Annotated in this window: 54 protein-coding genes and 1 pseudogene (2 of these 55 running past the window's edge); 33 read left to right on the top strand and 22 right to left on the bottom strand. The window is 65.1% G+C overall.

Translation table 11 applies throughout. The features are described from left to right. Positions 1-349 carry the 3' portion of a ribonuclease E/G gene (locus A3M7_RS0103000; RefSeq protein WP_305728052.1) on the top strand. Its footprint begins 1,925 nt before the window's first position, so only the last 349 of its 2,274 coding nucleotides appear in the window; its start codon lies off the left edge, out of view; its stop codon occupies positions 347-349. 67 nt (positions 350-416) lie between these two features. Here the strand turns inward: A3M7_RS0103000 and A3M7_RS0102995 are convergent, their stop codons facing one another. Further along, positions 417-1,097: a helix-turn-helix domain-containing protein gene (locus A3M7_RS0102995; protein ID WP_027542590.1), complete on the bottom strand. Its 681-nt coding sequence runs from the start codon at positions 1,095-1,097 to the stop codon at positions 417-419. A 208-nt stretch (positions 1,098-1,305) separates the two neighbouring features. Between A3M7_RS0102995 and A3M7_RS0102990 the strand changes: the two genes are divergently transcribed. Genes A3M7_RS0102990 through A3M7_RS0102980 form a run of 3 tightly spaced genes read left to right on the top strand, consistent with a single transcriptional unit; the run spans position 1,306 to position 5,320 of the window. Continuing rightward, positions 1,306-2,802 (top strand): amidase, encoded by a 1,497-nt coding sequence (locus A3M7_RS0102990; protein ID WP_027542589.1) that lies wholly within the window; start codon positions 1,306-1,308, stop codon positions 2,800-2,802. A 45-nt stretch (positions 2,803-2,847) separates the two neighbouring features. Next, the gene (locus A3M7_RS0102985; protein WP_027542588.1) at positions 2,848-4,071 is read left to right on the top strand and encodes an MFS transporter; all 1,224 of its coding nucleotides are present in this window, start codon (positions 2,848-2,850) and stop codon (positions 4,069-4,071) included. 16 nt (positions 4,072-4,087) lie between these two features. After that, positions 4,088-5,320: an FAD-binding oxidoreductase gene (locus A3M7_RS0102980; protein ID WP_027542587.1), complete on the top strand. Its 1,233-nt coding sequence runs from the start codon at positions 4,088-4,090 to the stop codon at positions 5,318-5,320. 117 nt (positions 5,321-5,437) lie between these two features. Here the strand turns inward: A3M7_RS0102980 and A3M7_RS0102975 are convergent, their stop codons facing one another. The 3 genes from A3M7_RS0102975 to A3M7_RS0102965 all read right to left on the bottom strand — a co-directional run bounded on the left by A3M7_RS0102975 (position 5,438) and on the right by A3M7_RS0102965 (position 8,693). Further along, positions 5,438-6,772 (bottom strand): dicarboxylate/amino acid:cation symporter, encoded by a 1,335-nt coding sequence (locus A3M7_RS0102975; protein WP_027542586.1) that lies wholly within the window; start codon positions 6,770-6,772, stop codon positions 5,438-5,440. Between the two features lie 85 nt (positions 6,773-6,857). Then, a complete protein-coding gene (locus tag A3M7_RS0102970; protein WP_027542585.1) occupies positions 6,858-7,415 on the bottom strand; it encodes a biotin transporter BioY in 558 nt (185 codons plus the stop codon). Positions 7,416-7,505: 90 nt separating this feature from the next. After that, complete coding sequence (locus tag A3M7_RS0102965) at positions 7,506-8,693, bottom strand: pyridoxal phosphate-dependent aminotransferase (RefSeq protein ID WP_027542584.1); 1,188 nt, start codon at positions 8,691-8,693, stop codon at positions 7,506-7,508. 217 nt (positions 8,694-8,910) lie between these two features. Between A3M7_RS0102965 and A3M7_RS0102960 the strand changes: the two genes are divergently transcribed. The 10 genes from A3M7_RS0102960 to aat all read left to right on the top strand — a co-directional run bounded on the left by A3M7_RS0102960 (position 8,911) and on the right by aat (position 18,787). After that, positions 8,911-10,311: a M48 family metalloprotease gene (locus A3M7_RS0102960; protein ID WP_027542583.1), complete on the top strand. Its 1,401-nt coding sequence runs from the start codon at positions 8,911-8,913 to the stop codon at positions 10,309-10,311. Between the two features lie 94 nt (positions 10,312-10,405). Further along, positions 10,406-11,173 carry a DsbA family protein gene (locus A3M7_RS0102955; protein WP_027542582.1) on the top strand — a complete coding sequence of 256 codons (768 nt, stop codon included), beginning with the start codon at positions 10,406-10,408 and terminating at the stop codon, positions 11,171-11,173. Positions 11,174-11,381: 208 nt separating this feature from the next. Next, positions 11,382-12,230 carry a DUF1236 domain-containing protein gene (locus tag A3M7_RS0102950; RefSeq protein WP_027542581.1) on the top strand — a complete coding sequence of 283 codons (849 nt, stop codon included), beginning with the start codon at positions 11,382-11,384 and terminating at the stop codon, positions 12,228-12,230. Between the two features lie 228 nt (positions 12,231-12,458). Then, positions 12,459-12,926 carry a type II 3-dehydroquinate dehydratase gene (gene aroQ, locus A3M7_RS0102945; protein ID WP_027542580.1) on the top strand — a complete coding sequence of 156 codons (468 nt, stop codon included), beginning with the start codon at positions 12,459-12,461 and terminating at the stop codon, positions 12,924-12,926. A 37-nt stretch (positions 12,927-12,963) separates the two neighbouring features. Beyond that, positions 12,964-13,452 (top strand): acetyl-CoA carboxylase biotin carboxyl carrier protein, encoded by a 489-nt coding sequence (gene accB / locus A3M7_RS0102940; RefSeq protein WP_027542579.1) that lies wholly within the window; start codon positions 12,964-12,966, stop codon positions 13,450-13,452. A 59-nt stretch (positions 13,453-13,511) separates the two neighbouring features. Continuing rightward, positions 13,512-14,870 (top strand): acetyl-CoA carboxylase biotin carboxylase subunit, encoded by a 1,359-nt coding sequence (accC, locus tag A3M7_RS0102935; protein WP_027542578.1) that lies wholly within the window; start codon positions 13,512-13,514, stop codon positions 14,868-14,870. 103 nt (positions 14,871-14,973) lie between these two features. Beyond that, positions 14,974-16,500, top strand: coding sequence for a CHASE3 domain-containing protein (locus A3M7_RS0102930; protein ID WP_027542577.1), 1,527 nt, complete (start codon positions 14,974-14,976; stop codon positions 16,498-16,500). Continuing rightward, positions 16,497-16,937, top strand: coding sequence for a response regulator (locus A3M7_RS0102925; RefSeq protein WP_027542576.1), 441 nt, complete (start codon positions 16,497-16,499; stop codon positions 16,935-16,937). Before A3M7_RS0102930 ends, A3M7_RS0102925 begins: the two co-directional genes overlap by 4 nt. Beyond that, positions 16,934-18,061, top strand: coding sequence for a sensor histidine kinase (locus A3M7_RS0102920; protein ID WP_027542575.1), 1,128 nt, complete (start codon positions 16,934-16,936; stop codon positions 18,059-18,061). Before A3M7_RS0102925 ends, A3M7_RS0102920 begins: the two co-directional genes overlap by 4 nt. Positions 18,062-18,106: 45 nt before the next feature. Beyond that, the gene (aat, locus tag A3M7_RS0102915) at positions 18,107-18,787 is read left to right on the top strand and encodes a leucyl/phenylalanyl-tRNA--protein transferase (protein WP_027542574.1); all 681 of its coding nucleotides are present in this window, start codon (positions 18,107-18,109) and stop codon (positions 18,785-18,787) included. Positions 18,788-18,809: 22 nt separating this feature from the next. On the opposite strand, the gene A3M7_RS0102910 is transcribed toward aat, so the two are convergent. Continuing rightward, entirely contained in the window at positions 18,810-19,847 is a 1,038-nt protein-coding gene (locus A3M7_RS0102910) for a DUF2155 domain-containing protein (protein ID WP_027542573.1), read from the bottom strand. A gap of 207 nt (positions 19,848-20,054) precedes the next feature. Here A3M7_RS0102910 and A3M7_RS0102905 point away from each other — a divergent pair, with 207 nt between their 5' ends. From A3M7_RS0102905 to A3M7_RS43670, 3 genes are all read left to right on the top strand, one after another. Beyond that, positions 20,055-21,002 carry an alpha/beta hydrolase gene (locus A3M7_RS0102905; protein ID WP_027542572.1) on the top strand — a complete coding sequence of 316 codons (948 nt, stop codon included), beginning with the start codon at positions 20,055-20,057 and terminating at the stop codon, positions 21,000-21,002. Positions 21,003-21,099: 97 nt separating this feature from the next. After that, complete coding sequence (locus A3M7_RS0102900) at positions 21,100-22,107, top strand: Na+-dependent transporter (RefSeq protein WP_027542571.1); 1,008 nt, start codon at positions 21,100-21,102, stop codon at positions 22,105-22,107. Positions 22,108-22,472: 365 nt separating this feature from the next. Further along, positions 22,473-25,607 carry an acetoacetate--CoA ligase gene (locus tag A3M7_RS43670; protein ID WP_198033687.1) on the top strand — a complete coding sequence of 1,045 codons (3,135 nt, stop codon included), beginning with the start codon at positions 22,473-22,475 and terminating at the stop codon, positions 25,605-25,607. Between the two features lie 97 nt (positions 25,608-25,704). On the opposite strand, the gene A3M7_RS0102890 is transcribed toward A3M7_RS43670, so the two are convergent. Then, complete coding sequence (locus A3M7_RS0102890) at positions 25,705-26,643, bottom strand: GlxA family transcriptional regulator (RefSeq protein ID WP_027542570.1); 939 nt, start codon at positions 26,641-26,643, stop codon at positions 25,705-25,707. 94 nt (positions 26,644-26,737) lie between these two features. Here A3M7_RS0102890 and A3M7_RS0102885 point away from each other — a divergent pair, with 94 nt between their 5' ends. Next, positions 26,738-27,424 (top strand): DJ-1/PfpI family protein, encoded by a 687-nt coding sequence (locus A3M7_RS0102885; RefSeq protein WP_027542569.1) that lies wholly within the window; start codon positions 26,738-26,740, stop codon positions 27,422-27,424. A gap of 613 nt (positions 27,425-28,037) precedes the next feature. On the opposite strand, the gene A3M7_RS0102880 is transcribed toward A3M7_RS0102885, so the two are convergent. After that, positions 28,038-28,445 carry an NADH:ubiquinone oxidoreductase subunit NDUFA12 gene (locus A3M7_RS0102880; protein ID WP_027542568.1) on the bottom strand — a complete coding sequence of 136 codons (408 nt, stop codon included), beginning with the start codon at positions 28,443-28,445 and terminating at the stop codon, positions 28,038-28,040. 230 nt (positions 28,446-28,675) lie between these two features. On the opposite strand from A3M7_RS0102880, the gene A3M7_RS0102875 reads away from it, so the two are divergent. The 5 genes from A3M7_RS0102875 to A3M7_RS0102855 all read left to right on the top strand — a co-directional run bounded on the left by A3M7_RS0102875 (position 28,676) and on the right by A3M7_RS0102855 (position 35,391). Continuing rightward, complete coding sequence (locus A3M7_RS0102875) at positions 28,676-29,320, top strand: BA14K family protein (RefSeq protein WP_027542567.1); 645 nt, start codon at positions 28,676-28,678, stop codon at positions 29,318-29,320. A 242-nt stretch (positions 29,321-29,562) separates the two neighbouring features. Next, a complete protein-coding gene (locus A3M7_RS0102870) occupies positions 29,563-29,979 on the top strand; it encodes a response regulator (protein ID WP_025575669.1) in 417 nt (138 codons plus the stop codon). After that, positions 29,976-32,234: a CHASE3 domain-containing protein gene (locus A3M7_RS0102865; RefSeq protein WP_027542566.1), complete on the top strand. Its 2,259-nt coding sequence runs from the start codon at positions 29,976-29,978 to the stop codon at positions 32,232-32,234. The genes A3M7_RS0102870 and A3M7_RS0102865 overlap by 4 nt, the downstream gene beginning before the upstream one ends. A gap of 377 nt (positions 32,235-32,611) precedes the next feature. After that, positions 32,612-33,583: an ABC transporter substrate-binding protein gene (locus tag A3M7_RS0102860; RefSeq protein ID WP_027542565.1), complete on the top strand. Its 972-nt coding sequence runs from the start codon at positions 32,612-32,614 to the stop codon at positions 33,581-33,583. Between the two features lie 8 nt (positions 33,584-33,591). After that, the gene (locus tag A3M7_RS0102855) at positions 33,592-35,391 is read left to right on the top strand and encodes a cache domain-containing protein (protein ID WP_027542564.1); all 1,800 of its coding nucleotides are present in this window, start codon (positions 33,592-33,594) and stop codon (positions 35,389-35,391) included. Between the two features lie 19 nt (positions 35,392-35,410). On the opposite strand, the gene A3M7_RS0102850 is transcribed toward A3M7_RS0102855, so the two are convergent. Continuing rightward, positions 35,411-36,307, bottom strand: a complete 897-nt coding sequence (locus A3M7_RS0102850; RefSeq protein WP_027542563.1) for a DMT family transporter — start codon at positions 36,305-36,307, stop codon at positions 35,411-35,413. A 762-nt stretch (positions 36,308-37,069) separates the two neighbouring features. On the opposite strand from A3M7_RS0102850, the gene A3M7_RS0102845 reads away from it, so the two are divergent. Then, positions 37,070-40,840 carry a vitamin B12-dependent ribonucleotide reductase gene (locus A3M7_RS0102845; protein ID WP_027542562.1) on the top strand — a complete coding sequence of 1,257 codons (3,771 nt, stop codon included), beginning with the start codon at positions 37,070-37,072 and terminating at the stop codon, positions 40,838-40,840. Positions 40,841-40,845: 5 nt separating this feature from the next. Beyond that, positions 40,846-41,586 (top strand): hypothetical protein, encoded by a 741-nt coding sequence (locus tag A3M7_RS0102840; protein ID WP_027542561.1) that lies wholly within the window; start codon positions 40,846-40,848, stop codon positions 41,584-41,586. 107 nt (positions 41,587-41,693) lie between these two features. Here the strand turns inward: A3M7_RS0102840 and A3M7_RS0102835 are convergent, their stop codons facing one another. Further along, complete coding sequence (locus tag A3M7_RS0102835; RefSeq protein ID WP_027542560.1) at positions 41,694-41,966, bottom strand: hypothetical protein; 273 nt, start codon at positions 41,964-41,966, stop codon at positions 41,694-41,696. Between the two features lie 285 nt (positions 41,967-42,251). Here A3M7_RS0102835 and A3M7_RS0102830 point away from each other — a divergent pair, with 285 nt between their 5' ends. The 3 genes from A3M7_RS0102830 to A3M7_RS0102815 all read left to right on the top strand — a co-directional run bounded on the left by A3M7_RS0102830 (position 42,252) and on the right by A3M7_RS0102815 (position 45,182). Beyond that, complete coding sequence (locus A3M7_RS0102830; RefSeq protein ID WP_027542559.1) at positions 42,252-42,932, top strand: phasin family protein; 681 nt, start codon at positions 42,252-42,254, stop codon at positions 42,930-42,932. A 257-nt stretch (positions 42,933-43,189) separates the two neighbouring features. Beyond that, positions 43,190-43,705: a ParB N-terminal domain-containing protein gene (locus A3M7_RS0102825; RefSeq protein ID WP_027542558.1), complete on the top strand. Its 516-nt coding sequence runs from the start codon at positions 43,190-43,192 to the stop codon at positions 43,703-43,705. A 679-nt stretch (positions 43,706-44,384) separates the two neighbouring features. Next, positions 44,385-45,182, top strand: coding sequence for a transglycosylase SLT domain-containing protein (locus A3M7_RS0102815; RefSeq protein WP_027542556.1), 798 nt, complete (start codon positions 44,385-44,387; stop codon positions 45,180-45,182). A gap of 123 nt (positions 45,183-45,305) precedes the next feature. On the opposite strand, the gene A3M7_RS46065 is transcribed toward A3M7_RS0102815, so the two are convergent. The 4 genes from A3M7_RS46065 to A3M7_RS0102800 form a co-directional block, all read right to left on the bottom strand. Continuing rightward, entirely contained in the window at positions 45,306-45,584 is a 279-nt protein-coding gene (locus A3M7_RS46065; RefSeq protein ID WP_025575658.1) for a hypothetical protein, read from the bottom strand. 147 nt (positions 45,585-45,731) lie between these two features. Beyond that, the gene (locus A3M7_RS0102810) at positions 45,732-46,037 is read right to left on the bottom strand and encodes a hypothetical protein (RefSeq protein ID WP_027542555.1); all 306 of its coding nucleotides are present in this window, start codon (positions 46,035-46,037) and stop codon (positions 45,732-45,734) included. A 164-nt stretch (positions 46,038-46,201) separates the two neighbouring features. Beyond that, positions 46,202-46,543, bottom strand: a complete 342-nt coding sequence (locus A3M7_RS0102805) for a cytosolic protein (RefSeq protein WP_245284190.1) — start codon at positions 46,541-46,543, stop codon at positions 46,202-46,204. Continuing rightward, entirely contained in the window at positions 46,522-46,809 is a 288-nt protein-coding gene (locus A3M7_RS0102800) for a hypothetical protein (protein WP_027542553.1), read from the bottom strand. The genes A3M7_RS0102805 and A3M7_RS0102800 overlap by 22 nt, the downstream gene beginning before the upstream one ends. Positions 46,810-46,987: 178 nt before the next feature. Here A3M7_RS0102800 and A3M7_RS0102795 point away from each other — a divergent pair, with 178 nt between their 5' ends. Next, a complete protein-coding gene (locus A3M7_RS0102795; RefSeq protein WP_027542552.1) occupies positions 46,988-48,007 on the top strand; it encodes a hypothetical protein in 1,020 nt (339 codons plus the stop codon). Positions 48,008-48,094: 87 nt separating this feature from the next. On the opposite strand, the gene A3M7_RS0102790 is transcribed toward A3M7_RS0102795, so the two are convergent. Next, positions 48,095-48,754, bottom strand: a complete 660-nt coding sequence (locus tag A3M7_RS0102790; RefSeq protein WP_245284189.1) for a hypothetical protein — start codon at positions 48,752-48,754, stop codon at positions 48,095-48,097. An 87-nt stretch (positions 48,755-48,841) separates the two neighbouring features. Here A3M7_RS0102790 and A3M7_RS0102785 point away from each other — a divergent pair. The 3 genes and pseudogenes from A3M7_RS0102785 (at position 48,842) to A3M7_RS0102775 (ending at position 50,567) form a co-directional block, all read left to right on the top strand. Further along, positions 48,842-49,678 (top strand): annotated as a pseudogene (locus A3M7_RS0102785) (PhzF family phenazine biosynthesis protein). 254 nt (positions 49,679-49,932) lie between these two features. Next, positions 49,933-50,106: a hypothetical protein gene (locus A3M7_RS49450; RefSeq protein ID WP_198033686.1), complete on the top strand. Its 174-nt coding sequence runs from the start codon at positions 49,933-49,935 to the stop codon at positions 50,104-50,106. 110 nt (positions 50,107-50,216) lie between these two features. After that, positions 50,217-50,567, top strand: a complete 351-nt coding sequence (locus A3M7_RS0102775; RefSeq protein WP_027542550.1) for a zinc ribbon domain-containing protein YjdM — start codon at positions 50,217-50,219, stop codon at positions 50,565-50,567. Between the two features lie 2 nt (positions 50,568-50,569). On the opposite strand, the gene A3M7_RS0102770 is transcribed toward A3M7_RS0102775, so the two are convergent. The 6 genes from A3M7_RS0102770 to A3M7_RS0102735 form a co-directional block, all read right to left on the bottom strand. Continuing rightward, positions 50,570-50,971, bottom strand: coding sequence for a VOC family protein (locus A3M7_RS0102770; protein ID WP_027542549.1), 402 nt, complete (start codon positions 50,969-50,971; stop codon positions 50,570-50,572). Between the two features lie 126 nt (positions 50,972-51,097). Further along, the gene (locus tag A3M7_RS0102765; protein ID WP_027542548.1) at positions 51,098-52,018 is read right to left on the bottom strand and encodes a DMT family transporter; all 921 of its coding nucleotides are present in this window, start codon (positions 52,016-52,018) and stop codon (positions 51,098-51,100) included. A gap of 446 nt (positions 52,019-52,464) precedes the next feature. Beyond that, entirely contained in the window at positions 52,465-52,611 is a 147-nt protein-coding gene (locus tag A3M7_RS49445; RefSeq protein WP_198033685.1) for a hypothetical protein, read from the bottom strand. Positions 52,612-52,906: 295 nt separating this feature from the next. Further along, on the bottom strand, positions 52,907-53,161 hold the full coding sequence (locus A3M7_RS0102745; RefSeq protein WP_027542546.1) for a hypothetical protein: 255 nt from the start codon (positions 53,159-53,161) through the stop codon (positions 52,907-52,909). Between the two features lie 171 nt (positions 53,162-53,332). After that, positions 53,333-53,587, bottom strand: coding sequence for a hypothetical protein (locus A3M7_RS0102740; RefSeq protein WP_245284188.1), 255 nt, complete (start codon positions 53,585-53,587; stop codon positions 53,333-53,335). A 108-nt stretch (positions 53,588-53,695) separates the two neighbouring features. Continuing rightward, positions 53,696-53,860, bottom strand: coding sequence for a Flp family type IVb pilin (locus tag A3M7_RS0102735; protein WP_027542544.1), 165 nt, complete (start codon positions 53,858-53,860; stop codon positions 53,696-53,698). A gap of 318 nt (positions 53,861-54,178) precedes the next feature. Between A3M7_RS0102735 and A3M7_RS0102730 the strand changes: the two genes are divergently transcribed. Beyond that, positions 54,179-55,468 (top strand): hypothetical protein, encoded by a 1,290-nt coding sequence (locus A3M7_RS0102730; protein ID WP_027542543.1) that lies wholly within the window; start codon positions 54,179-54,181, stop codon positions 55,466-55,468. A gap of 4 nt (positions 55,469-55,472) precedes the next feature. On the opposite strand, the gene pdxY is transcribed toward A3M7_RS0102730, so the two are convergent. Next, the gene (gene pdxY, locus A3M7_RS0102725) at positions 55,473-56,285 is read right to left on the bottom strand and encodes a pyridoxal kinase (RefSeq protein ID WP_027542542.1); all 813 of its coding nucleotides are present in this window, start codon (positions 56,283-56,285) and stop codon (positions 55,473-55,475) included. A 126-nt stretch (positions 56,286-56,411) separates the two neighbouring features. Then, positions 56,412-56,457, bottom strand: the 3' end of a protein-coding gene (locus tag A3M7_RS0102720; RefSeq protein ID WP_027542541.1) for an FMN-binding negative transcriptional regulator. The gene runs 596 nt beyond the window's last position; 46 of the gene's 642 nt are visible here — the last part of the coding sequence; its start codon lies beyond the right edge, outside the window; it ends in the stop codon at positions 56,412-56,414.

Below are 56,457 nucleotides of genomic sequence, written 5' to 3'. Positions count from 1 at the left end.
TGCGCCCTCGATCGCGCAGGCCGAGCACACCGCCGAGCCGCAAGCCACCCAGCCTGAGCCGCGTGCCGAGGTGCAGGCAGAGGCGCCGGCCCAGCCGGAGCCAGCTCCTGCTGTCGTAACGGCAGAAGAAGAGCCCGCTGACGACAAGGCCGCCCGGCGTCGCTCCACCGTCCGCGAAAAGGTGAGCTTCCTGTCGAGCAGCCCGAGCGAGCCCGCAGCACCGGTTGCGCAGGTAAGCGAACCGGCCGCTCCGCCGGCACCTGCGCCCGCACCGGAAGCGGCAAGCGAAACACCGGCCGCCCCGCGCCGCGCCGGCTGGTGGTCCCGCCGCTTCGGCGGCGGCGAATAAAGTCGGACACAGAATAGAAAACGCCCGGCCAGGCCGGGCGTTTTTCGTTTCGCCGCTCGCCGAACCACTATGGCGGCAGTTCGTCATCACCGAGCGGCGCCACATCGCGCGAGGCGATCTGGCGCAGTTGGTCGTAGAGATCGGGCGCCTCGCTGGTGCACAGGCAGACGCCTTTTGCGGAAGCTGCCTCGCCGGCGTTGAGGTAGGCGTGGCCCATGGTGCTGTCGAGATAGATGCCGTCGCCCTCACCGAGGATCTCAGGCGCGTAGAACTCGGTGTGGACGGCGACCCGTCCGCTCGTCACCAGGAAATATTCCTCGCCGCCATGGCGCAGCAGCGGGCCGAATTCCTCCAGCGAGCGCGCGCGAACCTCGGCCACGATCGGCACCATGCGTTTGCCGATCAGATCGGTGCATTGATAGGTGTAGGTGTAGAACTTCGTGGTGATCACCTGGCCCTGCCCGGCCCGGCTGATGCTCCGCCGCGCGGTGACCGGCCGGCCCTGCACGGGCGCCGCGACCGCCGGATTGAACAGCTCGGCGATCTCCATCTTCAGGCCCGAGGTGAGCTGGAGCAGCTTGTCGTAGGTCAGTGACATCAGGCCGTTCTCGACCTTCGACAGGGTCGAGAGCGCCATGCCGGTCCGCTCCGCCACCTGCTTGAGCGTCAGGCCGCGGGCCTGGCGGGCCGCCTTGAGGCATTGCCCGAGCTGGGAATTGGCACCTTCGGGCGTCGTTATCTCGCTCATGCAGCAACCCTATCACGGCGATGGAAAAATTGTTGGCCTATCCGTCTAATCTTTTCGGCCAAGACACCCCTTGAGCAGCCCATTTGGCGGCCCGTTGGGCAGCAGCGCCAGCATTTGTGCACGAAACGCCCCGGTTTGACGAATATTGGTGCGCTTCCCTTACTTTCCGATATGCTAAATCGTTTTCATAATCTGAAAGGGACTGGCAGTGTCCGGACTTTGCGATTCCAGCGCCGTTGAGCTGCGCCGCCTGCTGGCCGCGCGGGCGATCTCGCCCGTCGAACTGCTGGACGCCTGCCTGTCGCGCATCGCCACCATCAATCCTGCCGTGAATGCCGTCGTGACATTGGACGAGCCCCGCGCGCGCATGGCGGCAAAGGCAGCCGAAGCCGCCATCCTGCGCGGCGAGGATCGCGGCGCGCTGCACGGCCTTCCGGTCCTGATCAAGGACACCCAGGACACCGCCGGACTGCGCTCCACCTATGGCAGCCCCCTGTTGCGCGACAATGTCCCGGTCGCCGACCAGGGCTCGGTCGCGCGGCTGCGCGCGGCCGGCGCCATCATCTTCGGCAAGACCAACACGCCGGAATGGGCGGCCGGCGGCAACACCCGCAATCCGGTGTTCGGCGCGACCGGCAATCCCTTCGATCCCATGCGCTCGGCGGCCGGCTCCTCCGGCGGTTCGGCGGTGGCGCTCGCCTGCGGCATGGCCCCGCTCGCCTCGGGCTCGGACACCGGCGGCTCCTTGCGCAATCCGGCCGGCTTCTCCGGAATCGTCGGCATGCGTCCTTCCTACGGTCTCGTGGCCAGCGAGAAGCGCGCCTTCGGCTGGTCGAACCTGTCGACCGACGGACCGATGGCACGCAATGTCGCCGACACCGCGCTGATGCTGTCGGTGATGGCGAGCGACGATGTCCGCGATCCCCTGGCCTATACGCTGCCCGGCGAGCCCGTGCGCGGTCGCGCCGAACGCTGGGCCGCACCGCGTCCCGCGGATCTTAGCAAGCTGCGCCTCGCCTTCACGGAGGATTTTGGCTTCGCCCCGACCGAGCAGGCCATCCGCCGCGTGTTCCGCGATCGCGTGAGCAAGCTCGCGCCGCTGTTCGCCGACTGCCGCGAGGCGACGCCGGATTGCTCCGGCGCCGACGACGCGTTCGCGGTCCTGCGCGCCGGCCTGTTCCTGGCGATGCACGGCAAGAATTACAAAGAGCGCCCCGAAATGCTCGGCCCGAATGTCCGCGCCAATGTCGAGGAAGGCCTGAGCTACACGCTCGAGGACCATGGGCGCGCCGCAACGACGCAGACGCGGATCTATCGTGCGTACCAGACCTTCTTTGAGACTTGCGACGTGCTGATCAGCCCGACCATTACGCTGAGCCCGCGCCCCTGGTCGGAACTCTATCCCGCCGAGATCGACGGCGTGCCGACCAAATCCTATTTTCACTGGCTCGCACTCGCCTATGCCGTCACGCTTCCCGGCCACCCCGCGATCAGCATTCCGCTCGGCCTTGATGAAGCGGGCCTGCCGTTCGGCCTTCAGATCGTCGGCCCGCGTGGCGGCGACGCGATCGTGCTCTCGGTCGCCGCAAGCATCGAGGCCGCGTTCGCAAGCGATGCGCAATTGTGCCGGCCGGTCCCCGACCTGGCACGGCTCGCCGCAGCACCGCCACTGTCGGCCGCGCCCGGCTTCCTCACCTGGGAATGAGCCGACACCGGTCCTGGCTGCACCGCCCGCGCAACGGAGATGAGCATGACGGAACTGCCGAGGAAGACCAGCGTCATCGCCTTCGTCCTGCTCTACATCGCCTACTGCATCTCCTACATCGACCGCGCGGCGATCTCGCTGGCGCTGGCGCAAATCGGCAAGGACTTCAATCTCCAGGCCGCCGATCTCGGCATCGTCATCAGCGCGTTCTTCCTCGGCTATGCCGCGATGCAGGTGCCGGGTGGATGGCTCTCCGACCGCTTCGGCTCGAAATATGTCGTGATCGTCACCATCGTGATGTGGTCGCTGTTCACGGCGTTCACGAGCATCGCCTGGTCGCTGACCTCGCTGATCGCGATCCGCTTCATCTTCGGCATCGCCGAGGGCGGCTTTCCGCCGGCGAGCATCCGCGGCATCTCCGAAATGTTCAAGAAGGACAGCCGGCCGAAGATGTCGGCGCTGCTGCTGTCCTCGAACTATGCCGGCAGCATGGTCGCGCCGCTGATCATGGCGCCGCTGATCCTCTGGCTCGGCTGGCGCCATGCCTTCAACGCCATCGGCATCGCGGGCATCGTCTTCGCGGTGGTCTATTTCGTCTTCGTCCCCTCTCTGGGACGCCCGGGCAAGGCCGATGCAGGCGCACCGGCCAAGCCCGAGAACCGCGCGCCGATGCGCGAGCTCATAAAGAATCCGCTGCTGTGGCAGTTGATGGTGGTGTGGTTCGGCCTCAGCTGCGTCAACAAGGGCCTGGATTCCTGGATGCCGCTCTATCTGCTCCAACACCGCGGGCTCGACCTCAAGACCGTCGGCGTGGTGGCGCCGATCCCGTTCGTGATGGCGACGATCGCGACCGCGATCGGCGGCTGGGTGATGACGACGTTCTTCTCCGAGCGCGAAAAATATCTGCTGATCGGCAGCTCCGCATTGACCGGCATCTTCCTCTACGCCATGTACAAGGCGGAGACGATCATGGTGCTGATCGTCTTCCAGTCGCTGGTCTACTTCTTCAAATCCTTCGTGCTGGCCGCGGTGGTCGCGCTTCCGACCAAACTGCTCCGCGACGACCAGATCGGATCCGGCGTCGGCATGGTCAATCTCGGCGGTCAGAGCGCGGGCTTCGTCGCCCCCGTCGCCATCGGCTTCATCGTGACCGGAACCGGATCGTTCGACGCCGCCTTCGGTTTCCTGGTGGCGATGACGGCGTTGTCCGTCGTGGTCGCGACAACCATCAGCACGGCCCAGCCGAGGCTCGCACCACAACCGGCCTGACAGGAGCATTCTGCCAATGCAAAGCGCGATCGTTCTCGGCGGCGGCATGATCGGCGTGAGCGCGGCGCTGCACCTCCAGCAGCGCGGCTGGTCCGTTACGCTCATCGACCGCAGGGAGCCGGGCCGCGAGACCAGCTACGGCAATGCCGGGATGATCCAGGCGGAAGCCGTCCGCCCCTATCCGATGCCGCGCGACCTCGCCTCGCTCCTGAAGATCGCGACCGGGCGCACCAACGACGTGCGCTACAGCCTGTCCTCGCTGCATCTCCATATCGAGCCCCTGCTCCGCTACTGGTGGCATTCGGCGCCGAAGCGCCATCGTGAGGCGATCGACGCCTGGGCCCGGCTGATCGCCTATGCGACGGCAGAGCACGACATCCTCATTCGCGAGGCCCATGCCGACAATCTGATCCGTCGCGCCGGTTACCGGGCGCTGTATCGCGACGCCGCTGCATTGGATCTCTCGATCAAGGCGGCCGAGGAAGACCAGCACGAGTTCGGCGTGAACTTTCGTGTGCTCTCGGGCAGCGAACTCGCCAAGGCCGAGCCGGTCCTGCGCGACGATCTCCCTGGCGCGATCCATTGGCTCGACACCTGGACCGTGTCCGATCCCGGCGCGCTGGTGACAGCCTATGCCGAGCTGTTCGAGCGCCTCGGCGGCAGGATCGTGCTCGGTGATGCGCAGTCGCTGCAGCAGACTGCGGCGGGCTGGTCGGTCGATACCGACCTGGGACGCATCGATGCCGCGACAGCCGTCGTGACACTCGGGCCGTGGTCGCCCGATCTGTTGCACAAATTCGGCTATCGCATCCCGCTGGTGCGCAAGCGCGGCTACCACATGCATTACAGTGGCGGCGCCTCGCTCGATCTGCCGCTCATCGACAAGGGCGGCGGCTATGCCATGGGCCCGATGGCCAAGGGCATCCGCATCACCACCGGCGCCGAGCTGACGGGTCCGGATGCGCTCGCAACACCCGTGCAGCTCGCCAGCGCCGAAGCCTCCGCCCGCGAGCTGATCGATCTCGGCAAGCGCGTCGAGCCCGACCCGTGGTTCGGCACCCGCCCCTGCACGCCCGACATGCTGCCGGTGCTCGGTCCCGCCCCGCATCACCCGGGGCTCTGGATGAATTTCGGCCACGGCCACCAGGGCTTTACGCTGGGCCCCGCGACCGGGCGCCTGCTCGCCGAGATGATGAACGGCGAGACGCCGGTGATCGATCCGACGCCGTACCGGCCGGAGCGGTTCTAGTCTTCACCGCTTGCTCGGCTGGGCGCCGCAAGAAAATGGGCTGATCGAGGATCTCGACCAGCCCTATTACTTCAAGGTCTGACGGCGCGGCCCGCGACGCCACAAGCAGCTTGCAGATCAGTCCGTCGTGATCGCCGTTTCCATGTCGGTCGGATCGATCTGCCGGCTCAGCCCCGCGTTGAGCTTGTCGCGGTCGAGCTCACCCTCCCACCAGGCGACGATCACGCAGGCCACGCCGTTGCCGCACAGATTGGTCAGCGCGCGGCATTCGCTCATGAACTTGTCGATGCCGAGCACGATCGCCATGCCCGGCACGAGGCGCGGATCGACCACGGCCAGCGTCGCCGCCAGCGTGATGAAGCCCGCGCCGGTGATGCCGGAGGCCCCCTTCGACGTCAGCATGGCCACGACCAGGATCGTGAGCTGCTGACCGAAGGAGAGATCGAAGCCAAGTGCCTGCGCGATGAACAGCGTCGCCAGCGTCATGTAGATGTTGGTGCCGTCGAGGTTGAACGAGTACCCCGTGGGCACCACGAGCCCGACCACCGACTTGGAGCAGCCGAGCCGCTCCAGCTTCTCCATCAGGGACGGCAGCGCGCTTTCCGAGGACGACGTGCCGAGCACGATCAAGAGCTCGTCCTTGATGTAGGCCAGGAACTTGAAGATCGAGAACCCGGCGATGCGCGCGATGATGCCGAGCACGACGAACACGAACAGCGCCGCGGTGACGTAGAACGTCGCGATCAGCCCGACCAGATTGAGGATCGCCCCGGTGCCGAACTTGCCGATGGTGTAGGCCATCGCACCGAACGCACCGATCGGCGCCGCGCGCATCACGATGGAGATGACGCCGAACACCGCATGCGCGGCGTCGTCGATGAACGAGCGGATCGTGTGGCCGCGCTCACCGAGGCTCATGATCGCGAAACCGAACAGCACCGAGAACAGCAGCACCTGGAGGATCTCGCCTTGGGCGAAGGCGCCGACCACGGTGTCCGGAATGATGTGCAGCACGAAGTCCACGGACTTCTGACCGGCGGCCTGCTTGGCGTAGGTCGCAACGGCCGCCTCGTTTGCCGCCGCATTGCCGAAGCCTGCGCCCGGCTTGACCAAATTGCCGATGATGAGTCCGATCACCAGGGCGAAGGTCGAGACGACCTCGAAATAGACCAGCGCCTTGACGCCGATGCGCCCGACCTTCTTGGCGTCCTGGATGTGGGCGATGCCCGAGACCACGGTGCAGAAGATGATCGGGGCGATCACCATCTTGATCAGCTTGATGAAGCCGTCGCCGAGCGCCTTGATCCAGTCGTTGGTGGCAACCGTCGGCCAGAGCCAGCCGACGATGGCGCCGAGCACAATGGCTATCAGCACCTGGACGTAGAGAACCTTGTACCACGGCTTGGCTGCGGCCGGCGCGACCGGCGCCCCAGCCATCGTTGTCGTTGTCATTTGTTTCACTCCCCCTCAAAACGCCGGGCCAGCCAAGATCAACTTGGCCGGCCCTGTCAATTGGAACTGCTCGGAATGGCGCGCTTTACCCGCGACGATCGACGATCCGGCGTGCTGCCGGCATCAGCGTCGCGCCCAGCGCGTTCTTGACCAGCGAGGCCGCAATGAACGGCGCAAGGCCGACCTGCCAGGCCTTGCCCGCGCCAAGGCCGAGGCCAAAGGCCAGCCAGCCGAACCCGGCGGCCAGGATGACGACGTGCCCGACGGCCATCGCGGCAAACAGCAGCACCACGCTGCGATCCCAGCCGCGCTCGGCGAGCCAGCCGGTCACGAAGGCCGCAGCGATGAAACCGAACAGATAGCCCGCGGTCGGGCCGACCAGCGGTGCAATTCCACCCACGGGACCTGCGAACACCGGCAGGCCGAGCGCGCCCTCGGCGAGGTAGGCGATCATGGTTGCGCTGCCAAGGCGCCAGCCATACGCGGCGCCGATCATCAGCACCACCAGCGTCTGCAACGTCATGGGCACGTAAGGCAGCGGCAGGTTCACCTTGGCCGACAGCGCCAGCAGCGCTGTGCCGAGCGCGATCAGCACGAAGGCGCGAAAGCCGCCCACGGTTTCACCCGGCCGGGTCGGCCACATCAATGCGGCGAGAGGAGAATGCGGTGCAGCAGCGGACGGGACGGATCGGTCAGACAAGGTGAACTCCGAAGGTGGGGCGAAAACTGGCGGCTATTTAAGCCAGTGAGCTATCCGGTCAACTGCCTCCCGCATCTCCTCCGCCGAACGCGCGTAAGAGAAGCGGATGAACGAGCGGCCATGGATGGGATCGAAATCGAGGCCGGGCGTTGCCGCGACATGGGCCTGTTCCAGCATCTGCTTGGCGAACTCGAAACTGTCGGAGGTGAAGTCCGAGACATCGGCATAGAGATAGAAGGCGCCGTCGGCCGGCAGGAACCTGGTGAGGCCGGCCCTGGGCAATCCCTCGATCAGGATGCGCCGGTTTTCCTGATAGCCGTGCTTGATCTCCTCCATCTCGGCCGCGCCGTCGAAGGCGGCCTCGGCCGCGATCTGCGACAGCGACGGCACCGAGATCGACAGGTTCTGCTGCAGCCGCTCGATCGGCCGCACCAAAATGTCCGGCACGACCATCCAGCCGACGCGCCAGCCCGTCATGCAAAAATACTTCGAGAACGAGTTGATCACGAGGGCGTGGTCCGACAATGCCGCCGCCGTCACCGCCGGAAACGCATAGTCGAGCCCGTGATAAATCTCGTCCGAGATGAAGCGGATTTTGGCATCCTCCGCCGCCGCGATCAGGCCGGAGAGCGCCTCGCGGGACATCATCGTTCCGGTCGGATTGGCGGGGCTGCCGACCAGCACACCCTTCAGCGGCGCCTTGCGATGGGCGGCAAGCAGCGCCTCGCCGGTGAGCGCGTGGCGTGTCTCGTTGGTGGTCTCGATCAGCACCGGCTCGCAACCGAGCGCGGTGAGGATGTGGCGGTACGGCGGATAGCCCGGCACCGTCACGGCGACGCGATCGCCAGGCTCGAACATCGACAGGAAGGCGAGGATGAAGCCACCCGAGGAGCCCGTCGTCACCACGATCCGCTCGGCACTGACGTCACAGCCATAGGCGTCGCGATAGTGCCGCGCGATCCGCTCGCGCAAGGAGGGGATGCCGAGCGCGGAGGTATAGTCGATCCGCCCCGCCTCGAGCGCCGCGTGCGCGGCCGCAATCGCGGTCTTCGGCGCGCCGGCCGCGGGCTGGCCGACCTCCATATGGATGACATGGCCGCCGGCGGCCTCGATTCGGGCCGCCGCGGCCATCACGTCCATGACCATGAACGGGGGAACATCGCTACGGCGGGAGGGCTCGAGCCACTGTCCCAACCGGTTCCTCAATGTCGCATCGTGCATCGATTTCTGCTATTTCGCTGGCGGACCGGTCCGTCCGGTCCGGGGAACGGGGCGCTTGCGCCCCAGACTGGCCGCATTGTACGGCTCATAAGGGTAAGGCTCATAGGCCATATCGCGTATCCGGTCTGCCGCCAATCGCCAAAACCAATCATGAAACTGCTTGCCAAGACGACTTGCCAAGACCGTTTGACCAAGACCGTTTGACCAAGACCGCTTGATGTTGCTCCAGATCGCATTGCGCAAAAAGACCTCCGCCCTCACCGCCCTCGTCACGGCTGCGGCGATCGCCTTGCTGCCGCTCCCGGCGGCACGGGCGCAGCAGAAGGGCCCGCCGGTCTTGCGCGACACCGAGACCGAGCAGCTGCTGCGCGAATATACGCGCCCGATCCTGCGCGTCGCCGGTCTGGAAAAGCAGAACATCCAGATGGTGATCATCAACGACGGCTCGTTCAACGCGTTCGTCGCGGACGGCCGCCGCATCTTCGTCAATTACGGCGCGATCCTCCAATCGGAGACGCCGAACCAGATCATCGGGGTGCTCGCGCACGAGACCGGGCATCTGGCGGGCGGCCATCTGTCCAAGCTGCGCGAGCAGCTCGCCGCCGCCCAGACCCAGATGATCATCGCGATGCTGCTCGGCGCCGGCGCGATCGCCGCCGGCAGCACCCAGCGCAGCAGCACCGGCAACAACGGCCTCGCCAATGCGGGGGCGGCCGCCCTCGCCGGTCCACAGGAGATGATCCGCCGCACGCTGTTGTCTTACCAGCGCCAGCAGGAGGAGAATGCCGACCGTGCCGGCGTGAAATTCCTGACCGCGACGGGGCAGTCGCCGAAGGGCATGTACGAGACCTTCAAGCGCTTCACCAGCGAGAGCCTGTTCGCCGCGCGCGGCGCCGATCCCTATCTGCAGTCGCACCCGATGCCGGCCGAGCGCGTCGCCGCGCTGCAGGAGTTCGCAAGCTCCAGCCCCTATTGGGACAAGAAGGACGATCCCGCGCTCCAGCTCCGCCATGACATGGTGCGCGCCAAGATCTCCGCCTTCATGGAGCGGCCGGAGACGGTGTACCGTCGCTATCCCCAGACCAACGACAGCCTGCCGGCGCGCTATGCCCGCGCCATCAGCACCTATCTGCACGGCGATCTACGCAGCGCGCTCGCCCAGATCGACGCGCTGATCCAGGTCCAGCCGAACAACCCGTACTTCTACGAGGTGCGGGGCCAGGCCTTGCTGGAGAGCGGCAAGCCCGCCGATGCGATCGCTCCCCTGCGCAAGGCTGTCGCGCTCTCGAACAACGCGCCCCTCATCGAGATGTTACTTGGGCAGGCTCTGGTTGGAACCGATAATAAGGCCTACACCGACGACGCCGTTCGGATTCTCCGCGCCGCGGTGGCACGGGAGCCCGAAGCGCCAATCGGCTTTACCCAGCTCGCGATGGCCTATGGCCGGAAGGGAGATTATGCCGAGGCGGATCTCGCGTCGGCGCAGGCCGCCTACTTGCGCGGCGACAACAAGACCGCCCGCGAGCTCGCCACGCGCGCGAAAACCCGTTTCGCCATCGGCACGCCCGGATGGGTCAAGGCCGACGACATCGTGGCGGCCAAGCCGCCGCGCAACTAGCTAGAACGACGCCAGACACCACGACGTCACGACACCGAGCTTTAAGTCCGCCGGGACGTTTTCCGAAACCTGCTTTGGATAAGAGGATTTGCCTATGCCTTCGCTGCGTCTGCTTGCTCCCGCGCTGTTTGCGCTCGCCATGTTCGGCGCAACCGCGCCCGCGTCGGCCGACAGCTTCTCCGATGCCCAGCGCACCGACATCGAGGCGATCATCAAGAACTACCTCGTCACCCATCCCGAGGTGCTCGAGGAGGCGATGACCGAGCTCAGCAAGCGCCAGGCCGCGGCCGAAACGCAGAAGCACGAGGCCAGCATCGCGCAGAACGCGGACGCGATCTTCAACTCGCCGCGCCAGGTCGTGCTCGGCAACAAGGAGGGCGACGTCACCTTCGTCGAGTTCTTCGACTACAATTGCGGCTACTGCAAACGCGCGATGACCGACATGCTCGACCTCATGAAGAGCGATCCGAAGCTGAAGGTCGTGCTGAAGGAGTTTCCGGTGCTGAGCCAGGGCTCCGTCGAGGCCGCCCAGGTCGCCGTCGCCGTGCGCATGCAGGATCCCACCGGCAAGAAATATCTCGACTTCCACCAGAAGCTGCTCGGCGGCCGCGGCGCGGCCGACAAGGCGCGCGCGCTGCAAGCGGCCAAGGAGGCCGGTCTCGACACCGCGAAAATCGAGAAGGATCTCGCCGGCCCCGAGGTGCGCGCCACCATCGAGGAGAACTTCAAGCTCGCCGAGGCGATGGGCATGAACGGCACGCCGAGCTACGTGATCGGCAAGCAGATCGTGATCGGCGCCATCGGCCTCGAAGGCCTCAAGGAGAAGATCGGCGTTGCCCGCTGCGGCAAGGCGACCTGCTGATCACGCGCTTCACAATTCACGCATGCAACGAGGCCGGCTGAAAAGCCGGCCTTTTTGCTGGGTCAAACCGTGGCGCGATCCGGCACAATCATTCATCTGGCGTTCAACAAACAAATGCCGCGGAACCGCCGATGTTCAGGAACAACCGATATCTCCTTTCGTTGTTGGCGCGGGCAATGACGCAAATAGACACGTGAGGAGAAATTCAATGTTGAACCGCTTTATGATCTCGGTTGCCGCGCTCGCACTGGTCGCCGGCACCGGACTGGCGAACGCACAGGGCACCATGAACCGCGACAGCGGCGGCGCCGGTGCGCAGCCCGCGCAGCAAACACAGCCGTCGGGCGGTGCGGCCGAGCGCGGCGCCACGGGCAAGGACTCCATGACGAAGGAAAAGGGCACCGTCGGTCAGGCTGGCGGCGCCAGCACCGCGAAGCCGGGTGCGGCCGCGGAGGAGAAATCGCCGGGTGCGATGAAGGACGAGCGCCCGGGCGGCGCGATGCACAAGAACGCCGCCGAGGACAAGGCCGGCGCGACCAAGGGCCAGCGCACCGACGAACGCGCGCAGGGTCAGATGGACAAGTCGCAGCAGGACAAGTCCAAGAGCATGAGCCAGGATACGACCAAGTCCGGCGCCAAGGATCACAAGGACATGAAGGCCGAGGACAACAAGGCCGGCACGTCCACCAAGAGCAACGCCGAGAACCGTCCGGCCTCGGGCACCTCGACCGACATGAAGGCCGAGGGCAAGAGCTCGACCTCGTCCTCAACGACGACGGTCGGCCAGGCCGGCGCCGCCGCCAAGCTCTCGACCGAGCAGCGGACCCAGATCACGTCGGTGATCCGCGAGGAGCGCGTGGCCCCCGTGACCAACGTGAACTTCGCGATCTCGGTCGGCACCCGCGTGCCGCGCGAGGGCATCGAGCTGCACGCCCTGCCGTCTCGCGTCGTAACGATCTATCCGGAGTGGCGCAGCTACCGCTACGTGCTGGTCCGCGAGCAGATCGTGATCATCGATCCGAACACCTATGAGATCGTCGCGGTCCTCGACGTCTAAGGCCGGATGACGGCAACCTCAGGGGGCGGGCAGCAATGCCCGCCCCTTTGCGTTCCGCCGGCAGCCATGCTTTGGGCTGGTTAACAAGCAATTTCCGTAGCTTCCGCACAGGTTTTTGCACCCCGGATGAGGTGCCTGAAGGCCTCTGGGAGGTCCTTCAAGGCTTCCCCTAGGGCGCTTTGTTACCTATAACCCCCGCCACGCCGAAACACCGATTACGGGATTGGAATGGCCGAACCTGCAACCGACACGATCCTCGTCCTCAACGGGCCGAACCTCAACATGCTGGGGACGCGCGAGCCCGAAAAGTATGGTCACGCGACCCTGGCCGACGTCGAGGCGCTGTGCCGGGAGACGGCGGCGTCATTCGGTCTCAAGGCCGACTGCCGGCAGTCCAACCGCGAGGGCGAGCTGATCGACTTCATTCACGAAGCGCATGCGCGCAAGATGAAGGGCATCATCATCAATGCCGGCGGCTATTCGCACACCTCGATCGCGCTGCACGACGCGCTGCTCGCGGTGCAGATCCCGACGGTCGAAGTGCACGTGACCAATATTCACGCCCGCGAGAGCTTCCGCCACCACTCCTACACCGCGCGCGCAGCCTTCGCCTCGCTCTGCGGTTTCGGCATCGAGGGCTACCGCCTCGCCATCCAGGGCCTTGCCGTCAAGCTCGGCCTCAAGCCCAAAGCCTGACGCTCCCTCATCACACAGAACATTCGGATCAAAGAACATGGCGCGCCAGCCAGACGACAAAGCAGCCGCAAAGTTTTCCAGTGAGGATTCCGCGCTCGTCCGCGAGCTCGCTTTGCTGCTCGATGAGACCAGCCTCACCGAGATCGAGATCGAACGCGCGGGCCTGCGCCTGCGCGTCGCCCGCAACATCAGCGTCGCCGCGACCATGCCGATGCCGGTCGCTGCCGCTCCCGCCGGCCTGACGGTGGCCGCCGCCGCGCCCGCTGCCGCCGCGGCCGATTTGTCGAAGCATCCCGGCGCCGTCACCTCGCCGATGGTCGGCACTGCCTACTGGGCGCCGGAGCCCGGCGCCAAGCCGTTCATCGAGGTCGGTACCAAGGTCTCGGTCGGCCAGACGCTGCTGATCATCGAAGCCATGAAGACCATGAACCAGATCCCCTCGTCGCGCGCCGGCACGGTGACGCAGATCCTGGTCGAGGACGGCCAGCCGGTCGAGTTCGGTGAGCCGCTCGTCATCATTGAGTAACGGCCAGGGCAGCTCAGCTGCCCCCGTCGCATTTCGCGCGCCAGTCCCTTAAGGACACCATGTTCGACAAGATCCTCATAGCCAATCGCGGCGAGATCGCCCTTCGCATCCTCAGGGCCTGCAAGGAGCTCGGGATCGCGACCGTCGCCGTGCACTCCACCGCCGACGCCGACGCCATGCATGTGCGCCTGTCGGATGAGAGCGTGTGCATCGGACCGCCGCCGTCCAAGGACAGCTATCTCAACGTGCCCGCGCTGCTCGCGGCCTGCGAGATCACCGGGGCGGACGCCGTGCATCCCGGCTACGGCTTCCTGTCCGAGAACGCGCGCTTCGCGGAAATCCTCTCCGAGCACAATCTGCATTTCATCGGCCCCAAGGCCGAGCACATCCGCCTGATGGGCGACAAGATCGAGGCCAAGAAGACCGCCAAGAAGCTCGGCATCCCCGTGGTGCCCGGCTCCGACGGCGCGGTCGGTCCTGACGACGATGCGCTGGCGATCGCCAGGAAGATCGGCTTCCCGGTGCTGGTGAAGGCAGCGGCGGGCGGCGGTGGCCGCGGCATGAAGGTCGCGCACAGCGAGGCCGACCTCCTGATGGCGCTGTCGACGGCGGCCAATGAGGCCAAATCCGCCTTTGGCGATGCGTCCGTCTACCTCGAAAAATACCTCCAGAAGCCGCGCCATATCGAGATCCAGATCCTCGGCGACGGCCGCGGCGGCGCGATCCATCTCGGCGAACGCGACTGCTCGCTGCAACGCCGCCACCAGAAGGTCTGGGAGGAAGGCCCCTCGCCCGTCCTCTCCGCCGCCGCGCGGGCCAAGATCGGCGAGACCTGTGCGAAGGCGATGCGCGAGATGAAATATCTCGGCGTCGGCACCATCGAGTTCCTGTTCGAGGACGGCGAGTTCTACTTCATCGAGATGAACACCCGCATCCAGGTCGAGCATCCCGTCACCGAGAGCATCACCGACATCGACCTCGTGCTGGAGCAGATCCGCATCGCCGCCGGCGGCGAGCTGCCGGCGAAGCAGGAGGAAGTCCAGGTCATCGGCCACGCGATCGAATGCCGCATCAACGCCGAAAATCCGGAGACCTTCCGCCCCTCGCCGGGCCGCATCCTGCAATACCATCAGCCCGGGGGCCTCGGCGTCCGGATCGATTCCGCCGTGTATCAGGGCTACACGATCCCGCCCTATTACGACTCCCTCGTCGGCAAGCTGATCGTGCACGGCAAGACGCGCGCCGAATGCCTGATGCGGCTGCGCCGGGCGCTGGACGAGATGGTGGTCGAAGGCATCGAGACCACGCTGCCGCTGTTCCGCGCGCTGGTGCGCGAGGACGACATCATCAACGGCGACTACCACATCCACTGGCTAGAACAGTACCTGGCCGGCAAGGCGGAACCCGCCGCGAAATAGCTCCCCGCCCCGTGGAACCCTTTCGCCCCAATCGCGTTTTGGACGGTTGGGCAGTTCCGAGGGGGCGTTTTGAACTCCACTGGCGCAACAGGGCGAAACCGTCGTGACGGCTGAGGCGCAGCGGCGGCGCGCATTTTGGCAGATCCTGCTGATCGCGGCGGGGCTCCTGGTGCTGACCGTGATCAGCGCCGGCTCGGTCTATCTCGTCAACAAGGCGCGGGAAGACAGCAAGTGGGTCATCCACACCATCGAGGTGGAGAACCAGATCAACGCCCTGCTGCTCGAAGTCCGACGCGCCGAGAGCAGCGCCCGCGGCTTTCTCCTGACGCAGGGCCCGGATTTCCAGTCGGATCACGAGAAGGCCGTCGCGGCGATCATCCCGGCGCTCGGCAAGCTCACGCGCCAGATCGGCGACGATCCGGCGCAACGCGATAGCATCAAGAAGCTGAGCGCGGCGATCGAGACCCGGCTCGACCAGTTCTCGCGCGAGATGGATTTCGTCAAGCAGGGTCAACCCGACAGGGCCACGGCGCTCATCCGCGAGGCCGCCGCCGGCAACACCACAACCACGATCAGCAACCAGGCCAACGCGATGATCCGCGAAGAGGAACGGCTGTTCCGGATCCGCACCGCCAACTCCGACCGGAGCCAGACGCTGGCCGCCTCGATGACCGGCATCGGCTCCGGCCTCGTCGTGCTGCTGGCGCTGATCTCGACCTGGCTGGTGCGGCGCTCGGCCCGCGCCCGTGACGAGGCCGAGGCGCGCCTGCGCGACGCCAACGTCAACCTGGAGACCGTCGTCGACGAGCGCACGGCAGACCTGCGCGAGGCCAACGACGAGATTCAGCGGTTTGCCTATATCGTCAGCCACGATCTGCGCTCCCCGCTCGTCAACATCATGGGCTTCACCAGCGAGCTCGAAGAACTCGGCGACGACATCTTCCGCCGCATCAGCAGCCTCGCCCACGTCCCGGCCGACGGACCACCGCTGGCACCCGGCTCTTCCGGCGAGATCGTGCTCGAAGGCCCCGACAAGCAGCTCTCAACGGACTTTTCCGAGGCGCTCGGCTTCATCAAGTCGTCGATCGCCAAGATGGACCGGCTGATCTCGGCGATCCTCAACCTCACCCGCGAGGGCCGGCGCGAATTCCAGCCGGAGAAGATCGACATCCGCGAATTCGTCGAGGCCATCGTGTCGACACTGGCGCATCAGGCTGTGGAAGCGCAGGCCGAGATCCACGTCGGGTCCCTGCCCAATATCGTCAGCGACCGCCTGGCCCTGGAGCAGATCTTCTCCAATCTGATTGATAACGCGATCAAATATCTCAAGAGCGGGGTGCCCGGAGAGATCAGAATTCGCGGGCGCACCAAGCTCGGCTACGCTATCTTCGAGATCAGCGACAACGGCCGCGGCATCGATCCGAAGGATCATCAGCGGATATTCGACCTGTTCCGGCGCGCGGGAACCCAGGACAAGCCGGGACAGGGTATAGGTCTTGCACATGTGCGTGCACTTGTGCGCCGTCTCGGCGGCACCATGTCGGTATCGTCGGAACTGAACGCGGGCAGCACGTTCACGATCACGCTGCCCGTCGCCTGGAACGCCAGCAACCGGAACGTAGATCGATGACGCAGCCTGTTACCATCATCATGATCGAGGACGACGAGGGGCACGCCCGGCTGATCGAGCGCAACATCCGCCGTTCCGGCGTCAACAACGAGATCATCGCGTTCGGCAACGGCACCGATGCGATGAGACACCTGTTCGGCGCCGACGGCAGCGGGCTTTCCCAGAAGGGAAATGCCCTCCTGATCCTGCTCGACCTCAACCTGCCCGACATGAGCGGGATCGACATCCTGAAGCAGATCAAGGAAAACAGGTATCTCAAGGCATCGCCCGTGGTCGTGCTGACGACCACCGACGACTCCCAGGAGATCAAGCGCTGCTACGAACTCGGCTGCAACGTCTACATCACCAAACCCGTCAACTACGAGAATTTCGCCAACGCCATCCGGCAGCTCGGGCTGTTCTTCTCGGTCATCCAGGTCCCGCCCGCCGCCACATGAACCAGAGAACACCGACACTGCTGTATATCGACGACGACGACGCGCTCGCGCGCCTGGTCGACCGCGGCCTGACGCGGCGCGGCTACAGGGTCGTTCATGCCGCCAGCGGCGAGGAAGGCCTCGCGCACATCCGCCGCGCGGCTGCCCAAGACAGCATTGACGACAGCAACGACGGCGGCATCGACGTCGTTGCGCTCGACCAGTACATGCCGGGTCTCGACGGCCTCGATACGCTCGAGCAGATCATGGCGATCCCGGGCGCCCCGCCCGTGGTGTTCGTCACCGCGTCGCAGGATTCCAGCATCGCGGTCACCGCGCTAAAGGCGGGCGCGGCCGATTATCTCGTCAAGGACGTCAAGGGCGACTTCATCCCCCTGCTTCACGTCGCGGCCGAGGGCGCGCTGCGGCAGGCCGAATTGCAGAAGGCGCGCGAGGAAGCCGAAGCCGAGATCCATGCCTCGCGCGACCGCTATGCCGCGCTCGCCGCCGAGCGCGAGCTGCTGCTGCGCGAGGTCAATCACCGCGTCGGCAATTCGCTCCAGATCATCGCCTCGCTGCTGCATCTTCAGGCGAACTCCGCCGGACAGGAAGAGGTCAAGGCCGCGCTGACCAACGCGATGGGCCGCGTCGCCGCGGTCGCGCAGGTGCACCGCCGCCTCTACACCTCGCAGGACCTCAAGAGCGTCGTCCTGAGCCAGTACCTGGACTCGCTGCTCGAGGACCTGCGCCGCTCGGCCGAAGGTAACCGGATGTCGCGCCTGACGCTGAAGGCCGAGCCGATCGAGATCGATCCGGACCGTGCGGTCGCCGTCGGCATCATCGTCAACGAGCTGGTGATGAACGCGGTGAAATACGCCTATCCCGACGGAGCCGGCCCGATCCATGTCGAGCTGACCCTGCAGGGCGAGAACGTCCTGCTGGCGATCGCCGACGACGGCGTCGGCGACAACGCCAAGGCCGATCCGCGCTCGACTGGCATGGGCCAGCGCATCGTCGCGGCGATGGCCACCAAGCTCGACGCCTCGGTCGAGCGCGACCCCGCCCATTCCGGAACCCGCATCCTACTCAGGTTCCGCCGCGTGCCCGCGCCGCCCGGCAAGACCAGCACCGCCGCCGCGAGCTGACCCGCCCCCATCGCAACCGCATTGCGATCCTGCTATTGTTGCGCCATGACTTCGCGCGACTCCGCTTCGTCTGAAATTACGCCGGCCGTGCTGCTGCGCGCCTATGCCTGCGGCATCTTTCCGATGGCCGAGAGCGCCGACGATCCGACCCTGTTCTGGGTCGAGCCGGAATTGCGCGGCGTCATCCCGCTCGAGGGATTCCGCGTGGCTTCGCGGCTCGCGCGCACCGTGCGCTCGGATGTGTTTCGCGTGACCGTCAACACCGCGTTCAAGGCCACGATCGCCGGCTGCGCCGCGCCGCAGGCCGGGCGCGAGGACACCTGGATCAACAAGCGCATCCGCGACCTCTATGGCGGCCTGTTCGAGCTCGGCCATTGCCACAGCGTCGAGGCCTGGCAGGGCGACGACCTCGTCGGCGGGCTCTACGGCGTGAGCCTGGGGCGCGCCTTCTTCGGCGAAAGCATGTTTCACACCGCGCGCGATGCCTCGAAGGTCGCGCTGGTGCACCTGGTCGCGCGGCTCATCCATGGCGGTTTCGAGCTGCTCGACACGCAATATGTCACCGAGCATCTGAAGAGCTTCGGCGCGGTCGAGATTCCGCGGCGGCGCTACACCGCGCTGCTCGACAGGTCGCTGGCGGGCGAGCCCGGCGATTTCCTCGAGCTCTCGGCCGGCGAGGCGATCTCGGGCGCACGCGCGCTCGAGATCATCGCCGCGCGACAATAATAATATCAATCAAGGGCTGGGCTTAGCGGCCGAAGCCGGGGATCCCGAACAGGCCTGGCCGCTGCTCCGGCGGCGGAGGTGGCGGCGCCGGTTGCGGTTGCTGCGGAGGCGGCAATGGCTGCGGCGGACGCTGCTGCACGGCCTGCTTGGGCGCGGCCTTCTTCTGCGCGGGCGGCGGCGGCGCAGCCGGCTTGGTCGCGGGATCCGGCGCAGCGGTCGCAATGGTCTGCTGCGGCTCTTTGCAGTCGGTCAGCCAGATGTCGTAGATCGGATGCTCGACGCCGTGCAGGCCGGGGCTTGCCGCGTACATCCAGCCCGAGAAGATCCGCTTCACTTCGCCCTGCAAGGTGATCTCGTCGACCTCGACGAAGGCGTCGGTGTTGGCGGCTTCCGTTGCCGGCCGTGTGTAGCAGGCGTCGGTCTTGACGCGCAGCGCGCCGAACTGGACGGTCTCGCCGATTTCCTCGTCGAAATTGATGATACGGCCGGTGATCTTGTCGAGGCCGGAGAAGGTCGCCTTCTTGTTCACGATCTTCTGGGCCGGCGGCTCGGTCACGACCTCGTCGCCCGGCTGGAGGCTCGCCGGCGTCTGCGGCACGGCACCGCCCGGCCCGCCCTTCTGCTGGGGCTGGCGCTGCCCGGGCGCGCCCGGCTGGGGGGCGCCTGGCGGCGCGACCGCCACGGGCGGCGGCTGGTTCGGCGGCGCGGCGCTGGACCCCGGCGGCGGCGCCAGAGGCTGGGTCTCCACCGGTCCGGGCATGACATTGCCCTGACGTCCGGGAGGCGGCGCCATCGGACGCGACGGCAGCACGCGGCCCTGCGGCGGCAGCTCGGGGACTTCCTCGTCGTCGTCAGGCACCTGCGGCTGCGGCTGTCCGCGCGGAATGCTACCGGGCGGCCGCAGCGGCGGCGGATCGGAGAAGATCGTGCCGATCTGCGCCTGCGAGGGCGTCGCAGCCGTGAGCGCAGTGGCGGCCAGAAGCGCCGCAAGACCTGTCAGGGTAAGGGTTCGAACCATCTTCTCGCGCGGCTTCAACAGCGAATCGGGCTTGCTGGTCATTCTACAGGGGATACCGCCGCTCGCAGGCCATCCGGTTAACACGCCGAATACGGCGGGGAAAGGGCGGCATTCCTGCCCAGCCCGGCGCCGGCTGGCCAGACCGCCGGCCGAATGGGATAGTCGGAGGACCCTTCCCTGGGGCCCGAGGCGGGCCCCGCCCCCCGAACGCGCCGTCCGACGATAACTGGAAGCCCCAAGGTCGCCCCCATGCCCGTTGTGCTCGATCCCGATGCCGCCGCCGTCTACAAGGCGTTCCAGGAGTCCGGCCGCCCCGCCTACGAGACGCTGACCGCGCCGGAGGCGCGCGCCTATTACGCGCAGGCGCGCTTTGCCACCAACCCCGAACCGCCGGAACTTGCACGTGTCGCGCCGCTGGCGATCCCGGCGCCGCACGGGGTGATCCCCGCCCGCATCTACGTGCCGAAGGACCCGCGTCGGCAGAACGGCCTGTCGCCGGCGCTGGTGTTCTTCCATGGCGGCGGCTGGGTGATCGGCGATCTCGACTCCCATGACGTCGTCTGCCGCCAGCTCGCGGTCGAAGCCGCGCTGATCGTGATCTCGGTCGACTATCGCCTCGCGCCCGAGCACAAGTTTCCCGCGGCCACCGAGGACGCCATTGCCGCGACCAGATGGGTCGCCGCGAACGCGCGCGAGCTCGGCATCGACGCCGCCCGTCTCTCGATAGGCGGCGACAGCGCCGGCGGCAATCTCACCGCGGTCGTGGCGCTCACCGCGCGCGACGGCAACCATCCCGCGATCGCGGGCCAGGTGTTGATCTATCCGGCGACCGATTTCGCCATGACGCACCGCTCCCACAGCGAACTCGAGACCAGCGTGCTGCTGACGCATTCGGTGATCCGCTGGTTTCGCGATCACTATCTGGGTGCCGCCGCCGACATCCACGACTGGCGCGCCTCGCCGGCGCGCGCGGAAAACCTTGCCGGCCTGCCGCCGGCCTATGTGCTGACCGCCGGCGCCGATCCGCTGCGCGATGAAGGCGACGAATATGCCGCGCGCCTGAAGCAGGCCGGCGTACCCGTCACGTACAAGCACTTTCCCGGTCAGTTCCACGGCTTCTTCACCATGGGCAAGCTGTTGCCACAGGCCAATGTCGCCGTCAGCGAGATCGGCGCGTGGTTGAAGGGATTGGGGTAATCCGTAGCCCGCATGAGCAAAGCGACATGCGGGACCGCTCTCACCTCGCAAGAACATCTGTCCCGGATGTCCGGGCTACGCACCGCCTCAGACCGAGATGCCTTCCATTCGCAAAACGATCTTCGCCATTCCCCTGCGCGGGCTGACATGGCTCGGCGACCAGGGCACGCGCGCCGTTGCGGCGATCGCCTTCATCGCGGTTGCGGTGCCGCCGCTCGGTGCGCTGCTGCGCCCCTACGTCACTGAGGCAATTTTCCTTCTGCTCTGCATCTCCTTCATGCGGGTCGACCTGACGGCGCTCTGCGGACATCTGCGCCGGCCGGCGCTGGTCGCGGCCGCCACCGCCTGGACCACGATCGGCGTGCCGCTGATCGTCGGGCTGACGGCTCATGCAACCGGGCTCAGCGATGGCTCGCCCGGCCTTGCTCTCGCGCTGATGCTCCAGGGCATGGCCTCGCCGATGATGGCCGCGCCGGCGCTCGCCGCGCTGATGGGCCTCGATGCCACGCTGGTGCTGGTCACGCTGGTGACCTCGACCGCGCTCGTCCCCTTCACCGCCTCGTTGTTTGCCAGCCTGTTTCTCGGCGGCATGCTCAGCATCTCGCCGCTCACGCTCGGCCTGAAGCTGCTCGGAATCCTCATGGCATCGCTGCTTGCGGCGACCGTCATCCGTCGCCTGTTCGGCAGCGAGGCGATCCAGCGCCACAAGCGTCCGATCGACGGCATCAACATCGTCATCCTGCTGGTCTTCGCCTCGGCGGTGATGGGCGACGTCGCAACCGACTTCCTCGCCGCCCCCCTGTTCACGATCGGCGTCGCGCTGCTCGCCTTTGCCGTCTATTTCACCCTGCTCGCCGTCACGACGCTGATCTTCCGGCGCGTCGGCCATGAGCGCGCCTTCGCAATCGGCCTGATGGTGTCACAGCGCAATCTCGGGCTGATGCTGGCCGCGACCGCGGGCGCGCTGCCGGCGACGACCTGGCTCTATTTCGCGCTGACGCAGTTTCCAATTCACCTTGCGCCCTACATGCTGATGCCGATCGCGCGGCGATTGACAGCGCGCGCAGGCACCTCCGGCCGGGCCGCTACAAATAGCACGACCTAGGCATGTGCTCATAAATCCGGGGATGTCTGCTTTCGCGGTAGACCGGACAGGCTGGTTCCACTCTCGGAATTTCACACCCTCTGACCCAGAGCGGCCACCAAGGAGACGACCCCAAAGGGGGCTGGAGGTGTTCTCTCTGGGGTCGCCGACTGCAAGACCACAATGGTGCCAAAGAGCGTGGCGGCATCAAATCCTAGGAGTGGCGGCTTACGCTCGCCGGTGCTCAAGCGGGGTACTCCCGCCAACCTGCGCCAATCCGCCACATACCCCCGGAGGATGATTCTCCCCGAGCGATACGAACGCTATCTAACGTTGCTTGCGGCCTGGTCGTCGGGTGCCACCTAGAGGCGGGTTTGGAGGAAGTTGTGTTCCGTCCCGACGCACTTGGCATCGCACATTCTCAGCTCACTGCTTTCGGCCAGTGGTGTGAGGCCCGAACGGGGCAGCAGCTGCGCGATCACGCTGCGATGGACCGCTTCTCGGTGGAGGATTTCCACAGCTTCTGGCGTCTCTTCCTCGAGTGGTCCGACGTGCCGCGGGACGGTGCAGCCGAGCCCGTCTGCGTCGGCGATGCCTGCGAGACCGCGCGCTTCTTCCCGGATCTTCGTCTCAACTACGCCGAGTGCCTCCTCGCCGGCAGTCCCGGCCAGCCGGTCCTGACAGCCTGCCACGCTGACGGCAGCCGCGACCGGTTCACGCGTGGCGCGCTGCGCGGCGCGGTTGATCGATTGGCGAGGTCGTTGCAGCGGCTCGGTGTGCGCCCGGGCGACCACGTCGTGGCAATCGCACGCAACAATGCCGCGGCGGTCATTGCCTGTCTGGCGACCGCCGCCATTGGCGCGACTTTTGCCAGCTGCGCGCCGGACATGGGCGTGCCCGCTATCCTGGCGCGGTTCGCCCCTCTCGAGCCCGTGGTGCTCTTCGGCTGCCTACGAGCGGAGCGATGGGATGCGGGAATCCCCGTCGCCGAGCGCGTCCTCGAAACGGCGGCCGGCCTGCCGAGCCTCGCGGCGATCATTGCGCTGGACGATGGCTCGCTGGACGCCGACGAGAGGACGCCACCTCTGCACAGGCTTGCCGATCTGCTCGGTGATGATGATGGTGGCGAGATTGGGCCAGCCTGGCCCCGTCACCCATTCAACCATCTGCTGTTCACGATGTTCTCTTCGGGCACCACGGGCCCGCCAAAATGCATTCAGCACGGCGCCGGCGGCACCTTACTGGAGCATGTGAAGGAGCACCGGTTGCACTGTGACCTCAGACACGGCGACAGGCTGTTCTTCCAAACCTCCTGCGGTTGGATGATGTGGAACTGGCAGCTCTCGGCACTGGCGTCCGGCGTCGAGATTGTCCTCTACGACGGGCCGCTCGCAGCGGCGGACACGTTCTGGCGGATTGTTGCCGAGGAACGCGTGACCGTGTTTGGCACCAATCCCGCCTATCTGCACTTCTGCGCGGAGAAGGATTTCTCCCCCGCGCGGGTGTTCGACCTTTCCGCCCTGCGCACCATGCTCTCGACCGGCTCGATCCTCTATCCGCGCCAGTACGACTGGGTCAGCAGCGAAGTGAAGTCGTCGATGCCGCTGCAGACGATCTCAGGCGGCACGGATATCATCGGCTGCTTCGTCCTTGGCAGTCCGAATCTGCCGGTCCATCGCGGCGAGGCGCAGTGCCGCAGCCTCGGCCTCGATGTCCGCTCGCTGCCGCCGCCTGACGATCCGCAGGCGGTGATAGGCGAACTGGTCTGCGCCAACCCCTTTCCCTCGCGGCCCCTGGGCTTTCACGGCGATGCCGACGGTACCCGCTTCCACGCCACCTACTTTGCTCAGAACCCCGGCTTTTGGACACATGGCGATCTGATCGAGGCCACGCCTCATGGGGGCTGGCGCTTGCATGGTCGTTCAGACGGAGTCCTCAACGTGCGCGGCGTCCGCATAGGGACCGCGGAGATCTACCGCATCCTCGATGACGTCGGGGGGATCATCGAGGCGATGGCGGTCGAGCAACAAGCGGACGAGCCAGGCGGCACACGCATGGTTTTGTTGCTCGTGTTGCGCGAAGGCGTGGTGCTCGACAGCGCTCTCGCCAAGCATATCCGCTCCGAGCTTGCACGCTGCGGCTCGCCGGCCTTCGTGCCGGCGCGTATCGCACAGGTCGACGCGCTTCCCGTCACCTTTAACGGCAAGCGGTCCGAAATCGCAGCGCGGGATGCGGTGAACGGCCGCCCTGTACGGAATCGCGACGCCCTGCAGAACGCCGAATGCCTCGAGGCCATTGCCAACCATCCGGTTCTGCGAGCGCCTCCGACCGCCAGTGTGTCTCGGGAGCCGACCCCGGTCTGTGGAGTGCTCCCTGACGTTGAGCAGCTGCGGAAAGACCTGCAGGCGATCTGCGAGCGCGTGCTGGACATGGCTCCGATCGGCCGGTCCGATAATCTTCTGGACCTCGGCGCAGACTCGCTGGCCGTAGTCAGCCTGCTCCTGGAGATCGAGCGCTATGCAGGGCATCCGATGCCCCTTTCGGCCTTTCTGCGGGCGCCGTCGATCGAAGGCCTGATCGCGGTCCTCTCCGGCGCGGAGGCAATGACGGCCCAACAGCTTGGCCGGGCGGGCCTGCACGTCCGCGCCCTCGGTCCGGAGGACGTGGAACCGGTCTGCCGCTTTCTTGAGGAATCGTTTCGCGAGGCGGGCATCAATGCGACGAGATGGCGCCGTCTGTTCGATCATGGCTGGTCGGATCACGGCCGCGGCTTCATACTTCTCGACGGCAACGCCTTGGTTGGATTCATCGGGGCAGTTGCTGCCCGGCGGCAGGTGAACGAGAAGGCAATCCTCGTCTGCAATCTGTCCTCCTGGGTTGTACGCGCGCAGTACCGAGGCTGGGGCATGGCGCTGCTCGCATCAATGCTGGATGACGCGAACGCCACATATACGTGCTTCACTCCTCAGCCGTCGTCTTGGGCCGCCCTTATCGCACAGCGCTTCAAACCGCTGGACTCGCAGCGCATCGCCATGCCGCCATTGCTACAGGCCGCGACCTTGTTCGGCTCGACCCGGCCGGTGATCTGCTTCGATCCGGCCGTGGTCCGCGAGAGACTGACCAGCCACCAACGGCAAATCTTCGACGATCACGCGGCGTATGATTGCCTGCAGCTCATTGTCGTCGACGGGCCTGATTACGCCTATCTCGTGGTGAAGCGCCGCGATCATCGTCTTGCAGCAAGTCGATTGGGACGACTGGCACGATTTCAGCCGCTCAAAATCCCCTATTCGGACATTCTGCATTGTAGTGCGCCGGTTCTGCTGTTGCGGCATCTCGAGCGCGTCAAGCTGGCGATCTTGCGTCGGCAGCGAACGGCGGCGCTCGTCGCGGAGGCGCGAATCTTTCCGGTCCGTCCACGAGGCATGATGCTCCCGATGACCACGTGTTTCCGTTCGCCGTTGATCGCCGACGAAGAGCTCGACAGGCTGTATTCGGAAATCGTGCTCCTGCCCATCTGAAGGCGGACATTCGCTTTGCGCATTGTCGACGTCCGCTTTCGTGGCAACGCGGACCTCGCGATCATGCACGCGCACGGCACATTTACGAGCACACCACCTACCCCGCCCGCGCCGCGCGCCGCAGCGCCTGGGGCGGCTGACCGAAGGCGCGAATGAAGGCGCGCCGCATGCGCTCGGGGTCACCAAAGCCGGTCGCCTCCGCGACGAGCTCGATCGCCTCGCGCGAAGACTGCACGCGCTCGCGCGCGACCTCGATCCGCAGCCGCTCGATCGCTTTCGACGGCGTCGTGCCGGTCTCGGCGGCAAAGGCGCGGGCAAAGTGCCGCGCGCTCATGCCGGCACGATCGGCAAGCTCCTCCACCGTGAGCGGCGCATCGAGATTTTCGCGGGCCCAGGACAAGAGCGCGCCGAACCGGCCGTTCGGCGCCTTCAACTCCAGCAGCGATGAGAATTGCGACTGGCCGCCGCTGCGGCGATGATAGAGCACGAGCTGGCGCGCGGCCGCCTGCGCGATCTCCTCGCCATGGTCCTCCGTGACCATCGCCAGCGCGAGGTCGATGCCCGCCGTGATCCCCGCCGACGTCCACACATTGTCGTCGCGGGTAAAAATCTGGTCCGGCTCGAACTTCACCTTCGGATAGCGCGCGACGAAATCGCGCGTGCGGCCCCAATGCGTGGTGGCGCGGCGACCGTCGAGCAGGCCGGCCTCGGCCAGCACATAGGCGCCCGAGCAGACGCTGGCGACCCGAACGCCGCGCCGCGCCAGCCGCTGCACGAAAGCGCGAGTCACCTCGCAGCGCGCGGCATCCGCCACCCCCGCACCGCCCGCGATGACGAGCGTCGTGATGGCGTTCGCCGATTTGAAATCACGCGCCACCATCTCGACGCCGGAGGAGCTGCGCACCGGTCCCGCATTCACCGCCAGCACCCGCAGCGCAAGCGGCTTGCCGGCGCAGCGCGCTGCGACCTCGAACACCGAGATCGGGCCCGCCGCATCGAGCAACTGAAAATCCGGGAAAATCAGGATGCCGATCATGGTCATGTCCGAAATAGAGGGAATTACGCCATTTTGGACAGAAGGGCATCATGCCAGTTTGCGCGCGTCAAGCCCTTGATTGGAGGATCTTCCGATGTCGTCCCCGCTCCAGATCGGACTTCTGGTGTTTCCGCGCGTCACCCAGCTCGACTTCACCGGCCCCTTGCAGGTGTTCTCCGCCGTTCCCGGCGCCAGGCTGCATCTGATCTGGAAGCGGATCGAGCCGGTGCCGAGCGATTCCGTGCTGACATTGACGCCGACGACGACATTCGCCGACTGCCCGCAGCTCGACGTGATCTGCGTGCCCGGCGGCGGCGGCACCAATGATCTGCTCAATGACGAAGAGGTGCTGGATTTCCTGCGCAAGCAGGCCGAAGGCGCCAAGTACGTCACGTCGGTCTGCACTGGGGCGCTGGCGCTCGGTGCGGCCGGGCTGCTCAAGGGCTACCGCGCCGCCACCCATTGGAGCGCGATGGAGATGCTCGGCCAGTTCGGCGCAACGCCGACCAAGACGCGTGTCTGCATCGACCGCAATCGCATCACCGGCGGCGGCGTCACCGCAGGGATCGATTTCGCGCTGACGCTGGTCTCGATCCTGGTCAACCGCACCACGGCGGAAGCGATCCAGCTCCAGATCGAATACAACCCCGCCCCGCCGTTCACGTCCGGCTCGCCCGACACCGCGCCAGCCGAAGTGCTGGCCTTGCTGAGAGAGCGCGGGGCAGCAAATCAGGCGCGCCGCCTCGAGGCGGTCAAGCGCGCCGCCGAGCGGGTGAACTAGCCTCTGCCTCGCGCCGCGGACGCGGTGCGGCGTACAGCCCCGCGCCGCGTCCGGGACGAGACCGTAGTTTGGCGAAAGCTGCATCCGCACCGTCATTGCGAGCGCAGCGAAGCAATCCAGAGACTTTCCGCGGAGGCGGTCTGGATTGCTTCGCTGCGCTCGCAATGACGGAGTGTGGAGTAGCTGCCTTCGCTCCTCTCGTGTCCCGGACGCGCAGCAGCGCAACGCTATGGCGTTGCACTGCGTCCGGGGCACGAGACAGTTACGCAACCCACCTCCAACAGAAAAAGGCCGCTCGGTTTCCCAAGCGGCCTTTCCTGTCTTACGGCGGCTGCACATTTCATCGGGCGATTTCGGAGCTTCCAGACCGGGGGCCTATCTCCCGATCGAGTCCTGGTCGGCGGCCGCTGCATTTCGGGACAGTCGCGAGCTGTTGCCCGAACCGAACGCGATGGTCTCCCATCTCCGTAAGATGGGACCATTGAGCCGCATCGCCGGCGCGAACACAACGCCCGCACAGCCGGCATCCCCGCTGTTCCCGTTGTCCACAGCGGGATCAGTCGGATGCGCCTGCATCCAATCCGACGATGGCGATTCGGCGGAGGCTGGAAGCCTAGCCGGGGGTCCAAGGCTGATAGTCGCCGGTCGCCTTCGGCCGCTTGCCGCTGGCGAGCGTCGAGCCCGAGGGGCGGTAGGCGTTGGCCGTGCCCGTGAGATTGGGCTGGTGCGGCTTTTCCCACTCGCGCGGCTGGTAATTATCCTGCGTCGGCGGCACGTCGACGACGTGATGGATCCAGCCGTGCCAGGACGGCGGGATTCGGCTCGCTTCCGCATAGCCGTTATAGATCACCCAGCGCCGCTCGAAGCCGAGCGTCGGATCGATCGCCCCGCCGCGGGTGCGATAATAGAGATTGCCCTGCTCGTCCTGGCCGACCAGCTCGCCGTACCGCTTGGTCCAGAGTTGGGTGCCAAACGTCTGGCCACTCCACCAGGTGAAGAACTTGAGGAAGAACTGTTTCATGCGGCAAGGGCCCTGCTTCGTCGGGTCCTGATGCCATCCGGACGGCGAAATGTCCAGTTCGGCAGGTGCGGCCTTGCCCCACGCAAATGCGCGCCCCGCCGCAAATCGGACGCGATCCGTTCATGCCGGGTACAGCGGCCCGGTGAGACGCTCCCTTCACGCGCACACCCGCGTGATCCAGGAACCTCCCCCCTTTCAAGGGGTTTGCTCCCTGGAAAAGGAGTTTGACCATGAGCAGTCTGAGAGTCTTGAGCGCGGCGGCAGCATTGGCGCTGGTCCTTCCGTTGGCGACACCGAGCTTCGCGCAGGGCCATGGCGGCCGTGGCGGTGGCGGTGGCCCACATATCGGCGGCGGCGGCGGTGCTCACATTGGCGGTGGCGGCGCCGCCCGAATGGGCGGTGGCAGCTTCAGCGCTGGTCCACGGATCGGCGGTGGCGGCGGCAATTTTGCGGCTGGCGCAGCGGTGCGTCCCAGCTTTGCGGCTGGCGCAGCCGTGCGTCCCAGCATCGGCACCGCACCGTCGGTTGTCGGTGGCGGCGGCCGCAGCTTCGCAGCCGCCGGCAGCAATTGGCAGGGCGGTGGCGGCAATTGGAACGGCGGCTGGCGTCATCACCATCGCGGCGGCGGGTTCTGGCCCGGTTTCGCGGCAGGTGCTGCGATCGGCGGCCTCGGCTCATACGCCTATTATGGTGGCGGGTATTACAACGATCCCTACTACTACGGCGACGACAGCTACTACGACGAGCCGTCAGTGGCGGTCGTTCCCGACAGCGGCGGCGATTCCGCAGGCTACTGCGCGCAGCGCTACCGCTCCTACGACCCGGCGTCGGGCACCTATCTCGGCTACGACGGCCTGCGTCATCCCTGCCCGTAACCACATCTACTATGCTTGAAAGAAACGGCGTCGCGGCGATGCGGCGCCGTTTTCGCGTGTGCTCCGCTTTCACCAGTTTCGCGTGCAGCCGATTCCGTCCTTGCGAGATTATGTACAAGTCGATGCAAAGGGACCTTTATTCACCGCACCGTGCATATCTACCCTGATCCAATCCAAAATTGACCCGACCCACGATTCGCGGATATCACCAATACGGGGACTTCGATCTACTGGGAAAGGTCATGCCGCGTATTCTCGTGGTAGATGACGATCCGATGGTCGGCGCGACCATCGAGGTCCTTCTCCAACGTCAGGGCTTCGACGTAACGCTGGCTGACGGCGGTGAAACGGGACTGGCTGCGCTGGAAGCGCAGACGTATCATGTGATGCTGGTCGACATCTTCATGCCGCATATGCGCGGCTTTGAATCCATCCGCATCTTTCACGAACGCGCGCCGGCGATCCCGCTGATCGCGATGTCCGGTTACGCCTTCGCATCGTCGGCCTCGCCCTCTCCCGATTTCCTCCGCATGGCGCTGGAGCTCGGCGCAACGCGTTGCCTGCGCAAGCCGTTCACGCCGGAAGCGCTGCTGACGACAATTCGGGAATGCCTCGCGGGCGAGAGCGCACAGCCGAAGGACAAGAAAGAAGCCCCTTGATCCCAACGCAGCGCGTCATTCTCGGTGCTGGACTTGCAATCCTCCTGATCATCACCGCCGCCTCGATCGGCCTCGACGTCAAGTCGCGGTCCGACACGGCGTGGGTCAGCCATGCCGTCCAGGTCCAGAAGAAGATCTCCGATCTGCGCGTCCTGTTGCGCCGGGCCGAGAGCGCCGCGCGCGGCTACGAGATCTATCGCAGCCCGGCCTTCAGCGACGAATTCCAGGCGGTGCATGCCCAGATCGCGCCGGCACTCGCCGACCTCAAGCGCGGCGTGCGCGACTACCCCGATCAGGTCGCGCTGCTGGAGGGCACCGAGCCGCTGGCGCTGCGTCGGGTCGAGATCGCCGCCGAGGCGATGCGCCTGCGCGCCGAGAGCGACCAGGCCGGCATTGCCGCGCTCCAGGGCAAGGCGGAAGGCCGCGGCCTGATGGACACCGTGATGGGCAATCTCGACCGTCTGAGCGCAGAGGAAGAACGATTGCTCGCCGCGCGCTCCCAGGATTCGCGCCGCACCGGCATCGTGCTGCTCGGCATCGATGTCGCCGGCGCGCTGGTGATCCTGCTGCTGGTCGTGATGGTGATGCGCGAGAGCCGGCGCACCGAGGGCGCGCTCAAGAGCACGCTTTTGGAGACTACGGCCGCCAAGGAGCAACTCGAGGCGGCGGTGGCCGAACGCACCGAACATCTGGTCACCGCGCATGACGAGCTCCGCCTGTCCGTCAACGTGCTCCAGAGCACCTTTCGCAGCATGGCGGAGGCGGTGCTGGTCATCGACGTCGAGAGCAACGTTCTGCTATCCAATCCGGCCGCGGAGCGCATGCTGCTGCACCGCGCCGGCATGAACCTGAGCAGTCTGCGGTCGCTGTCGGACGTCTTTCATGGCGACGGCGCCATGCCGATGAAGGCCGAGGAGCTGCCTTCGGTGCGCGTGCTGCGCGGCGAGGAGTTCGAAGACCTGGAGATGATCGTCCGCCCGCACAGCGGCAATCAGGTCCGCCACCTCATGATCAGTGGCCGGCCGATGCGGGACGGACAAGGCGACATCTCGGGCGCCGTGCTGGTCTATCACGATGCGACCACCTCGCGCGAGACCGAGCGGCAATTGCAACAGTCGCAGAAGCTGGATGCGATCGGCAAGCTGACCGGCGGCGTCGCGCACGACTTCAACAACATGCTGACGGTGATCTCGGGCAATACCGAGACGCTAGTGGCGAGCCTGAAGGAGCAGCCCGCGCTCCAGCGCGTGGCGCGCCTGATCGACGATGCCGCCGAGCGCTGCGCCGAGCTGATCCAGCACCTGCTCGCCTTCGCGCGCCGGCAGCCGCTGCAGCCGCGCAACGTCGAGATCAACGCCGCGATATCAGACATCGCAAAACTCCTGCGCCCCACCCTCGGCGAGCAGATCCAGATCGAGACCGTGCTGGAACAGGGGCCGATGACCGCGCACATCGATCCGTCCCGGCTCACCAATGCCGTGCTCAACATGGCGATCAACGCCCGCGACGCCATGCCGAACGGCGGCAAGCTGCTGCTGGAGACCCACCGCGTCGTGCTCGACGAAGCCTATGCGCAGGCCAATGCGGATGTGGTGTCCGGCCCCTACGTGATGCTCGCGGTCAGCGACAGCGGCACCGGCATGCCGCAGGACGTCCAGGAGAAGGCGTTCGAGCCCTTCTTCACCACCAAGGAGGTCGGCAAGGGATCCGGCCTCGGCCTCTCCATGGTCTACGGCTTCGTCAAGCAGTCCGGCGGCCACATCAAGATCTACAGCGAGGAAGGCCACGGCACCACGATCAAGCTCTATCTGCCGCCGGGCGAAGGCGCGATAGAAGCGGCCGCTCCCGTCGCGCCGCAGGCCGAAGGCGGCGCCGAGACCATTTTCGTGGTCGAGGACGATCCGCTGGTGCGCAACTTCGTCACCGCGCAATTGCAGGGCCTCGGCTACCAGACGGTCGCCGCGCCCGACAGCCGCGCCGCGCTGCAATTGATCGAGGCCGGGCAGGCCTTCGATCTCCTCTTCACCGACGTCGTCATCCCCGGCGGCATGAGCGGGCGCGAGCTCGCCGAGGAAGTGGCAAAGCGGCGGCCGGGCCTGAAGGTGCTCTACACCTCCGGCTACACCGACAATGCCATCGTCCACCACGGCAAGCTCGACGACGGCGTGCTGCTGCTGACCAAGCCGTATCGGAGAAACCAGCTCGCGGAGATGATCCGGAAGGCGCTGAATGGCAGCGGGATGGCGGCGGGCTAGCGCGTGGACTGCCGAAGGCACGCTGCAGTCACGCTTATATGTGGTCGAGCGCACTGGCTCAGGATGCGACTTCCGGTTGTCCTCTTGAGACGCCGTGGCTCGCCCGGATGCGCGCCGGAGGTGTTCCGAAACCGCGCGATGCAACGAGTAAGGCCGTTTTGATTCCGATCGGGCCGGTCTCAAGCAAAAATCAAGCGCGTCTCAAGGACAAATCGTCTCACCAGCCCAATCTCTGAGCATGCTCTCGGCGACAAATGTTGGAGCCGGCGTCGCGACAGTCCGCTTGCGGAGCGCGATACCGAGCGCAGTCACCAGACGTACAGCTAGGATCCTGGACGGCGGCCGGAATTGACGGCGCAGCTTCGACAGGTGCTCGGATGAAAAGACGAGAGTTCATCTTGTTGATTGGTGGAGGACTGGCCTGGCCTGCGATCGCACGGGCGCAGGACGGAGCCAAGCTGCATCGTATCTTCTGGGTCTCGACCGCCTCCGAACCGGATCCCTTCCTGGACGGCTTTCGCGAGGGAATGCGCGCGCTGGGATACGTCGAGGGCAAGACCGTAACCTTCGAGACGCACTATGCCCCTGGAAATCCGCAGGCACTGCGCAAGAATGTCTCCGAGTTGCAACAGAGGGATATCGACCTTGTGGTCTCGAGCGGTCCGGCGACACGCGTCATGACCGCGGTCACCGACATCCCCGTGCTGTTTGCATTGAGCGGTGACCCCGTCGCTTTGGGTGTGGTGAAGAGCCTTGCTCACCCCGGCACCAATTTCACCGGCAGCACATTCCTGTCGCTCGAGCTGGCGGGAAAGCGCGTTGAGCTGCTCAAGGACATTTATCCAAAGCTGCGAAAACTGGCGGTCTTCTCGAACACGGATCATCCGGGAGAGCCACTGGAATGGCGTGCGACTTTGGAGTCGTGCCGGAATCTCGGCATTGAGGCAGCCTACGTTCCGTTCTGTGGCGCTCGCGAAATCGAGAATGGGTTGACGGCCGCCGGCAAAGTGGACGCGGATGCTCTCCTCGTGTTTCCCGATGCCGTGACGCTGGTGCATCGTGCAAAGATTGCGGAGCTTGCAATCGCGCACCGGCTGCCTTCGATGTTTGGCTGGTCTGAATATTGTGACGCTGGAGGTCTCTTGAGTTACGGCGCAAACCAGCGCACGACCTATTTTCGGCTTGCCACTTATGCCGATCGCATCCTGCGCGGGGAAAATCCGTCAGATCTTCCGGTGATGCGCCCCGAGAAGTTTGAACTGGCAGTCAATCTGAAGACAGCCAGGCTTCTGGGTATCGACCTGGACGTGTCGTCGATCCTGTTTCGCGCCAGCAAGGTGATCTCCTGAGAGCAGTTATGACGGACGGTGCTGCGCAGTCCTCTTCGTGTACGACGCCCCCGCGTCGCTCGCTGTTCTGCAAGTACTTCGCGACGCTGTTTGTCGCTGCGGTCGTGCCTCTGATACTCGGCGCGGCCGTCGAGGCGTCTTTCGGTTACCGAGACCAGCGCCGCCAGATCAGCGCGGTGCTGCAGGCCGATGCTCGCGCGGCGTCCGACCGGATCGAGGCATTCACCGACGGCATCCGGGATCAGCTGGGTTGGATGGTGCAGCTTCCCTGGTCTGCCGGAGACGATGCGCAACATAAGACCGACGCCTTGCGCCTCCTCCAGCAGGTGCCCGCAATCGTGTCGGTTTCGCTTCTGGATGAGACCGGCACTGAACGGGTCTTTGTTTCCAGGCTGCTTCTGAACAGGACCGGGCGCGGCATTGATATGTCCACGGATCCCGCTGTTCTGGGCGCACGCGCCAACAAGGTCTGGTACGGACCGGTTCAGTACCAGCGAGATTCAGAGCCCTACATGAGGATCGCGGTTGCCGGGAGCCTGCCGGCCGCGGGGGTTGCGATCGCCGAAGTCAATCTGAAGCTGATCTGGGATGTCATCGCTGCCATTAGAATTGGCGAGACCGGCTACGCCATTGTTGTCGATGACTCCGGTCATCTGATCGCCCATCCCGACATCAGTCTGGTTCTGCGCGGCCGCGCCAGCTCGGGCAGTTTCAGCCGGATCAAGCATCTCGTTGGCGCGGCGAGCGGAGCGGCGGTGATAAATGGGGACCAAGGCAAGCCGGTGGTGGCGCTATCCGTTCAAGCCGCCGATGTGGGATGGACGGTGATCGCGATGCAGCCGGTCTCGGAAGCCTTTGCATCCATTCGCGCGGCGTTGTGGCGCTCGTCAATTCTGATTGCCTTTGGTGTTCTTATCGCGCTGGCGCTCGCCTATTGGCGCGCGCACAGAATGTCCGGCCCGATCAAGCAACTGGAAGAGGGCGTGGAGCGGATCAGAACCGGACAATTCGAGCATCGCATCAAAATCTTCAGCGGTGACGAGTTGCAGCAACTGGCGTTGCGCTTCAATGAAATGGCTTCCGAACTGGCGATCTCGCAGCAGAAATCTGCGCGGATCGAACGGCTGAAGCAGTTCCTGCCATCACAGGTCGCCGAATTGGTCGAGCATTCTCATGAACTGCTCGAAGGGCAGCGACGTGAAGTCGCTGTCATTTTCGGCGACTTGCGCGGCTTCACGGCGTTCTCCACGCGCAATGAACCTGATGTCATCATGGCCGTCATGCGCGAGTACTACGAGGCCGTTGGCGCCGTGACGACTCGTCACGAGGCAACGCTCATCGGCTTTGATGGCGACGGAGTCATGCTCCTCGTCAATGCCCCGGTCGCGTGCGAACAGCCGGCAACTCAAGCGGTCCGCCTCGCGATCGACCTGCAAATGACCGTGCAGTCCCTTGCGGGCAAATGGTACGATTCCGGCCACGCGATCGGCTTTGGTGTGGGCGTTGCGATGGGAGCGGCAACGGTAGGAACGGTTGGTTATAACGGTCGGCTGGACTACACGGCGATGGGAGCCGTGGTGAATTTGGCGTCGCGGCTCTGCAATCTCGCGAAGGACGCGCAGATCCTGGCTGATCCCACTATCGCTGGAAGGGTAAGGGGCAGCATTCCGTTGGCATCGCTCGGGCAGCGGAACATCAAAGGCTACGACCAGGCCCTCGAAGTCTTTGCTGTCGCACCTGCTGACCTGCCGTCGAAACCGCCGGGCTCGGGACAACGCCGGCGAGAGAAAGAGCCTCAGGACCACTGATACCCCGGCGTCCGGACGGCTAGCGCGTCGCCAGCACCACGGCCGCGAGCGTGAAGATCAGCGCGGCGATCTGTCCCGGCCCAAGCGGCTCGTGCAGCGCGAGCGCGGAGGCGACGACGCCGATGACAGGTACGGCCATGGTGCCGATCGCAGCGACCGAAGCCGGCAGGCGCGCTAACGCTGCGAACCAGCTGACATAGGCAATGCAGAACTGCACCACGGTCGAATAGACCAGGAGCCACCAGCCGACCGGCGTCACCAGTTCCAGATGCGAGGTCTCGACCAGCAGACCGACGATCGAGATGGGCAGGCAGCCGATCCCGATCTGCCAGGCCGCGGCCGTGATCGGCGGCAGGTGGATGGGGTACTTCTTCGAGAACACCGTGCCGACGGCAAAGCCGAGCGCGCCGCCGAGCGCCATGATGATGCCGGGCAGCTTCTCCACGCTCGCGGCAAAGCCGTTGCCGCCCATGATCGAGGCGAGGCCCACGAAGGCCATCACCAGCCCCAGCGAGCGCAGCACGGTCGGCCGCTCGCCCAGCACCGGCCAGGCGATGATCGAGGCCCAGACCGGCATGGTGTAGGCGATCAGCGCCGCCTCGCTGGCCGGCAGCCAGAGCAGCGCCAGGCCCATCAGCACCATCCAGCCGGTGACGTTGAGGACGGCGGCGGTCAGTAAGCGCGGCCAGATCCCCGGCCCCACCTTGAGGCTCTGCCGGCGGATCAGCGCGAGGACGGCGAGCAGCACCGCGCCCAGCACGCCGGTCACCCCGCGCAGCGTCAGCGGCGGCAGCTCGGCGAGCAGGAACTTCGTCACCGGCCAGTTGAAGCCCCAGCCCACCGAGGTGATGGCAAGGAACATCAGGCCGGCCGGGGCGATGCGCGGTCGCAGGCCCGGTCGCGTCGAATCAAGCATGTGGGGTACCCGGCAGAAACGGGGTCAGCTTGGCGCGGATTCGCTGGCCCCACCACCACCCCGGCGGGCATGCCAGCCCTCACCTTCCGTAAGGCTACGTGAGTCCTGCTGGCGCAACCCCGTTACCCAAAAATATACCTGCCCTGTGAAGAGCGGGGTGAAGAGTTGCCATCACCACAAGATGCAAATTTTTTCAGTTGGGAATCCCTGAGGACTCACTGATACTTGCCTCCAGAACAGGCGCGGGCTTGCCCCCTGTTATCCCCCGCAATCCACCATATTTAGTATTTGATTCAGGAACTCGCACTAGTTCTTGACGGGCGCTTTGGAGAGTCCTAGCTTTCGGACCGTTCGGCGCGAGTGAGTTTGCGTCCCGCCGGCACTCCCCCAAAGGGTCCGCAAAACTGCACTCCGCCAGGCCAGACGAAGGCAGCGGGAGAAGGGCTTGTCTGCCCGCGGGTAGCGGACTTTTCGGGCGCCAGAACGGGCCGGCGACAGGCTCGGATGGCATCGGTTGAAGAAGTGGCGTTGAGGGGCGTTGAACGCATGTCGCGCGCATCCCGTTGGGGCGGATGCGTGTGGACATGCCGGCGGGTGATCGATGCACGCATCGAGCAATCGCGCCGGGAGAAACTGGGCCGGATCCACCGGCTGAACTGCGAAGCCTTAAGGCCAGACGGCCCGGGAGGAATCGCGAACTGAAATGTCGACCGGGCGCCTGAACGGAGGCGGTTCGGTCAAAGATAAGGACGGGGCAAGACCATGCGGATTGAGCGGCGCCATACCACCACGGGACAGTCACCTTACGCCGGGATCGATTTCCGGCTGACCACGTCGGAGATTCGCAATCCCGACGGCTCGGTCGTGTTCAAGCTGGATAATGTCGAGGTGCCGACCGAGTGGTCGCAGGTCGCCTCGGACGTCCTCGCCCAGAAATACTTCCGCAAAGCCGGCGTTGCCGCGCGCCTGAAGAAGGTCGAGGAGGAATCCGTCCCCTCCTTCCTGTGGCGCTCCGTGCCCGACACCGAGGCGCTTGCCGCCCTGCCTGAGAAAGAGCGCTATGTCAGCGAGCTCTCCGCCAAGCAGGTGTTCGACCGCCTCGCCGGCTGCTGGACCTATTGGGGCTGGAAGGGCGGCTACTTCACGTCAGACGAGGACGCCCAGACCTTCTATGACGAGCTTCGCTACATGCTCGCCATGCAGATGGTCGCGCCGAACTCGCCGCAATGGTTCAACACCGGCCTGCACTGGGCCTATGGCATCGACGGTCCCGGCCAGGGCCACTATTACGTCGACCCTTTCACCGGCAAGCTGACCAAGTCCAAGTCGGCCTACGAGCACCCGCAGCCGCATGCCTGCTTCATCCAGGGCGTCGGTGACGACCTCGTCAATGAGGGCGGCATCATGGACCTCTGGGTCCGCGAGGCGCGCCTGTTCAAATACGGCTCCGGCACCGGCTCCAACTTCTCGCGCCTGCGCGGCGAAGGCGAAAAGCTCTCCGGCGGCGGCCGCTCGAGCGGCCTGATGAGCTTCCTCAAGATCGGCGACCGCGCGGCGGGCGCGATCAAGTCGGGCGGCACGACGCGCCGCGCGGCCAAGATGGTCGTGGTCGACGTCGATCACCCCGACATCGAGACCTATATCGACTGGAAGGTGAAGGAGGAGCAGAAGGTTGCAGCTCTCGTCACCGGCTCCAAGATCAACCAGAAGCACCTCAAGGCCGTGCTCAAGGCCTGCGTCAACTGCGAAGGTTCGGGCGACGACTGCTTCGATCCCGAGAAGAACCCGGCGCTGCGCCGCGAGATCAAGCTCGCGCGCCGCAGCCTCGTGCCTGACAATTACATCAAGCGCGTCATCCAGTTTGCGAAGCAGGGCTACAAGGACATCCAGTTCGACGTCTACGACACAGACTGGGATTCGGAAGCCTATCTCACGGTGTCCGGCCAGAACTCCAACAACTCGGTTTCGCTCAGGGACGACTTCCTGCGCGCGGTCGAGACTGACGGCGACTGGAACCTGAACGCCCGCACCTCCAAGAAGGTGACGAAGACGCTGAAGGCGCGCGACCTCTGGGAGAAGATCGGCTACGCCGCCTGGGCGTCGGCCGACCCGGGCCTGCACTTCAACACCACCATGAACGACTGGCACACCTGCAAGGCGTCCGGCGACATCCGCGCGTCCAATCCGTGCTCGGAATACATGTTCCTGGACGACACGGCGTGCAACCTCGCCTCCGCCAACCTGCTGACCTTCTACAACGTCAGCACCAAGCACTTCGACGTCGAGGGCTACGAGCATCTCTGCCGGCTCTGGACCATCGTGCTCGAAATCTCGGTGATGATGGCGCAGTTCCCGTCGAAGGCGATCGCCGAACTCTCCTACGAGTTCCGCACGCTCGGCCTCGGCTACGCCAACATCGGCGGCCTCCTGATGACCATGGGCCTGCCCTATGACAGCAAGGAAGGCCGTGCGATCGCCGGCGCGCTGACCGCGATCATGACCGGCATCACCTACAAGACGTCGGCGGAGATGGCGGCCGAGCTCGGCACCTTCCCCGGCTACAAGAAGAACGCCGCGCACATGCTGCGCGTGATCCGCAACCACCGCCGCGCCGCCCACGGCCAGTCCAACGGCTACGAGGCGCTCAGCGTCAACCCGGTGCCGATGGACCTGGTGTCCTGCCCGCAGGCTGACCTCGTCAGCCACGCGCAGGCGGCCTGGGATGCGGCGCTCGAGCTCGGCGAGAAGCACGGCTATCGCAACGCCCAGACCACGGTCATCGCGCCCACGGGCACGATCGGCCTCGTCATGGATTGCGACACCACCGGCATCGAGCCCGACTTCGCCCTGGTGAAGTTCAAGAAGCTCGCCGGCGGCGGCTACTTCAAGATCATCAACCGCGCGGTCCCCGCGGCGCTGCGCGCGCTCGGCTATCGCGAGAGCGAGATCGCGGAGATCGAGGCCTACGCCGTCGGCCACGGCTCGCTGTCCAACGCGCCGGGCATCAACGCCTCGACCCTGAAGGCCAAGGGCTTTACCGATGAGGCCATCGCCAAGGTCGAGAAGGCCCTGCCGACCGCCTTCGACATCAAGTTCGCCTTCAACAAGTGGACTTTTGGCGAAGATTTTATTCGCGACCAGCTCGGCATCGGTGCCGAGGCGATCGCAGCCCCCGGCTTCGACCTGCTCCAGGCCGTGGGCTTCACCAAGCGCGAGATCGAGGCGGCCAACGTCCACATCTGCGGCGCGATGACGGTGGAAGGTGCCCCGCACCTCAAGGCCGAGCACTATCCGGTGTTCGACTGCGCCAACCCCTGCGGCAAGATCGGCAAGCGCTATTTGTCGGTCGAGAGCCACATCCGCATGATGGCGGCGGCGCAGCCCTTCATCTCGGGCGCGATCTCCAAGACCATCAACATGCCGAACGACGCCACGGTAGAGGACTGCAAGTCCGCCTACATGCTGTCGTGGAAGCTCGCGCTGAAGGCCAACGCGCTCTATCGCGACGGCTCCAAGCTCAGCCAGCCGCTGAACTCGCAGCTCATCGCCGACGATGAGGACGAGGACGATGCGGTGGAGACGCTCTACGAGAAGCCGATGGCGGCGCGCACCGCCCAGGTCTCGGAAAAGATCGTCGAGAAGCTGGTCGAGCGCATCATCGTGATGCGCGAGCGCGAGAAGATGCCGGATCGCCGCAAGGGCTACACCCAGAAGGCGGTCGTCGGCGGCCACAAGGTGTACTTGCGCACCGGCGAGTATGACGACGGCCGTCTCGGCGAGATCTTCATCGACATGCACAAGGAAGGCGCAGCGCTCCGCTCCTTCATCAACAACTTCGCCATCGCCGTGTCGCTGGGCCTCCAGTACGGCGTGCCGCTCGACGAATATGTCGACGCCTTCACCTTCACCCGCTTCGAGCCGGCGGGCCCCGTGCAGGGCAACGACAGCATCAAGTACGCGACCTCGATCCTCGACTACGTCTTCCGCGAGCTGGCGGTGAGCTACATGTCGCGCTTCGATCTCGCCCATGTCGATCCGACCGAGTCGAACTTCGACGCGCTCGGCAAGGGCGTCGAGGAAGGCAAGGAGCCGGACGACGCGAGCCACCACGCCTCCAAGCTGGTGTCGCGCGGCCTCACCCGCTCCCGCACCGACAACCTCGTCGTGATGCGCGGCGGCTCGACCGCAGTCGCGCAAGGCAACGACAGCGCCCCGACCGGCGGCAGCAAGGTCACGGCGCTGGCCTCGCACGGCGCGAGCGCAAGGGTCGGCGACGTCCTGGAAGGCGCCGTCGCGCTGAAGCAGGAAGTGAGCCACGACCTCTCCCCGACGGAGAAGCTGGAAGCCCTCCAGTGGAGCAAGGCCGGCAGCACTGCGCAGACGCTAGTGCCCAGCAAGGCCGAGCGCCGCGCGGAAGCCAAGGCCAAGGGCTACGAAGGCGAGATGTGCTCGGAGTGCGGCAACTTCACGCTGGTGCGGAATGGCACCTGCATGAAGTGCGATACTTGCGGCAGCACGACGGGATGTAGTTAAGCCCATTGGCTGCGCCAACCGACCCGACCGAATTGCTGAGGCCGCTCCTGTTCGAGCGGCCTCTTGCATTGTGCGACGAGAGCAAGGCTGAACAATTTGTCACGGGAGGAACACTGTGGCTCCCGCCTAACGCCCGCGAAGACGCTCGGAACGCACTGGTCCGCCTGAAGGCTTCTCGCGACGTCCCGACAAATGCCAAGATTCACTGCCGCGTCCTGTTTAGCGGCGAAGCGCGTCGCCGCTCGCCTTTCGCGCATTTCGCGCCGGAAGATGTTCACGGTTTCGTAGAAGAATGCGCGAGATTGATGCAGAATCTTGGGGGGGGGCTCTGGTTCTCAGCCTGGATTGATCAAACGCGCTACCCTCGACAGCTACAGATCGTCGACGGACCGCCGTTTGACGTCAGCGAAAAACACCTAGCGGGCCTCGCCTGCTTTGCAGCAATCGCGAACTTGCAACACCGCCAAGGGGCCACATACGAACTGGCATTTGACACCGACCGCACCAAGATCGATTGGGGTCTTGCACGCCTACAAGCCACACACTTCGCCCGCGTACACTCGAATGCAATTGCCTTACCGTCGGATCAGACCTGCCTCCTGGATATGGCGGACATCTGCGCATATGCAAGCGCGCAGGCTCTTCTCGCCAGCAACAATAGACACAACAAGAAGACGGTTCGCTTTGTAGAGCAAGTCAAAGCCATGAATATCCACACGGCCGAGTTCAGTTACCAGCGAGCGTAGCCCGGATGAGCGTAGCGATATCCGGGAATCCAGTCGGGCAAAGTCCCGGATATCGCTACGCTCATCCGGGCTACTCGCTCAACTCATCAACCTGGAGACCAGGGGCGTCAATATGTTGCCCGTCCTTCGCGGCTTCGCTCCGCTGTAGCCGCTGTCCGCTTCGGCCGCGGTGTCAGGGCTTTGAGCTGATGCGAAGACAGGACGGTGGCCGTGACCTGCGGTTGCTCCTGGACATGCGCCCCTCCCAGCACGCCGACTTGAACCGGCGAGATCGGCAGCCCGTTGACTTCATAGGTTGGCAGCTCGGCAGCGAAGCCGGCGGTTGCACCGGCCAGTGAGATCGCGGCGGCGGCCGCGATGATGAATGACTTCGTTGTCATGGCAATTCTCCTTGATGACATGTTCGAAGCCGCAGGTATGCATCCATGTGGCGCCGTCAATGAGATGACGATTATCATATCAAAACATCATCGTGATCGGCCTTGAGCAAGCGATTCATTTCGCCGCCACGCGCGGGCGTGGAGTCGCCTGCTCAAGTTCCCGACCAAAGCGGAATAATCTTCTCGGCAATTAGCTCGTAGAATGAGTGGTCGAGCATGGTTTTGCGCGCAGGACGGTCAAGACCCGGCAGGTTGGCCTTGCCGATGCCGGCAAAATCTCACCACATGGCCGCCACGCAAGCGACAACCCACAATCGCGATTTCAGCGCAAACACGACGGAGGCTTGCGGTTTCAGCGATATTCAGGAGCCATTTGCAATGTTGAGTGCGATCGAAAATAAGCCAACGGGAAAATCCGGCCGGCGCGGCGGGAAGAAGAAGGCCGGGCAACGAACCGGGGCCGGCGAGCAACACGCAACTGCGGCCCATCAATTGCCGGATGCCTCGGCGGAAATCAGCCAAGAGAACAAGCAAGAGAACAGGCAAGAGACCGAGCAAGAGATAAGGCAAGAGACGAGCCGAGAGATCAGTGCGCAGGTACCCTCGGCTGCAGCCTTGCCGGGCGAGGCTTCCGCGATGGAGATCGCCGCAAGCGCGCCCGTCGCACCGGTGGAACCCTCCCAGGCCGGCACGCAGGCGATTGCCGATGCCTATAGCGACTACACGAGGATGTCGCTTGAGCACGCCTGGAACTTCCTGGGAAAGCTCGCGGCGGCGCGCTCACCCGTCGAGGCCTTTGAGCTTCAGATGGAGTACGCGAAACAGGTGTGCGAATCGTTGATCGCTGAATCCCAGAAGATCGCCGAGTTAAATGAACAGTTGACCAGACAAAGGCTCACGCATTTTGAGGGGTTCGTGGCCAGGCTCACCCAGACGACGCTCGAAATCCGCGCGACACGTCACTAACGACAGCAGCGTATTCCTGAATTACGGTGACAGTGCACTAAATTCACTCGCTCCGTCCCGCCGATCTGCGGCTTCGGCTCGCGCTTGGTGGGCGGCGTCAATTAAGTGTACTGTCGCCGTAATCGCAGATTGGTTCCGGCTTCGATGCTCATCAATGCCCTACCGCCGAAATAGCCTTTGCGGTCGAGCTCTTCCCTCCTAAACTCCCAACCCACCGGCATGGGTTCCGACGGGCCCGGTAGAAGCGGAGTCAAGTTATGCCCAAACCGGAGAGCTTCCCGATCGAGAAGATCTTCGTTCCCACGAAGCAGAAGAAAGCTATCAAGCCCGAGATCGTCGGGGAGATCGCGGAAAGTATTCTGGACATCGGACAACAGGCCCCCATTTCCGTTCGGCTCGACGGAGACCGCCTCGTTCTGGTCGAGGGACTGCATCGGCTCGAAGCCTGCAAGGCGCTCGGTGAGACAACCATTATCGGTGTCCTGGTCCCGGCCGAGCTTGCTCAACACAAGCCGCGGCTGTCCGAAGGACCCGAAGTCGAGGCAGAGCGCATCAAGATGGCGCGATTGAAGCAGCTGCGCCTCGAGAGGGAAGCCGCGGAGGCATCGACGGCCGCCTTGAAGGGCGTCAACGCAACGGAAGCGTCGCGCACCCGGCCGACGAAAGGCGTCCGCGACAATCCGAAGGCATCACTGGGCCGGACTGCAAAATCGACACCGAAGACATTGTCGGACTGGATCACGCAGCAAAAGGGCAGCGGCGGCCGCTATTGATTGCTGGCTCCAGAATTTCGGTGCCAGCGCGCTAAATTCGTTTCGATTACGGTGACAGTGCACTTAACCGGCCTACCAATTTAGATTGAATGCACTGTCACCGCCGCCAGGCCCGGCTCAACCGGTTAGTCGGTGGCCGCTGCGCCAAGACCGGCTAGTAGCAAGGGGGGTAGGGTTCGTAGCCGCAGCGGCGATAGCCTCCGTAGGCTCCGTAAGCCCCGTAAGCAGCAGCACCAACCGCAGCAGCTCCGACGCCCACGGCAACGCCACGGCGCACGGCTGCACCACGATAGACGCCACCGCGATAGACACCGCCGTGATAAACACCGGCGCGACCAACCCCAACGCCTCTTCGATACGCGAAGGCGTCAGTCGAAACAGTCACGATGCAGGCGATTCCAATAATGGCGGATGCGGTAAGCGAAGCGATGGTTCGGCGCGACATGACCACTCTCCTTCCTGGACTGGAACGGTTCGTCAGCGTAATTCGCCAATGCGCGGGTTTGTTGATTTAGAACAATGCGGGCCCTTGCGATCTCGCTGCCGAGTTCATGACGGGACAGTGAAGCTGTCACGCTTACCACCATAGGCATCAGCGGGAGCCACACCGATTTCGGCTATGTACCTGACGTGCGCGACGCAAGGCTCAACCCCGTACGACCCGCTCCCCACAAGACCCATGCCAAGAAAAAGCAACAGCCTCCTCCCTCGCCTTCGCGGCCTCCGGCGAAGCGCCCGTTGGGTGCGAAGGACGTTCGCGCGAGCGCCGCGCATGGTTCGGATCGCGGGCGGCGTTTTGATCCTGCTTGCGGCCGTCGCGCTTCTGAACATCGTCTATCAATTGATCCGCAAGCCGACCGAGCTGTTCGTTCTCGTCGGCAACACCCTCGACAAGGAGCCGGCCGAGACCTGGCGGCAATACGGGCCGCTGTTCCGCAAGCATTCCACGGCGACGATCACGCCCGAATTGCTGGCCGCGCTGGCGCAGGTCGAGAGTTCTGGCAATCCGGTGGCGCGCACCTATTGGCGCTGGCGGTGGAGCTTCAATCCGCTGGCGATCTACCGGCCCGCCTCCAGCGCCGTCGGCCTCTTCCAGATGACCGATCCGGCCCTGGCTGAAGCCGCACGGTTCTGTGTCCGCGGCAACGCCGTCACCGAGACCGGATGCGGGTCTGCCTTCCTCTACATCCGCGCGATCCCGAGCCACGCCATCGAGCTGGCATCGGTGTATCTGGACCGCCAGGTGGCCATGGTTCTCAGCCTCGCGGGCGATGTGAAGGCCAATGCGCAGCAGAAGCAGGATCTGGCCGCCTTCATCCATCTCTGCGGCGCCGGTCCCGCCACGGCCTATGCGCGCCGCAAGTTTCAGATGATATCAGGGGAGCGCTGCGGCGATCACCTCGTCGCGGGCTATGTCGCCAGGGTCAACGCGATGAAGCGGCAGTTTCTGCGGCTGGCGGCGGAGGACGGTAGTTAGCCAACGAGCGTAGCCCGGATGAGCGAAGCGACATCCGGGGAATACTTCGGCAACAACGTCCCGGATATCGCTTCGCTCATCCGGGCTACAGGCGCCAATCAGTCCCGCGTCCGCCAGTGGCCTTCACCACCAGTACGGCCACCGCCAGCCCTCGTAGCGAACATATGACGGCACCAGCGGCGGGCCGAAGGGATCGACCCGGTCGTCTTCAGGGCGATAACGATATCGTGGAACGACATTGTAATCCCACGGCGTTGGCCTGAGCACCGGCGCCGTGACGACAAGCCTCTCCTGTGGTGCACGAACGTGCGCCGTTCGCGGTCGGGCTTCAGCACCCGAGATCCCCAGGTTGCACAGCACCAGCGCCGTTCCGAGAGCGCATGCGAGCGTCATTTTCTTCATGCGTTGGCCTCCTTGCGAAGAGAGTGCAAAAGGACTCAAGGCAAGGCAAGCTAATTCAGCGCATGACAGGTTTTGCCGGGGCCCAACCTATCCGACGTTCGAGCCGTTGGGTCCCGTCGGTGCCTGGACTTCAGTCCCCTCCAGACTTCAGTACCCTTGCTTTGTGCCCGAGCCGGTGGTCGGCCTCGTGCTCGCGCCGGTTGTCTGACCTGGAGCGGCGTTCGACGCGCCGGGGCTGGTGGTCTTGCTGGCGGTCTTGGAGGCCTTCGCGTGGCGCATCGCGTGATGCTTCTTATGTCCAGGCGCGTAGCTGGAAGCGCCCGGCTCGCCCTTCTTGGACCCCATTTGCTGCATCTCCTGACCTGGCGCCTTGCTCGACGCACCCTGAGCAAACACGGCGGGTGCTGTCGCCATGAGAGCGGCAGCAGAGAGCGCAATGATCTTTGCTTTCATGTCGTCCTCCTGAATATGCCCTCCAATGCAACGAAATGAACCAACGCCCGTTCCCCTGAACGATCGTTCATAGTGACAGCAGTCCTGCTCAACCCATCCCCTTTCGGCGCCGCCGCGGGATGATGGGTCTTCCGATGCGGATCATGCCGCGAGACAAAACCGGATCACGACTGTTCGATCAGCATCGGTGAGCCGAGCTCTTCGAAATGAAAGAGTTGAAAGACCCGCTGGCCGTTGAAGTCGAGCACTCTCAAATCATCGGTTTCGTGCAGATTGCTTTCGACCGCGTGAAAGTGCCCGCCATAGCGCTCCCTGGCGAGCGACAAGGGAACGTCGAACGCGACGAACTTGCCGATGCCTTTTTGCCTGAGCATCCCAAGCAGCTTTTGGTCGTTCAGGGACTGGTGCGAGGTGAGAACGAGCAGCGGGCCGCTCGCCGTGAGCAGCAGAAGCGATTTCATCGGATCCTCCTTTGCGCCCCGCCCTACCTGATCTTCGCCAGGCACTCCTTCAGGCGCTCCAGCTCCGTACGAACCTGCGCCTCCATGGCGTCTTGCAATGCGAGTATGCCCCTGCTGGACAATTCTGCTGAGGCCTTTTTGTCCAGATTCTGCTTCCAATCCCGGATGCCCTGCCTGGTCGCCCTTTGAGCCTCCGACGTCGTCTTGACGTACTCCTTCATGCAGGCGTCGGCCATTGAGCATGTCTGGCACTCCTGGGCGGCGGCCGGACTTGAAAGGAGCAGGGCGAGTATCGCGGTAGGAACCCTCATGGCGCTTCCTCCCGCGACAGCATAGCACGTCGCAGGGATGCCTGGGGGTGCAGCGCCCGGCTGTTTCAGCCGCCGCTGCCCGCCATAATTTCTCCTTCGCACGCGCGTTGTGTTGGACAAAGGTGAGGCCTATCCTTCCGACGATCGGACTGCCGCACTCCCATTAACGCCCGACTGGATGGAGCGCGCATCGGTGCCTGACGCGAACGAGCCCAAGCCTGATATCCAAAAGCCTGATTCTCAGAAGCCTGATGCCCACAAGCCGGGCGAGGTCCGCGCCGATGGCGGGCTGGCGCGGGCCTACGACCAGATCAAGAGCGCAGAGGAAGACCTGGCGCGGCTGGACCGGCTGGTTTCCGGAATGGAACACGGCAGCGAAAGCCCGCGGACCTCGCAAGCAAGCGTCAGTGCGCCGGCAGCCGAGCCTCCCAGGGACACGGCGCCCTATAGCAAGGTTCGCGATCAAGGCCTGAAGGGAGATCGGACCATGCTGCGTGCTTTGGTTGGCCTCGTGCTGGCGATCGGCGTTCTCGGCGCCGCCTTCGCTTCGCAATATCGCGATGAAGCCAAGTCGATCAGCAAGTCGATCATGGCGCGATGGGCTCCGCCGGCCAGTCAGCCCACGCAAGCGTCCGCGGTCGAAAGTCCTGCGCAGCCGCCGGCACTCCACCTGGCTGCCGCGGATGGGCCAAGTCCGGTGCCCGCACCGCCGCCCGGCAAGGAAGCGCAAAGCGCTCCAACACCTGGTGCTTCAACACCTGGCGCTCCAAGTCCTGGCGCTCCAAGTCCTGGCGCCACACCGCCTGACCAGTCATCGTCCGATCTTGCGCAGTCGCTCAAGACCATCACGAACGAGCTTGCGAGCATCAGCGGAAAGCTCGAGCAACTGAAAAGCCGCAACGAGCAGTCGCTGCGCGAGCAGGCCGACACCATTCAACAGCTCAAGACGGCGCGGGAGAAGGATGCGGCGGACAATGCGCGCCTCGCCGCGCAGGTCCAGGCGCTGCAAACGCAACTGACGGCTTCATCCGCGCCTGCATCCGCGAAACCCGTCGTGCGGAGCGTGACGAGCAACGAGACGGCGGCGCCTGCACGGCCGCACGTGCGAGCGGCCGCACCTCGGAGGCCAAGGCCGCCGCGAGGCCCCTGGATGCCGCCGCCCTATATGGGCGACCCCTACGGCGATCCGGATTGGTAAGCCGTTAGCGAGTGAGTGTAGCCGGGCTCGCAGGACAGGAGAGCGCAAGCGCCCAACCCATCCTGCGAACGAGGTTCTACGCCCCCCTCACCGGACCTCGCACACCGACACCTTGGCTGCGATACCGGTCAGCTCGAGCTCTTCCGTCGCAAGCTCCTCATGGGAGGTCTCGCCGACCGAGACGTCCTTCATTCGACGCTGGACCTCTTCGCAGGTCTTGCGGACGTCTTCCGTGAAGAGCGCGCATTCCTCGATGCGCCTGAAGATCTTCCGTCCTTCTTCACGATACCCCGCCGCCGTTTCGCGCATGAAGGCAATGGCATCGTGGACCTGCGCCGTCAGCGCCTCGCATTTTTGCGCGGCGTCGATCAACTCGGCGCCCATGGCCTCGATCTCTTTTGCAGCGGATTCATAGTCGCGAACGACCGCCTCCGCACTGAGCGCGCCGACGCGCGTGACCCCCTCGGTATGCTCGACGTAATCAGGTAGAGCAATTGAAGCGATCGAGCTTCCCGTGCGAACCGATGCAATGTCCGCCTCGAGCTGGACCAAGTTCACACCTTCCCGTCTGCGCAATTGTTCAACACTTGCCATGATCGTCCCTCCCAATACATGACCCCGAACCCCAAACGGCGCCCAGTGTATTCCGTGGGTAAGCGGCGTCCTAACCCGATATGTCGTTGACAGCCTCAGCTCTGCCATTTTTTGCCAATTGCCGGCGCCGCACGCAGCGATGAGGGATGTCATCAGTGTTCAACCTCCCCTAGTTGCGGCTCGCGGAGATGATAGGTATCGCAAGAACCCGCCCATCCTGCAGCAAATGAGAGCAAGCCCATGACGACAGTGCACCGGATCGCCGCTTTCTCGGACGGCAACACCGGCGGCAATCCCGCCGGCGTCTGGATCGGCGACGCAATGCCGGATGCATCGCGGATGCAGGCGATCGCGGCGGAGGTCGGCTTCTCCGAGACGGCCTTTGCGGCGCCCGAAGGCGACGCCTGGCGCGTCCGGTACTTCTCGCCCGCGATGGAGGTGCCGTTCTGCGGCCACGCGACGATCGCCCTGGGGCGCGGCCCTTGCGCACCGGCATGGCGACCGCAGCTTCGAGCTGCATCTGAACGATGCCGTCATTTCCGTGTCGGGCCGCCGCGACGGCAACACCATTGCGGCGGCGCTGCAATCGCCGCCGACGCGCAGTGCGCCGCTCGAGCCCAGGCTGCGGGATGCGCTGCTGGACCTGTTCGGCTACGCGACCTCCGATCTCGACCCCAAAATTCCCCCTGCGAAAATTCACGGCGGCGCCGATCATGCCGTGCTTGCGCTGACATCGCGCGCGGCGCTCGCGCGCATGGCCTATGATTTCGAGCGGGGCCGCTCCCTCATGGAGAAAGCGGGTCTCGTCACCGTCGCGCTCGTGACCGTGGCGGCGCCGCGACTGTTCGATGTCCGCAACGCCTTTGCCGCCGGCGGTGTCGTCGAGGATCCCGCGACGGGTGCGGCCGCCGCGGCGTTTGCAGGATACTGCGCGACATCGGCTGGCCGCATGGCGGCGGCATCAACATCGTCCAGGGCGAGGACATGGGCGCGCGGTCGCTGATCCGCGCGGAAATCGGCGCGGCCAAAGGCAGCTCGATCCGGGTCTCGGGGACGGCGCGCTTCATGGATGCGTGAGGCATGGCCTGGCGCGTAGCCCCGCACCCGCCCATCATGCCACCATACCCCTGTTTTGCCCGACGGGTCAAATTCACTTCGGTATTTCGGAACCATTGAAATCCATGGCGATTTCTACTGTGCATGGGGTTGTTTTCGACATTTTTGTTGGGCGCGCGCTCAATCGCCTCTCAGGCTCAGGATGTCGTTCGACAGCGCGTCGGCCTGCGGATAGGCTCAACGCGCTCTGCACATCACCCTCTGGAAGGATCACCATGAACGGCAACCGCTTTTACGGCGTCCGCGTCGAGGGCGCCAAATACGGCGTCGGCTTCGGCTCGGCGCTCGCCATCGCGATCTCCTACACCAACAACCATTCGATCCTGTGGGCGATCATCCACGGCATCCTGGGCTGGCTCTACGTGATCTTCGCCGCGCTGTTTCGGTGACATCGCACCGGCAAGCAACCGCCTGCCCGCGCAAGCCCCAGCTTTCCCTTGCATTCCCCTGCTCCGTCCCTACGGTGCGCCGCGCAACGCCACCCGAGACGAGACCTGCCATGCCCGACGCCGTGAAATGCCCGAACTGCCAGTCCGAGCACGCCTATCAGGACCGCGGTCTCTGGGTCTGTCCGGAATGCGCCCATGAATGGAGCGCTGCGGCCGGCAGCTCGGCGGATGCGCCGCAGGACGCAAGCGTGCGCGATGCCCATGGCAATGTGCTGACTGATGGCGACAGCGTCATCGTGATGAAGGACCTCAAGGTCAAGGGCTCCTCCTCGGTCGTCAAGGGCGGCACCAAGGTCCGCAACATCCGCCTCCAGGACGCCACCGACGGCCACAACATCGCCTGCAAGATCGACGGCATCGGCGCGATGAACTTGAAGTCGGAGTTCGTGAAGAAGGCGTAGCGCTACGCGCCCATCAACGCGTCATATCCCGTCGCGCTGAACGCCAGCAGACAAAACCCGTGTCCGAATGGATCGGCCAGCATCGCGATCCGCCCATACGGCGCATCGCGCGCGGGCGCTTCGAGCGCGGCACCGGCGCGCAGCGCGCGCTCGACGGCGGCATCGACATCGTCAACGACGACGTCGACATGCAGCGGCGTCCAGTGCCGGTCGTAGCGGCGGCGATCGCTGCCTGCACCCAACGTGCCGGCCTGCTTGGTCAGCAGGTAAACCGGCGCCGGCCAGCCCAGGAGCTCGACGAAATCGCTGCCGAAGCGGCGGCCGACCGTCAGACCGAACGCGGCGGTGTAGAAGGTCGTGGCGGCGGCGACGTCGGGGACGTCGATGTTGAGGAGGAAGGTCATGGCGGGCTCGTCAAGTTGCGGGGTGCCCGGGAGCGTAGCCGGGATGAAGCGTCGCGCAATCCGGGATAGTGCCGCACATCCCGCCCCGGATTTCGCTTGCACTCCATCCGGGCGACGCAGATGCGTTCACCGCTGCCTTTGCGCCAGATAAAACCCGCACAGCACCGTCACGAGGCCCGCCGTCTGCAACATCGTCGGCGCCTCGCCGAGCAGGAGCCAGCCGGTGAGCAGCGTCAGTGCCGGCACGCAAGCGGGGAAGACTGCAGCGCGCGCGACGCCGAGGCGCTGGACGGAAACGGCAAAGAGATAGAGCGCGGCGGGACCTGCGAGCACGCCCTGCGCCAGCGCCTGGATCGCATTCTCGCTCACGCCGATCGCAGCGACGCGGGCGGGCCCGCCGGTCAGGAGATAGGCCGGCAGCAACAGCAGCGACAGCACGTTGATGACGAGCGCGGCCGAGACGGCGGAGACGCGCCAGTGACGCAGCAGCGCGCCGAAGCCTGCGAACATCAATCCGGTCAGCACGAAGATCAGATCGCCCTGCACGCCGTCGGCGCCGATATGGCCGATCGATTCGGCGCCGATCACGCCGAGACCGCCGACGATGACGATGGCACCGGCAATGCGCGAGGCGGAGATGTTCTCCTTGAGGAACATCGCAGCCAGCAGCAGGCCGCCGAGCGTAGCGGAGGACGGCTGGATCACGCTGCCGTGGCCGAGCGGCACGAACAGGAAGCCGGTGTAGGAGATCAGCGACATCACGGGGCCGCCAAGCACCATCAGCGCAAGGCCCCTGCCCCAGCCGATACCGCAGAGATCGGAGATCCCGGCGCGCAGTACCAGCGGCAGGAACACGATGCCCGACCAGACGTAGCGATGCACCAGCAGATCGACCGGCGTGAAGCCGACCTTCAGCCCGTGCCGCGTGCCGGCAAAGCCGAGCGCCCAGAACAGCGCCGCCGACAAGCCGCAGACGACGCCGAGAAGCGCCGGCGCCGCATCGTTCTTCTGAATGAGAGCGTCAGCGCCGCTCGTCCGCTGATCCATCGGCAAGCCTTATGTCAGCGCGCTCATCCGCTCAACCCACGCCATCGCAGGTCTGGCACGCGGCGGAGCGCGGAAGGCGATATCGATGTTCGAAAACATCCTGTGCATGGCCTGCGCGATGAAGCGCCCGATTTGCCGTGACCCGACCATGTGATCCGTGTGATCGAGCGCGACCGCGGTGGCTCGGACTCGGTCATCCCGCGAGCCTTTCTCCCGCACAGGCTTGCGCTATCATCGGGCCATGCTGAGCTTTGCGACCTGCAACGCCGCGCGCCTGCGCCGCTTCAACGCCGCGTTCGCCGAACTCTACGGCCGCCCGTCGTCAAGTTTGCGCGCGGTACGCGAGCGGAGACTCTCGTAGCCCGGATGAGCGCAGCGATATCCGGGACTCGTCTCGCCACCTCCCCGGATGTCGCTGCGCTCATCCGGGCTACAAATCCCGGCTATCAGAAAAACCCGGGGCTGAGATCGAGGCCGTAGGTCAGGCTCAGCACGAACACGAACAACGCGGCGGCCGCGAACAGCGCAAGATGCCTGATGATGAACTCACGCGGCGAGGTGCTGGCAACAACGACTTTTTGCGCAACGGGCATAAACGGCCTCCAGTATGATTGCAGAATTGGCCGCTCAATATGCGGCGCGCGCATCAGGCGCCGCGATCTCCGAAACAAGTATTAAGGAGATCACACGCGTCTTGAACGGCCATACACAACGAAGCCGTCGCGCGATTCTTTTGTCGCGCCGGCTTCTCGATCCGCGCACGCACGAGGAAATCGCGCAGGTTCCCGCAAGCAAAGAAAAAACCGCGCTCCTGTCCGGAACGCGGTTCCAATGTTTATGCAGGCGACAGCGGCACGACGCATGCGCGCGGTGCCTGCCGCATGAAGCTTAGCGGGCGCTTCCCGTGGTCACGGTCGCGGCCTTCACCTTGCGCGGCGACAGAACGCTGGCCTGAAGCGCCGTCACGCTGGCGGCGGGCGCCGAGGCCTGCTGCTCGACCTGCGCGGCACCGAGTACGCGAACCTGCAACGGGGAGACCGGGAAACCATTGGCCTCGTAGGCCGGCAGCTCGGCGGCGAAGGTGGCGGTCGAGCCCGCAAGAGTGAGGGCGGCGATCGCGATCGACAGAGTCTTCTTGTTCATTGGTGATGCTCCAGAAGGAAGTTTCGGAGCACATCTAAGCCTGATTTGCTGCATTGCGACATGCGTTGTTGCATTGCAATAACGCACCCGGCGCATGGCGATATGTTTAATGCGTACAACGCCTTGGCCGAATCGCCGCCGGCCACGACATGACGTTTTTATAAGCGGCGCTCAGCCGCCGAGCACGTTGCCCCAGCCGTCGAAGACGTAGGCTTTCCAGGCCACGGTCCCATCGTCGCGCGCCTGGCTGGCACGCCGATAATCATCGGCCTGATCGGCGGTCCAGGTGATGATCCTGTCGGAGAGGAGATCGTGGAGGATGGCGGGCTCGGTGGGGTCGAAGGCGTCCATGGGACGAAGCGAGGAGTGGGTCATGGCCGCACCAACGCGCAAGCTGCTGCAAAGTTGCAGCGAGGTGTCGGACAAAACACCGCATCCAGGGGGATGCAACGAATGCGCAGATCCGTCGCACAGATGCGCCGACCCGGCCCTGTCAGAGGCGCGATCATCATAAAACGCGGGCCGGAGGATAACTTACTTCAGCGCGGTCGCCAGCGATTGCAGCTTCGCAACGAGATTGGTGCCGAGCGCGTAGATGATCTCGATGATCGCAAGCGCGATCCCCGCTGCGATCAGGCCGTATTCGATCGCGGTGGCGCCGGATTCATCGGCGGCAAAGTCGGCCAACAGGCATTTCAATTTCAAAACTCGTGTCCTTCCCAACGCTACCGGACGCGGCCGGCGCGAGAGAAATGCCAGACTGCAATCCAAGATTGAGTAAATACAACCGGGCGAATTTGACGACAATGAACGCAGCATTTGCAGGCCTTTTCCTTCTCCGAAGCCCGACGGAACCCGCGTTGCATCTTCGCAACACCTGCCTGAAAAGCCCGCTTTCGGCCATTTACGCCATTGCGCCGCCACACCATCCTCCGAACAATCAACGCGCTGCGTGCCTTTCTGTGCAAGACTGTTCGACAAGACGTGTTCGAACAGAACCGTTTGGAGGCAGGGATCATGAACGATCGGCGGTCTCTTCTGGTGGCAGTCGCGTGCCCCTCGGCCGTCATGGCCGGCTGGCTGGCGCTCTCCTTGTCCGCCTATGCCCCTGCCCTCATCGAGAACAGCGGCGCCAATGCAGCCACCGTCTCGCGCGCGAAGGATCTCGGCCGCCTCGACCTCGCCGACGTCCCGCGTGCTGCGACCATCGAGGATGGCATCGCGCTGACCGCCGACATCGCGGCCGCGGTGGCTCAGGCCCCCGAGCCGGCAAGCGCTGAAGCAGAAGCGCCCGAGGTGCCCGCCCCCGCCATCAAGCTCGCCTCGGCCGATCCCGCGCTGATCTTGCCGAGCGAACCGCCTGCGCCGCAGATCCTGCCGGAGCCGGCGCCCGTCGTCAGCGAGGCCGCACCGGTGCAGGAGCCCGTCAAACTCGCATCCGCCGATCCCACCGAGATCGTGACGACAGACGCGCTGTCGCCCGCGGCGATCGCGACCGGGCCGGCCGCAACCGCGAGCAAGGCGTCACCGTCCGCCGACACCGTCGCGGTGCTCGACGAATGCTTCGTGATGGACGCCTGCATCGACCGCTATCTCTGGGCGCTCTACCAGCGCACGCCCAAGGAGGACTCGATCAAGGTCGAGGAGCGCCGCGCCGTCACCATCAAGCGCAGGGGCAAGATGGTCACCGTGATGCGCAGCTTCACGAAGCTGGTCGACGAGGATTTCGGCTGGAAGGATCCGAAGGCGGCCGAGCACGCCCGCATGTCGATGATGGATTACGTCATCGGCGGCATGGACAAGAGCTTCAAGCGGAAGCTGTTCCGCACGCTGCTCGCGGCGGAAGCCGCCGGCCTGTCGCCCGGCATCACCAGCGCGTTCCGCGACGACTATCGCCAGTCGATCGCGAGCGGCCTGAAGGCCGCCTCCGACCGCTCCTATCACGGCGGCAGCACGCGCGGCGGCTACGGTCACGGCATGGCCGCCGACATCGTCTCGACCGCCGGCAACAACCGCGCGCAGCGCTGGGTCTCGACCGAAGTGCTGTGGAAATGGGTCGATGCCAACGGCAAGGCGCTCGGCATCGGCAGGCCCTATCTCGGCCGCGATCCGCCGCATGTCGGCCCGATCGACGGCGCGGAATATGTCTCGAAGCGCGGCACGGCGGACCGCAGGGAAGCCGCCAACGCCAGGCCGAAGAAGACGCGCGCCGTGGCCAGCGCCAGGTCGCCAAAGGCACAGGCCGCGCGCGAGCAGAAGGGCAAGCCGCAGAAGTCGGCGCAATCGGCCGGCAAGCGCGCGACCTGAACCGTTACGGCTTCCGCGTCGGCAGCGGCACGAGGCGCATCTCGGCGGATCCCGCCTCCTGCGTACGCACCAGCACGGCAAAGATGGTCTCGACCGCGAGCCGCACCGCCGCCTCCATCGCCTTGCCCTTTGCCAGATGCGCCGCGATCAGGCCGGTGAGGAGATCGCCGGTGCCATAGGGGCGGATCGGCAGGCGCGGTGTCGCAAAGCGCGACAATTGCCCGTCGGCGCAGAGGATCGTCTCCACCTGCCCGTCAGGCGTATCCGTGAGCGTGCAGCCGGTGGCGACGACGTCGATGCGGCCGGTCCCCGCCAGCGCCGCGCACGCCGCGCGCAAATCCTGCGCGTCCGCGATCGTGATGCCCGAGAGCAGCTCGAGTTCGAACTGGTTCGGCGTGGTCAGGTTCGCGGCCGGCAGCAGGCGGTGCCGCAGCACGTCCAGAATGCCGTCGGCGACATAGACGCGACCGTCGTCGCCGATCACGGGATCGCAGAGATAGACGAGCCTGGAATTGCGGATCAAGGCACGCTCGACGAAATCGGCGACGACAGCGGCGTTGCCGGGCGAGCCGAGATAGCCGGTGACGAGCACCGTGGCCTCGTCGACGAGATCGCGCTCCTCCACGCCCCGCAGAAGATCGGCGACGAGCTCGGTCTCCAGCACGCGCCCGCGCAGGCTCGGATAGCGCGGATGGTTCGACAGCAGCGTCGTCGGCACCGCCGCGACGTTCACGCCCTCCGCCTGCATGGCATAGGCCGCCGCGCTGTTGCCGACATGGCCGTGGACCACCTGGCTTTGAATGGAGATGACGAGCATGCAGAGGTCCGTAAGGTCAATTGTTGCGCGACGCAAGCGTAGCTGGCGCAGCCCCGATGGAGCGACGCGTAATCCGGGAATCGTGCCGCAAGCTCAAGACCCGGATTTCGCTTCGCTCCATCCGGGCTACAGGATTTCATACCCAAGCCCCGGCCGCAGCGCCTGCATCTTC

Origin of the sequence: Bradyrhizobium sp. WSM2254, assembly GCF_000472645.1 — a bacterium.
GTDB lineage: Bacteria > Pseudomonadota > Alphaproteobacteria > Rhizobiales > Xanthobacteraceae > Bradyrhizobium > Bradyrhizobium niftali.
The sequence above is the reverse complement of the archived record's forward strand: the minus strand, read 5'-3'. Positions and strand labels throughout refer to the sequence as shown.

Bases quoted from the DNA above. Each gene is read 5' to 3' on its own strand.
- A3M7_RS0102995 (WP_027542590.1), bottom strand. From the start codon at position 1,097: ATGAGCGAGATAACGACGCCCGAAGGTGCCAATTCCCAGCTCGGGCAA.
- A3M7_RS0102985 (WP_027542588.1), top strand. From the start codon at position 2,848: ATGACGGAACTGCCGAGGAAGACCAGCGTCATCGCCTTCGTCCTGCTC.
- A3M7_RS0102980 (WP_027542587.1), top strand. From the start codon at position 4,088: ATGCAAAGCGCGATCGTTCTCGGCGGCGGCATGATCGGCGTGAGCGCG.
- A3M7_RS0102975 (WP_027542586.1), bottom strand. From the start codon at position 6,772: ATGACAACGACAACGATGGCTGGGGCGCCGGTCGCGCCGGCCGCAGCC.
- A3M7_RS0102970 (WP_027542585.1), bottom strand. From the start codon at position 7,415: ATGTGGCCGACCCGGCCGGGTGAAACCGTGGGCGGCTTTCGCGCCTTC.
- A3M7_RS0102965 (WP_027542584.1), bottom strand. From the start codon at position 8,693: ATGCACGATGCGACATTGAGGAACCGGTTGGGACAGTGGCTCGAGCCC.
- A3M7_RS0102960 (WP_027542583.1), top strand. From the start codon at position 8,911: ATGTTGCTCCAGATCGCATTGCGCAAAAAGACCTCCGCCCTCACCGCC.
- A3M7_RS0102955 (WP_027542582.1), top strand. From the start codon at position 10,406: ATGCCTTCGCTGCGTCTGCTTGCTCCCGCGCTGTTTGCGCTCGCCATG.
- A3M7_RS0102950 (WP_027542581.1), top strand. From the start codon at position 11,382: ATGTTGAACCGCTTTATGATCTCGGTTGCCGCGCTCGCACTGGTCGCC.
- aroQ (WP_027542580.1), top strand. From the start codon at position 12,459: ATGGCCGAACCTGCAACCGACACGATCCTCGTCCTCAACGGGCCGAAC.
- accB (WP_027542579.1), top strand. From the start codon at position 12,964: ATGGCGCGCCAGCCAGACGACAAAGCAGCCGCAAAGTTTTCCAGTGAG.
- accC (WP_027542578.1), top strand. From the start codon at position 13,512: ATGTTCGACAAGATCCTCATAGCCAATCGCGGCGAGATCGCCCTTCGC.
- A3M7_RS0102925 (WP_027542576.1), top strand. From the start codon at position 16,497: ATGACGCAGCCTGTTACCATCATCATGATCGAGGACGACGAGGGGCAC.
- A3M7_RS0102920 (WP_027542575.1), top strand. From the start codon at position 16,934: ATGAACCAGAGAACACCGACACTGCTGTATATCGACGACGACGACGCG.
- aat (WP_027542574.1), top strand. From the start codon at position 18,107: ATGACTTCGCGCGACTCCGCTTCGTCTGAAATTACGCCGGCCGTGCTG.
- A3M7_RS0102910 (WP_027542573.1), bottom strand. From the start codon at position 19,847: ATGACCAGCAAGCCCGATTCGCTGTTGAAGCCGCGCGAGAAGATGGTT.
- A3M7_RS0102905 (WP_027542572.1), top strand. From the start codon at position 20,055: ATGCCCGTTGTGCTCGATCCCGATGCCGCCGCCGTCTACAAGGCGTTC.
- A3M7_RS0102900 (WP_027542571.1), top strand. From the start codon at position 21,100: ATGCCTTCCATTCGCAAAACGATCTTCGCCATTCCCCTGCGCGGGCTG.
- A3M7_RS0102890 (WP_027542570.1), bottom strand. From the start codon at position 26,643: ATGATCGGCATCCTGATTTTCCCGGATTTTCAGTTGCTCGATGCGGCG.
- A3M7_RS0102885 (WP_027542569.1), top strand. From the start codon at position 26,738: ATGTCGTCCCCGCTCCAGATCGGACTTCTGGTGTTTCCGCGCGTCACC.
- A3M7_RS0102880 (WP_027542568.1), bottom strand. From the start codon at position 28,445: ATGAAACAGTTCTTCCTCAAGTTCTTCACCTGGTGGAGTGGCCAGACG.
- A3M7_RS0102875 (WP_027542567.1), top strand. From the start codon at position 28,676: ATGAGCAGTCTGAGAGTCTTGAGCGCGGCGGCAGCATTGGCGCTGGTC.
- A3M7_RS0102870 (WP_025575669.1), top strand. From the start codon at position 29,563: ATGCCGCGTATTCTCGTGGTAGATGACGATCCGATGGTCGGCGCGACC.
- A3M7_RS0102860 (WP_027542565.1), top strand. From the start codon at position 32,612: ATGAAAAGACGAGAGTTCATCTTGTTGATTGGTGGAGGACTGGCCTGG.
- A3M7_RS0102855 (WP_027542564.1), top strand. From the start codon at position 33,592: ATGACGGACGGTGCTGCGCAGTCCTCTTCGTGTACGACGCCCCCGCGT.
- A3M7_RS0102850 (WP_027542563.1), bottom strand. From the start codon at position 36,307: ATGCTTGATTCGACGCGACCGGGCCTGCGACCGCGCATCGCCCCGGCC.
- A3M7_RS0102845 (WP_027542562.1), top strand. From the start codon at position 37,070: ATGCGGATTGAGCGGCGCCATACCACCACGGGACAGTCACCTTACGCC.
- A3M7_RS0102835 (WP_027542560.1), bottom strand. From the start codon at position 41,966: ATGACAACGAAGTCATTCATCATCGCGGCCGCCGCCGCGATCTCACTG.
- A3M7_RS0102830 (WP_027542559.1), top strand. From the start codon at position 42,252: ATGGCCGCCACGCAAGCGACAACCCACAATCGCGATTTCAGCGCAAAC.
- A3M7_RS0102825 (WP_027542558.1), top strand. From the start codon at position 43,190: ATGCCCAAACCGGAGAGCTTCCCGATCGAGAAGATCTTCGTTCCCACG.
- A3M7_RS0102815 (WP_027542556.1), top strand. From the start codon at position 44,385: ATGCCAAGAAAAAGCAACAGCCTCCTCCCTCGCCTTCGCGGCCTCCGG.
- A3M7_RS46065 (WP_025575658.1), bottom strand. From the start codon at position 45,584: ATGAAGAAAATGACGCTCGCATGCGCTCTCGGAACGGCGCTGGTGCTG.
- A3M7_RS0102810 (WP_027542555.1), bottom strand. From the start codon at position 46,037: ATGAAAGCAAAGATCATTGCGCTCTCTGCTGCCGCTCTCATGGCGACA.
- A3M7_RS0102800 (WP_027542553.1), bottom strand. From the start codon at position 46,809: ATGAGGGTTCCTACCGCGATACTCGCCCTGCTCCTTTCAAGTCCGGCC.
- A3M7_RS0102795 (WP_027542552.1), top strand. From the start codon at position 46,988: ATGGAGCGCGCATCGGTGCCTGACGCGAACGAGCCCAAGCCTGATATC.
- A3M7_RS0102790 (WP_245284189.1), bottom strand. From the start codon at position 48,754: ATGACATCCCTCATCGCTGCGTGCGGCGCCGGCAATTGGCAAAAAATG.
- A3M7_RS49450 (WP_198033686.1), top strand. From the start codon at position 49,933: ATGAACGGCAACCGCTTTTACGGCGTCCGCGTCGAGGGCGCCAAATAC.
- A3M7_RS0102775 (WP_027542550.1), top strand. From the start codon at position 50,217: ATGCCCGACGCCGTGAAATGCCCGAACTGCCAGTCCGAGCACGCCTAT.
- A3M7_RS0102770 (WP_027542549.1), bottom strand. From the start codon at position 50,971: ATGACCTTCCTCCTCAACATCGACGTCCCCGACGTCGCCGCCGCCACG.
- A3M7_RS0102765 (WP_027542548.1), bottom strand. From the start codon at position 52,018: ATGGATCAGCGGACGAGCGGCGCTGACGCTCTCATTCAGAAGAACGAT.
- A3M7_RS49445 (WP_198033685.1), bottom strand. From the start codon at position 52,611: ATGCCCGTTGCGCAAAAAGTCGTTGTTGCCAGCACCTCGCCGCGTGAG.
- A3M7_RS0102745 (WP_027542546.1), bottom strand. From the start codon at position 53,161: ATGAACAAGAAGACTCTGTCGATCGCGATCGCCGCCCTCACTCTTGCG.
- A3M7_RS0102730 (WP_027542543.1), top strand. From the start codon at position 54,179: ATGAACGATCGGCGGTCTCTTCTGGTGGCAGTCGCGTGCCCCTCGGCC.
- pdxY (WP_027542542.1), bottom strand. From the start codon at position 56,285: ATGCTCGTCATCTCCATTCAAAGCCAGGTGGTCCACGGCCATGTCGGC.